The sequence below is a fragment of the Mesorhizobium sp. Primo-A genome (assembly GCF_003997175.1).
GTDB classification, from domain to species: Bacteria; Pseudomonadota; Alphaproteobacteria; order Rhizobiales; family Rhizobiaceae; genus Mesorhizobium; species Mesorhizobium ciceri.
Window position 1 is genome coordinate 279,632 of the sequence record NZ_RZTG01000003.1, and the last position, 57,671, is coordinate 337,302.

Genomic DNA, 57,671 nt, shown 5'->3' on the forward strand with positions numbered 1-57,671 from the left:
TTTCGAAGACGGTCGGCTTCTGAAATTTACGGCCAATGCCCATCATTGCGATCTCGGCCTCGTCGTGCTTGGTCAGATCGACTTGGCCGTCGAAGAACACTTCGCCCTCGTCGGGCCGCGTCTTGCCGGTGACGATGTCCATCATCGTCGTCTTGCCGGCGCCGTTGGGGCCGATGATGGCGCGCATCTCGCCCTTGTCGAGCACCAGCGACAGATTGTTGATGGCGCGAAAGCCGTCGAAGGAGACCGAGACGCCGTCGAGATAAAGGATCGTGTTCGACTTTGACATGGTCGCTCACTCCGCCGGCTGTGGTTCGGGGTTGCTGGCGGACCAGTCACCTGGCTTTCTTGCTTCACTGCGAACGATTTTCGCCGGCGGCGAGACATCGGCATCGGTGCCGGCTTCCTCGGCAATCGAAGCAGCTCGCAACGCCTTGGCGTTGCCGCGCCAGCTGTCCCACATGCCGATGATGCCCTTGGGCAGCAAAAGCGTGACGGCGACGAATAGTCCACCCAGTGCAAACAGCCAGAACTCCGGCAGTACGCCGGTGAACCAGGATTTTCCGGCATTGACCAGCAACGCACCGATGATCGGCCCGACAATGGTGCCGCGCCCGCCGACAGCCGCCCAGACGACGACTTCAATCGAATTGGCCGGCTCGAATTCACCCGGATTGATGATGCCGACCTGCGGCACGTAGAGCGCGCCGGCTATGCCGGCCATGACGGCCGAGACGGTGAAGGCGAACAGTTTCACGTTCTCCGCCCGCCAGCCGAGGAAGCGCGTGCGGCTCTCGGCATCGCGTACCGCCATCAAGAGCTTGCCGTATTTTGAGCCGACGATCGCCCAGGTGACGAAGACGGCAAGTGCCAGCATCACCGCGCTGGCGGCAAACAGCGCCGAGCGCGTCGCGTCGGCCTGCACGTTGAAGCCCAGAATATCCTTGAAATCGGTCAGGCCGTTGTTGCCGCCGAACCCCATGTCGTTGCGGAAAAAGGCAAGCAGCAGCGCATACGTCATCGCCTGGGTAATGATGGAGAGATAAACGCCGGTGACGCGGCTGCGGAAGGCGAACCAGCCGAAGACGAAAGCCAGCAGGCCAGGCACCGCGAGCACCATGAGGCCGGCGAACCAGAAATGGTCGAAGCCATACCAGAACCATGGCAGTTCCTTGTAGTTCAGGAACACCATGAAGTCGGGCAAGACGGGATTGCCATAGACGCCGCGCGAGCCGATCTGGCGCATCAGATACATGCCCATTGCATAGCCGCCGAGCGCGAAGAAGGCGCCGTGGCCGAGCGAAAGGATGCCGCAATAGCCCCAGACCAGGTCGAGCGCCAAGGCAAGCAGCGCATAGCAGAGATATTTGCCGGTCAGCGCGACGATGTAGGATGGGATGTAGAAGGCGCTGGTAGGAGACACCGCAAGGTTGAGCAACGGCACGATGACGGCCACCGCCAGCAGGATGGAGATCGTAATGGCGATGCGGCGGTCCGCGCCGGCGGCAAAGAAGCGTCCCGTGATCATGCTTCCACCGCCCTCCCCTTGAGCGCGAACAGGCCGCGCGGGCGTTTCTGGATGAACAGGATGATCAGCACCAGCACGACGATCTTGCCGAGCACCGCGCCCGCATAAGGCTCGAGGAACTTGTTGACGATGCCGAGCGAGAAGGCGCCGACCAGCGTGCCCCACAGATTGCCGACGCCGCCGAAGACAACGACCATGAAGCTGTCGATGATGTACCCGCGGCCGAGATTGGGCGAGACGTTGTCGATCTGGCTCAGCGCGACGCCGGCAATGCCGGCAATGCCGGAGCCGAGCGCGAAGGTCAGCGCGTCGACCCACGGCGTCCTGATGCCCATCGAGGCAGCCATGCGCCGGTTGGCGGTGACGGCGCGCATCTGCAGGCCCCAGGGCGTGCGCTTCATCACGTAGAGCAGGATGCCGAAGACAGCGAGCGCGAAAACCAGGATCCACAGGCGGTTCCAGGTGATCGCCAACTGTCCGACATTGAACGAGCCCGACATCCAGGATGGGTTGCCGACCTCCTGGTTGGTCGGCCCGAAGATTGAGCGCACGGCCTGTTGCAGGATCAGCGAGACGCCCCATGTCGCCAGCAGTGTTTCAAGCGGCCGGCCATAGAGGAAGCGGATGACGCCGCGCTCGATGATCAGGCCAACCAGAGCGGCGACGAGAAAGGCCAGCGGCAGTGCGATGACCAGCGACCAGTCGAACAGGTCAGGGAAGGATGTACGGATCACCTGCTGGACGACGAAGGTCGTGTAGGCGCCGAGCATGACCATCTCGCCATGCGCCATGTTGATGACGCCCATGACGCCGAAGGTGATGGCGAGGCCGATTGCCGCCAGCAGCAGCACCGAGCCCAGCGAGATGCCGTACCAGATGTTCTGCCCGGCATCCCAAAAGGCCAGCGTCGAATTGATGTTGGCGATCGCGGCTGTCGCCGCTTGCCTGACCGCGTCGGTGGAATTCGCCTCGACCGAGGTGAGCAGGGAAACCGCATCGCGGTCGCCGCGCGCGCCGATCAGCGCGATGGCAGTGAGCTTCTCGGCATCCGGCCGGTCGGAGACCAGAACGGAGGCCGCACGGGCCTGTTCGAGCAGAGCCTTGACGCTGGCCACGGCCTCACCGGCGATCGCCGTATCGAGGGGGGCGATATTTGCGGCGTCAGGTGTCTTGAACATGGTGTCGGCGGCGGCGATGCGGACAGCCGGATCCTTGGCGCCGAGCGTCAGAGTGCCCAACGCATCGCGGATGACGCGACGCAGCGTGTTGTTGACCTTGATCTTGGTGATGCCGTCCTTGGCCGCCTCACCCGATGCCTCCCCGCTCAACGGGTCGGAAAGCTGGACGCTCTCGCCCGCTTCCTTGCCGACAAACACCAGGGAATCGGCCTTGCGGACATAGAGGTTGCCGTCGGCAAGTGCCGCAAGCGGCCGCTCCACCGCCGGGTCGCCAGCGGCTGCCAGTTCGTGGACGACGGCTCCGATCTCGGAAAAGCCCTTGGCCGTGGCGAATTTGGCGATGATGCCGCGCAGATCGGTTTCGCCAGCGCCCGATGACGACAGTGTCGCCAGCAGGAACAACAGCATCAAACCCGTGCGGATTAAGGTCATTGGTTTCTGGTAACCCCTGAAGGTTGAAGTGGGCGTCCGGACGGCGGAGGAAGCCGTCCGGACGCGCGCGGTCTGACTGGGTCAGCCCTGGGAGGGATCAGTTCGTGCCCTTGCCGCCGCACTTGCCGGTGGCAACATTAAAGTTGCCGCAGGACAGAGGCGCGCGCCAATCCGAGATCAGGTCCTTGGAATCAGGCAGATAGTCGGACCATTCGTCGCCCATCACCAGGCCCGGCGTGCGCGACACGGTCTCGAACTGGCCGTCGGCCTGGATTTCGCCGATCAGCACCGGCTTGGTGATGTGGTGGTTCGGCATCATCGTCGAATAGCCGCCGGTCAGGTTCGGCACCGACACGCCGATCATGGCGTCGATGACCTTGTCCGGATCGGTGGTGCCGGCCTTCTCGACCGCCTTCACCCACATGTTGAAGCCGATATAATGGGCCTCCATCGGGTCGTTGGTGGTGCGCTTGTCGTTCTTGATGAACTTGTGCCAGTCGGCGATGAACTTCTTGTTCTCGGGCGTATCGATGCTCTCGAAATAGTTCCAGGCGGCGAGATGGCCGACCAGCGGCGCGGTGTCGAGACCTGCAAGCTCTTCCTCGCCGACCGAGAAGGCCATGACCGGAATGTCCTCGGCCTTGATGCCCTGGTTGCCGAGTTCCTTGTAGAACGGCACGTTGGCGTCGCCGTTGACGGTGGAGACGACGGCGGTCTTCTTGCCGGCCGAACCGAACTTCTTGATCGCCGAAACCTCGGTCTGCCAGTCGGAGAAGCCGAACGGCGTGTAATTGACCATGATGTCTTCAGCCGCCACGCCCTTGGCCTTCAGATAGGCCTCGAGGATCTTGTTGGTGGTGCGCGGATAGACGTAGTCGGTGCCTTCCAGCACCCAGCGCTTAACCGAACCGCCGTCCTCGCTCATCAGATAGTCGACCGCCGGGATCGCCTGCTGGTTCGGCGCCGCACCCGTGTAGAACACGTTGCGCTCGCTCTCCTCGCCCTCATACTGGACCGGATAGAACAGGATGTTGTCGAGTTCGGAGAACACCGGCAGCACCGATTTGCGCGACACCGAGGTCCAGCAGCCGAACACCGCCGCAACCTTGTCCTTGGAGATCAGTTCGCGCGCCTTTTCGGCAAACAGCGGCCAGTTGGAAGCCGGATCGACGACCACCGCCTCGAGCTTCTTGCCGAGCAGGCCGCCCTTGGCGTTCTGCTCGTCGATGAGCATCAGCATGGCGTCCTTCAGTGTCGTCTCCGAAATCGCCATGGTCCCCGAGAGCGAATGGAGAATGCCGACCTTGATCGTGTCGTCGGCGGCCTTGGCCGGAGCCGACATCAACAGGCCGGCGGCGACCGCACCAGCCGAAAACATTTTTGTTATTGTCGAGAAATTACCCCTCATATTACGGACTCCCAAGCTAGTTGATTGCACCGCAACACTACAATGCAACCCCCATGCCAACCGCTCCAGCGATCCCGAAAGGGTACAAATAGTTCATAGATATCAGCGCTTTGGAACATAGGGCTTCCAAAACAAAGAGAGCCGGCCAGAAATCGATTGAGGGAAATTTGCGCAGCTTACACAGTTTTTGCCTAATTTTCGCTCATTCTCCCAGACTGCCTAGATTTTGATCTGAATAGCGGCGCCTTGGGCGACCGATGTTGCGGCGCGGTGCAAAAATAGGGCAAGCTCGCTCTTCAAACGAGCGACGTCATGATTTCAGGGATTTCACGCTTTTTCATCGGCATACTGCTTCTGGCCGCAGCAACCGGAGCCGCGCGAGCCGATTTCAGCGATGGCAAGATGCCTGACGGCACCTATCATTGCGAAGTGTACCTGCTTGGCATGTTCCTCAGCCTCGGCGACATCACCATCAAGGGGAACGTCTACAGCGGCCCTGTCTACACCAGCCTCGGCGGCTTCGGCCCCGCTCAGCAAGGGTACAACTACCAAATGGATGCGAACGGCGTGATTTCCTGGCTGGGACCACTGGGCGGCTACACCGCCGGCGGCAACTCGCTGTCGCTGACCCAGGCGACGCTTGACGGCGAAACCGTGCCCTCCTTCGACATCATCATGAAGCAACCCGACGGCGCCTTCACCGCATCGACCTGCACCAAGCAATAAGGGTGGCAAGAAAAAGGCGCGGAACCTTGCGGGTTCCGCGCCAGCAGTCCGTCGGGAGGATGTGACTAGATCGTCTTTGCCGACATCTGCGCGGCGATGTAGTCGGCCTGGCGGATCGCCAGCGACACGATCGTCAGGGTCGGGTTTTCGGCGGCCCCGGTGGTGAACTGGCTGCCGTCCGACACGAACAGGTTCTTGATGTCGTGCGCCTGGCCGTGCTTGTTGACGACGCCGTCTTCCGCTTTCTCGCTCATCCGATTGGTGCCGAGATTGTGGGTCGAGGGATAGGGCGGCGTCGGGAAGGTGCGGGTGGCGCCGACCGCATCGTAAAGTGCCGTAGCCTGTTTGTAGGCGTGGTTACGCATCGCCGTGTCGTTCGGATGGTCGTCGAAATGCACGTCGGCGATCGGCATGCCGTGTGCGTCCTTCTCGTCTGCATGCAGCGTGATGCGGTTCTCCGCGCGCGGCATGTCCTCACCGACGATCCACAGGCCGGCCATGTGGTCGTAGTGATCGAGTGCGGTGGTGAACGAGCGCCCCCAGGCGCCCGGATCGAGGAATGCGGCCATGAACGGCAGGCCGAGCGACAGCGTCTCGAACTCGTAGCCGCCCACGAACCCACGCGACGGATCATGCCGCGCCTCGTCGCGGATGATGCCGGCCATGGTGGTGCCGCGATACATATGCACCGGCCTGTCGAAGATGGCATAGACCGAGCCGGTGGTGTGGCGCATGTAGTTCTTGCCGACCTGGCCCGACGAGTTGGCAAGCCCATCGGGGAATTTTCCCGACGCCGAATTGAGCAGCAGCCTTGGGCTCTCGATCGAGTTGCCGGCAACCGCGACGATGCGCGCCTTCTGCTCCTGCAGCTTGCCGTCCTTGTCGGCGTAGACGACGCCGGTCACCTTTCCGCTGGCGTCGTGGTTGATCTTGATCGCCATGGCATTCGGCCTGACTTCGAGATGGCCTGTCGCCTCGCCCTTGGGGATCTCGGTGTAGAGCGTCGACCATTTGGCGCCCCATTTACAGCCCTGGAAGCAGAAGCCGGTTTGCTGGCAGGAATTACGATCGTCGCGATCGACCGAGTTGATGGCCATGTTGCCGGTGTGGCATTCCTTGTAGCCGAGCTCGTCGGCGCCGGCCTTCAACACCTTGAAATTGTTGTTGCCCGGCAGCCGCGGCCAGTCATTGGTGCCGGTGACGCCCATCTTGGCCTCGGCCTTGGCGTAGTAGGGCTCCATCTCGGCCAGCGTGATCGGCCAATCGAGCAGGTTGGCGCCTTCCAGTTTGCCATAGGTCGAGAGCGTCTTGAACTCGTGCTCCTGGAAGCGCAGCGAGGCTCCCGCCCAATGCGTGGTCGAACCGCCGACCGACTTGACGATCCAGGCCGGCAGGTTCGGAAAATCCTTTGCCACGCGCCAGTCGCCGGACGTGGTGCGCTTGTCGGTCCAGGCGAGCTGGGCGAACGAACCCCACTCGTCATTGACGAAATCCTCGTATTCGTGGCGCGCGCCGGCTTCCAGGATGACGACGTCGACACCCTTCTGGGCAAGTTCGTTGCCGAGCGTGCCGCCGCCGGCGCCCGAACCGATGATGACGACCACGCCGTCGTTGTTCAGATCAAATGAAGCTGCCATGGTTTCCTCCCATGATTTCTGTTTGCGGGTTCAGGAACGACGGAGCTCAGAGCCACTCGATGTCGTCGAAACCGCGCGCGATGTAGCCGCCCTTGGAATAGGACTCGCCCTCGTAGCCGAAGATCGGCCACACCTCTTTCTGGTTGTAGAGGCCGACCACAAGGCCGCCTCTGATGGCCTGGAAAAACGGCGTCGCCTCGATCTGCTTCAGCACGCCGACGCGCTGGTCCTCCCAGCCGAGGCCGCGATAGCCGCCGCCACCGGATTTCTTGTCGAGGTCGGCGATGCCATCCTCGAGCATCGCCTTGTAGGCGGCGTCCTTGCCGGCCTGCTCGTCATGACCTTTCACGGCAATGGCGTAGTATTTGTCCGGCACCTGATCGTGCGGATAGATGTCACGCGCCATCTGGATCAGCGTCGCCATGGTTTCGGGCTTGAGTGCCGATGTCTCGAGCCCCCAGGCATGTTCAGGGCTGATGACGGCGCTACCGGAGATGACGAGCAGCGCCCCGATGCCGCCGCGTTTGAGAAGCTCACGACGGGAAAGCCCGGGCTTCGCGTCATAGATCGTGACCATTTTATTCCTCCCTGCTTGCTATGTGCACTGTTGAGAGTGCGTTTGCTGGCGCCGCACCTGCCGGCGCGACTGCTATGTCTCCTATTGGAAGCGACCTCCGCGCTGCAGAACCTCGATCTTGTAGCCGTCGGGGTCCTCGATGAAGAAAAAGCGGGCGATCAGCGATCCGTCGCGGTTGAACTCGACGATCTTCTTCGGATTCAGGCCAAGCGCACCGAGACGGTCATGTTCGCTGTCGAGGTCGGCGACGGAGACAGCGAAGTGACCGTAGCCGTCGCCGAGCCCGTAAGCTTCCTGCCGATCCTTGTTCACGGTCAGTTCGAGCTCGAACCCTGCCTCGGCATTGCTGAGGTAAAGGAGCGTGAACGTCTCGAAATCCAGCCTGTCGGCGACATTGAGCCCGAAGGCGTTTCTGTAGAAATCGACCGATCGGGTCTCGTCGAGAACCCGGATCATACTGTGGATCGCCTTGGCCAAATTAGTCTCCGCGCTGGTGTGGAGGCGATTATGCGCGGCGCGGACAAAAGGTGGTGGCAGCCGGTTACCACGCCCGCAGCCGCGAACGGGACGAAAGTCCGATTGCCGGACCGGCAATTTTGCCCGAGAATACGTGTGGGGACAGGTCAAGCAGTATCAAACTGCACGCCGTCCACCCAAGACCAACAATCATGGGAGGTTTGTCGGATGTGCAGGGTGTTTGCGGGCCAGGACCCCGAAGGCTATCGCCAGATCAACCGCTCGATTCGCATCGACGGTCACTCGACCAGCATCCAGCTCGAAGCGACGTTCTGGGCGTTGCTTGACGAGATCGCCGAAAACCAGAACCTGACGACGCCGAAATTCATCTCCAAGCTCTATGACGAAGCCATAGAGATCAACGGCGCCATCCCGAACTTTGCGTCGATGCTGCGCACCACCTGCGCGCTCTATCTGCGCGGCCATCGGCCGGGGATGGATGAGCAGATGGTGCCGAAGCGGCAGGCCGCTTAGCGCATTGCGCTCAGCTTAGTTCTTGCGCGAGCCCTATGAGAAGCCCTCCGGGCCCTCGAATGTAGCAGAGCCGATACACGTCTCTATACTGGACAACTTCGCCTTCGAGCCGCGCACCGCGATTGCGGAGCCTTTCAAGCGTCCCCTCAATGTCGTCCACGGCGAACATGACGCGGAGGTAGCCGAGGGCGTTAACCGGGGCGTTGCGGTGATCCGAGACGGCAGGCGGCGTGAGGAAGCGGGACAGTTCGAGCCGGCTGTGGCCGTCCGGCGTCCGCATCATGGCAATCTCGACGCGTTGATCGCCCAGTCCAGTGACACGTCCGGCCCATTCTCCTTCGATCGTGGCCCGCCCTTCGAGCTCAAGGCCGAGCTCGCCAAAGAAACCAATCGTCTCTTCGAGGTCATCGACGACGATTCCTATGTTGTCCATCCGTTTGAGCGCCATGTGTTCAGTCTACAAGGCGTCGTCCAGGTCGTAAACTCATTAGGCTGCTTGCCAGCTGAGCAGGTATGATCAAGGGGTCCGGAACGCCTCGTGATACGTCGCGGTGGCGCCCTGGTGTCGACCACTACCTCGAACGCCAGCCGGTCTGTGGCTGTCCCTGATTCATGCCTGATGGCACGATGCTGTTTCTATCGGTCCAGTATCCGGCCGCGTATGCCAGGACGCTCTGCAAGAGGCGACGCTGCAGCCCAAGTTCCGGGCGAAAACCGGCTTCCAACAGCACAAGCAGACCTGATCGACAGTAGACCAAACCCTCGCTAACGATTTTGTGATGTGGTTGACGAGGTCATTTTCATCTCGCAGTCTATCGGCATTCGATCTGCGGCTTAACCTAACTATCGTTGTCATGAATACTTGGGAATCACTTCCCAAGCGTGCTCTCTTATTTTTGAGATTCCTAATATGAACCGTCGCAACCCTGTCCGAATGAATCGGCGTCTTTTCCTGTCCTCGGTCGCAATGTTTACGGCAACCGCGACATCGGCCGGTTTTGCGCGATCGTTCTCGGGCACTTTGCCCTGGACGCCAATGACATCCGATCCACCGACGCAGGTCGTGGCAGGCGGCTGGCACTTTTTCTCGGCCCAGGAAGCAGCTCTAGTCGAGGCGATCGTCGACCGCATCATTCCGGCCGACGAGCTCAGCATGGGCGGCAAGGAAGCCGGTTGCGCCGTCTATATCGACAGGCAGTTGATGGGGGCGTTCGGTGCGTCGAGCCGGCTTTACACGCAAGGCCCGTTTCTGCCTGGACTGCCCACCCAGGGCTATCAGGGCGAGGCCAATCCGGCGCAGCGTTACCGCACCGGGCTTGCCGCCATCGACGCTTTCCTGAAACAGCGGGACGGCAAGACATTCGTCGAGCTCGCACCGGCCGAACAGGATGCCTTCCTGACGGCTATGGAGGCCGGGAAGGTCGACCTGCCCAATGGCGTCAAGGGGCCGGGTTTCTTCGGGCTTCTGCTGCAGAACACCATGGAGGGGTTCTTTGCCGACCCCGTCTATGGCGGCAACAAGGACATGGTCTCGTGGCGCATGCTTGGTTTTCCAGGCGCCCGCTACGACTACCGCGACCATGTCAGCAAACACAATCAGCCATATCCGCAGCCGCCTGTCTCGATCATCGGGCGCCCCGAATGGCTCGGCAAAGGCGCCTGATCATGACCAAGATACTGCCTCGCAAAGACGTCGTGATCGTCGGCCTCGGCTGGACGGGATCCATTCTGGCCCACGAATTGACCGATCAGGGCCTGGACGTGGTGGCTATAGAACGCGGCCCCTGGCGCGATACGGCAACCGATTTCAACATCGGCTACGCGCAGGATGAGTTGCGCTACAGCATCCGGCGCGACCTCTTCCTGCAGCCCGCCGTGGAAACCATGACGGTGCGCAACGACCCATCGCAGAAGGCGCTGCCGATGCGCGATTTCGGCTCCTTCCTCCCCGGCAACGGCGTCGGCGGCGCCGGCGTCCACTGGAACGGCCACACCTGGCGGTTCTGGGATTCAGACTTTCAGATAAAGACCAATCTGACCAAGAAATATGGTGCATCGAGAATCGCCGATCTCCAGGTCGAGGACTGGGGCGTGACCGGCGCGGAGATGGAGCCCTATTACGACCAGTTCGAGTATCTGGCAGGCATCTCGGGCAAGGCCGGCAATATCAAGGGGCAGTTGCAGGAAGGCGGCAATCCGTTCGAGGATCCAAGGTCGCGGGATTATCCGAACCCGCCGATGCAGATGACCTACGCGCCAACCCTGTTCGCCGAGGTCGGCCGGTCGATCGGCCTGCATCCCTTCCCGACCCCATCCGCCAACATGTCGCGGGCCTATGTCAACCCGCTCGGCATCGCCATGGGTCAATGCACCTATTGCGGATTCTGCGAACGCTTCGGCTGTGCCAACTATTCGAAGTCGAGCGCCCAGACCACCGTCCTTCCGGTGCTGATGAAGAAGTCCAATTTCGAAGTCCGCACCGACAGCGAGGTACTGCATGTCGATCTGGCTCCCGGAGGCAAGTCGGCGCGCGGCGTGACCTACGTCGATACCTCAGGCGAGGAGTACTTCCAGCCGGCCGATCTGGTGCTGCTGTGCGCCTACGGCCTGCACAATGCCCGGCTGATGATGCTGTCCGGCATCGGCAAGATCTACGACCCCGGCAGCGGCGAAGGAACGGTTGGGCGCAATTACTGCTACCAGACAAACGCCGGCGTGCAGGTGTTCTTCGACGACAAGAACTTCAACCCGTTCATCGCCGCAGGCGCGCTCGGCCAGACGATCGACGATTACAATGGTGACGCGTTCGACCACGGCGCGCTGGACTTCGTCGGCGGTGCGGGCATCAACTGCATTCCCACCAACGGGCGCCCGATCGGAACCAGGCCGACCCTGCCCGGCACGCCGAAATGGGGCAGCGCCTGGAAGAAGGCAACGGTCGAGGGCTACAAGAGCACGCTTGGCTACTCGTCCCAGGGAAGCAGCTACGCGACGCGCAACAACTACCTCGACCTCGACCCGACCTACAAGGACCGTTTCGGGCGGCCGCTGATGCGCATGACGTTCGATTTTCCCGACAACGACATCCGCATGTCGAACTATGTCTGCGACCGGATGGAGGAAATTGCCAAGGCGCTCGGCGGAAAGCAGTACGCCGTCAGCCGCCGCAAGAAAGGCTGGGACAGCGTCCCCTACCAGAGCACCCACAATACGGGCGGCGCCATCATGGGAACGGACCCGAAGAAGAGCGCGGTCAACACCTTCCTCCAGAGTTGGGACGTCCCCAACGTCTTTGTCATCGGTGCGTCGGCCTTCCCGCAGAATGCCGGCAAAAATCCGACAGGAACGGTCGGCGCGCTCGCTTTCCGCGCCGCCGATGCCATCCGCAATCAATATCTGCGCAATCCCGGTGCACCCCTGGTGCAGGCATGAACAAGCTCGTTCTCACGCTCGCCATCGGTGCTGCGGCCCTCACTGGCGGCCCGGCATGGAGTGCCGACCAGGCGGACCAGATCATACGTGGACAGTATCAGGCGGTGCTCGGCGACTGTGCAGGCTGTCATACGCGAGCCGAGGGCAAACCGCTGGCCGGCGGCCTGCCGCTCGAAACGCCGTTCGGCGCGCTTGTGCCGCCCAACATAACGCCTGACCGCGAGACGGGCATCGGCAGTTGGTCGGAAGCCGACTTCCGCAGCATGATGAAGTCAGGCATCGGCCACAATGGTGTGCGGCTCTACCCCGCAATGCCCTACCCCGCCTATACCAGGATGAACGATCGGGACATTTCCGACTTGTGGGCCTATCTGACGACGGTTCAACCGGTATCGAACAAGGTCGAAGCCAATCAGCTGCCGTTCCCGTTGAACATCCGGCTGGCGATGCTGGGCTGGAATGCCCTCAACTTCACCGAAGCAAGCTTTCAGCCGGATCCCTCCAAGTCGGCGGAGTGGAATCGCGGCGCTTATATCGTCCAGGGAGCGGGCCATTGCGGCACCTGCCACTCGCCCAAATCTTTCCTTGGCGCCGATAAGGACAGCGAGTTCCTGCAAGGTGCCTCCCTGCAGGGCTGGTTTGCCCCCGACATCACCAACAATGCGCAATCGGGCCTGGGCAAATGGTCGGAAGAGGATCTGGTGAAATACCTCAAGACCGGCGTCAATGCGCATTCGATTGCCTCCGGTCCGATGGCGGAGGCCATCGAGAACTCCACGTCGAAAATGACCGATCCCGATCTCAAGGCGGTTGCAGTCTACCTCAAGAGCCTGGGCTCGGATGTCGACAGCGCCCAACCGGCAAAGCCTGACGCAACACGGATGACCGCGGGCGAGGCAATCTATCGCGACAATTGCTCGGCCTGCCATGGTGGAGATGGTGCCGGGTCAGGCGCGCTTTTCCCTTCCCTTGCCGGCAATTCGATCGTCGCGCAGGGCAGTGCCGAAACACTGGCCCGGCTCGTCCTTGCCGGCAGCCAGGCCGTGCACACGGCCGATGCACCGACGACGCCCGCCATGCCTTCCCTGGCCTGGCGCCTGAAAGACCAGGAGGTCGCCGACGTCTTGACCTATGTGCGCGCCAGTTGGGGCAACGCGGCTCCTGCAGTCTCGTCCGGCGATGTCGCTGCCGTACGCAAGGGATTGACCCAGTAGACCCGTACTCTAGCTCTCGGCTGCGACAGCGAGCGCCAGACGGCTCATGTCGGTGAAAAGCGCCTGGCGCTCGGAATAGTCGGTCTGTTCGCCGGTCTCGATGTTGTCCACCACGACACACATCGACAACGCACGTGCTCCGAAATGCTCCGATATGCCATAGAGCGCGCTGGTTTCCATATCCACGGCCAGGGCTCCTTGCGCCCGTGCATCGGCAAAACGGGCACGCCCATCCGGGTGATAGAAGATGTCGCTGCAGACCGTCAGGCCGACATGATGGTCGATGCCAAATTCTACCGCCTTGGCCCGTGACGATGCGAGGAGCGCCGGGTCCGGGCCAGCCGGTCCATAAAGGCCGAAAACCTGGCCGCTCTGGGCGCTTTCCGCCTGTGCCGATTGCGAGATGACAAGGCTGCGCAGCTTTGCCTTTGCGGTCAGGCTGCCGCAGGTGCCGGTACGGATCAGCGTCCGGGCGCCATAATGGTCCAGCAGTTCATGCGCATAGATCAGAAACGATGAAACGCCGATGCCCGTCGCTTGAATGCTGATGGACTTGCCACGAAACAAGCCGGTGAAGCCAAGCGTGCCGCGTCGGCGATTGATGCAGCGCGGCGCTTCCAGGAACGTTTGCGCCATCCATTCGGCGCGTTGCGGGTCGCCCGGCAACAACACCGTGTCGGCATAGTCGTCCTTGTCCGCTTCGTTGTGCGGCGTCACCGGTTGCTCCCCTAAGCCTTCCTGCCGTTCACCCCTCAATCATGGCGTTGTCACGGCGTTGCGCAAGGAGGAACATGGGGAAGGCTTTAGGACTCCAGCACGTCCTTGACGATCGTGGCCAGTTGCTTGAGCGAAAACGGCTTCGGCAGGAAGCCGAAATGCGCATCTGCCGGCAGGTTTCTGGCGAATGCGTCCTCGGCATAGCCGGACACGAAGACGAACTTGATGTCGGGCTGGCGCTTGCGCAATTCGCCGAGCAGCGTCGGCCCGTCCATTTCCGGCATCACCACGTCGGAAACGACGATATCGACCTTGCCGCCCAGCGCCTCGAACACTTCCAGCGCCTCGACGCCCGACGACGCCTCGTGCACGGTGTAGCCGCGCGAGGTCAGCGCCCGCATGCCGCCCATGCGCACGGCATCCTCGTCCTCGACGAGCAGCACCGTGGCCGAGCCCGACAGATCCTTGGCCGGATCGGCGACCTTTGCCGGCGCCGCCGGCGCATCGCCGGGCTCGCCTGCCTTTTTCGCTTCGGCGATGTGACGCGGCAGGAAAATGCGGAAAGTCGAGCCTTTGCCGACTTCGGAATCGCAGAAGATGAAGCCGCCGGTCTGCTTGATGATGCCGTAGACCATCGACAGGCCAAGGCCGGTGCCTTTGCCGACTTCCTTGGTGGTGAAGAAGGGTTCGAAAATCTTCTTCAGCACGTCGGGCGCGATGCCGCTGCCGGTGTCCTCGACTTCGACCACGACATAGTCCGCCGGGGCGAGTTCGCGGTAGGAAAAGGCCTTGCACTCCTCGGCGGTCACATTGCGGGTGCGCACGGTCAGATCGCCGCCCGCCGGCATAGCATCGCGCGCGTTGACCGCAAGGTTCACCACCACCTGTTCGAACTGCCCGATATCGACCTTGACCGGCCACAGGTCGCGGCCATGGTCGACCTTCAGCTTGATGTCGTTGCCGACAAGGCGGGCCAGCAGCATCCTGAGATCGGCGAGCACGTCGGTCAGGTTGAGCACTTCCGGCCGCAATGTCTGCTTGCGCGAGAAGGCCAGAAGCTGCCGCACCAGCGAAGCCGCCCGGTTGGCATTCTGCTTGATGTTCATGATGTCTGGGAAGGACGGGTCCGACGGGCGGTGATTGGTCAACAAAAGGTCGGACGCCATGATGATGGCGGTCAGCACATTGTTGAAATCATGCGCGATGCCGCCGGCAAGCTGGCCGACTGCCTGCATCTTCTGGCTTTGCGCCATCTGCCCTTCCAGCGCCTTCTGCTCCGTTGTCTCGACGGCGTAGACGATGGCCGACTCCTCGGCGCCCTCGCCGCCGGTGCCGTCAGCGACGGCGTTGACGTAGAAGCGGATGTGCCGTTCGTCGTTGCCGGGCAGAAGCGTGTCGATCGGCTCGATGTCGGCCTGCCGCTGCTGCGCTTTCTCGAAGGCAGCCGCGAAGGCCGGCCGGTCGCGTTCGTGGATTACCGTGTCGAGCCGCACGCGACGGTCGACGGCGTCGCGATCGACGACAGACGAAAACAACGACAAAAACGGCGCATTGGTGCGCAGGATGCGTCCGTTGTGGTCGACGCCGGCGATTGCCATCGGTGTCGAGTTGAAGAAGCGGGTGAAGCGCACTTCCGAAGCCCGCAAATCGGCAGAGGCATCCTCGCCTTGCGTGCGGTTGAGCACGATCGTGCGTGTCGGCCCATTCAATCCTTCGCGGCTGGCCGAAACGCGGTGCATGAAGCGCACCGGCAGCGCTTCGCCCGTCATGGTCGTCAAATCGAGATCGATCACCGCGTTGCGTGTGGTGCCGGGGTCGGCCTTGACCGAGCGGACCAGCGCCATGCCGTCGCCGGCCACGATCTCCGACAGAGACACGGCGCCGGGCGTGAAGCTGGTGAGGTCGATGCCCAGCCATTCGGCGAGCGTGGCGTTGATGTAGGTGACGCGGCCCTCCTGGTCGGCCGAAAAGAAGCCGGCCGGCGCGTGGTCGAGGTGATCGATCGCCTTCTGCAGATCGAGGAAGAAGCGCTCCTGCTCGGCCCGCTCCTGCGAGATGTCGGCAAGCTGCCAGGCCAGCATCGGCAGCCGCTGGCCCGGAACGCTGAAGGCGCGGGCGCGCGCGCGGTACCAGCGGGCGCCCGGCTCGGCACCGGGCCGAATGGACTGTGCGAGCCTAAACTCGCCGTCGCCCGGCTGGCCGTCGCGAAGGCCGGACGCCAGGCGATAGATCGTCACCGAGGCTTCGGGGACATCCGAGAGCAATCCCTCGACGGTCTTCAGGTCGGCAGCGGACGATGCTCCGGTCATATCCGCATAGGCGCGGTTGGCGTAGACGACGCGGCCCTTGGTGTCGGTGACGAGAAGCCCCTGCGACATCGAATCGACGAAGGATTTCGACAGTTCGTCGCCTGTCGAGCGTGGCGTGACCTGCACGAAGCCGATCGCCGTCGCGAACAGGAAGCCGACGCCGATCATCGCCAGCACGCCGAGCATGCCGAGCAGGAAAGGATCGCCGAGGCGCTCGCGGAAAAGACCGAAGACGATCGCGGCCCCCGTCAGAACGACGATGAAAATGATAAGCCGGGTAACCGCGCCCGGTCGCGTATTCTGGTCGACGATCGGTACCGGATAGAAATCGCCGCGCGCTTCCTTGGCCATGTGCCCCCTGCTCGTGAATTCCGGTGTTCCGACACCCGCCCCGTACCGGGTTGAATCACATTCTCCTAGTCCGGAAAAGGCCTGGGCGGCAAATGTCGGATAAAAATGATGTCTTCCGGCCTTCGGAGTTTTTCAAGCTGTTCAACAGCGTGAAACGCAACTTGCGGTGGCCCGCTGCAACGGTCTAGTGTCTTATCACTTCCAAGGGGCGATCAGGGGAAACCAATGCAATGGCTCGATAGCGTGGCAGGTCCCGGTTATGCCGCAGCATTGTTGTGGACGTTTGCAGCGCTCGTCCTGCTGGTCATCGTTCTCGTCATCGTCAAGCTGGTGCGCAACCTGACATTCGGAACCTTCGTCGCCGGCGGCCGGAACCGCAAGACGCGACTGGCCGTCATGGATGCCACCGCCGTCGACAGCCATCGCAGGTTGGTGCTGATACGCCGCGACGACATCGAACATCTGCTTCTGATCGGCGGTCCGACCGACGTCGTCGTCGAGCGCGATATCCGGCTTTCGGCGCCGCGCCGGCCGGCATTGACTGGAGATGGCGGCTTGCAGCCGGTTCCGGCCGCCGCTCCGACAAGGCCGCGTCCGCCGCAACCCGCTCCGCCGCCGCTGAGACAGGCACCCGCTCCACAGCCGGTGAATACGACGCCGCCCGCCCGCCCCCGTCCGACAGCGCCGCCGGCACCTGCACCGAAGCCGGCAACGCAAAGCTACCAGCCGACCAATGTCACGCCGTTGCCCGCCTACGGCTCCGCCAACGCCAACACCGCCCGGCACGCCCCGCCACCACCGCAGCCGGTGCAGGACAGCATCGACGACACGCTGATGAGAGAACTTGAAGTATCGCTGGACCAGCCCCGTTCGGGCGGCCAGGTGGGCAAGCCGGCGGCGCCGCAGTCGCTCGACGACGAGATGACCAAGCTTCTCGGTGAACTCTCCAGCCAGAAGAAATGAGCGACCGCCGGGTCGCTATCCCCGCGAAACACCGTCGCCGGTCCGGCTGCCGAACCACCTCGTCCGAAGCCCCGAGGGTTTTCGATCTTCGCGCGCCCTGAGCGGTGGATGCCGCACCAATGAAAATGGCCGGAAAACCGGCCATTTTCAGAATCGAGTTCGTTCGAGACAGCCGGCCGTGAGCTTCAGTCGTCGCGATAGACTTTTTCGCGGCGCTCATGCCGCTCCTGCGCTTCGATCGACAATGTCGCGATCGGACGTGCATCGAGCCGCTTCAGCGCGATCGGCTCGCCGGTTTCTTCGCAATAGCCGTAGGTGCCTTCGTCGATGCGTTGCAGGGCGGAATCGATCTTTGCAATGAGCTTGCGCTGACGGTCGCGGGCCCTGAGTTCGATGGCCCGGTCGGTTTCCGAAGAGGCGCGATCGGCCAGATCGGGGTGGTTGGCGTTTTCTTGCTGCAGGATTTCCAGTGTTTCGCGCGCTTCGCGCAATATGTCATTCTTCCAGGTGACGAGCTTTGAGCGGAAGTAGGATTTCTGCCGCTCGTTCATGAACGGCTCGTCTTCGGAGGGTACGTAATCGGCGGTAACGATGTCGTTCATTCGACTCACCCAAACTGCCCCAAATTTGGCGCCTATATATTCGTCGTCCGACGCCTGCACAAGCGCAATCGGCCGCTGTTTCACGCAATTGTTAAAGTACCCGGGCACGCGTCTTTGCAGCCGCGTACGGTCGCTTTGGTACAAACTCCGCCGCGACACTTTGGATCCGGTGACGCATATTTTCCCTGATCGCGGTGCCCCCGGGGCCGATATGCAAGCGCATTTTGCAGCAGCCAGCGTTGGCTGATTCGCCGTGTTTGAAGAGCACGGGCCATTGTGCGCGACGCCGTTCTCGTGGCTAATCCCGGAAGGCTTCGGCATTCGGAGGTTGGGTGAGCAGGCTTTATCTGTTGCGACATGCCAAGGCTGGCTGGGCATTGCCCGGCATGCGCGATTTCGACCGTCCGCTCGATGCGTCCGGCCGCGCCGATGCCGAAATGATAGGCGCCGCCATGCGCTCCCGCCTCTATGTTCCGGACCGGACGCTGTGCTCCAACGCCAAACGCGCCAAAGAGACGCTGGAAGGCCTGGCCGGCCAGACCGACACCGGCCGGGTCCTGTTCTTCGACGGGCTCTACAGCGCGGACGCGGCCGGTTATCTCAACCTTATCAGGAACAATGGCGGATCGGGCTCGTTGCTGGTCATCGGCCACAACCCGATGATGGAAGACCTTGCCATGGCAGTTTCGGGCGGCGGCGACGAGGCTGCGCGGGCCACGCTGAACCATGGGTTCCCGACCGCGGGCCTGGCGGTCGTCCGCTTCGACGGCGATCTTGCCAGCGCCGCCCAAGGCACCGGCTATCTCGAAGCGTTCCTGACGCCGGCCGATCTCTGAAGCCATTTCAAAGCCTTGTTGCAGCGCCTATATCGGACGGACCGAAGTTCGAGAGAGCATATTTTGGCATCATCGCTGACCACCTTCACCGACGAGGCGAGGATTGCCCTCGACACGCTATCGGGCCGCGCCACCGGGCTTTTTTCCCCATCGCTGCGCCTCGGCGTGACCGGATTGTCCCGCGCCGGCAAAACGGTGTTCATATCGGCCCTTGTCCACAATTTGATCCATGGCGGGCGCCTGCCGCTGTTCGAGGCGCAGAAATCGGGGCGCATCGCGCGCGCCTTCCTCGAGCAGCAGCCCGACGACGCGGTGCCGCGTTTCCAGTACGAGGACCACATCGCAGCCTTGGTCAACGACCGCGTCTGGCCCGATTCGACGCGCGCCATTTCGGAGCTGCGGCTGACCATCGAATATGAATCGGCTTCCGGCTGGAGCCGCATGTTTTCCTCGGGCAGATTGTCGGTCGATATCGTCGATTATCCCGGCGAATGGCTGCTCGATCTGCCGCTGCTCGGCAAATCCTTCGCCGATTTTTCCCACGAAGCCTTTGAGATGGCCGTTCTGCCGGTGCGCGAGGACCTGTCGCAAGCCTGGCGGGCACTATCGGCCGGGATCGACCCGAACGCCGATGCCGACGAGATGACGGCGCGCCGCCTGGCCGAGAGTTTCGCCGCCTATCTGAAGGCCTGCAAGCTCGACGAGCGGGCGCTTTCGACCTTGCCGCCCGGCCGCTTCCTGATGCCGGGCGATCTCGAAGGCTCGCCGGCCCTGACCTTCGCGCCACTGGCCGCGATCGGCGACAACCGTCCGCGCGCAGGCTCGCTGCACGCCATGATGGACAGGCGCTATGAGGCCTACAAGACGCATGTCGTCAAACCCTTTTTCCGGGAACACATCACCCGCCTCGACCGCCAGATCGTGCTGATCGACGCTATGCAGGCGCTGAACGCCGGCCCGGGCGCCATGGCCGACCTGGAACGCGCGGTGACCGAGATCCTCAGCTGTTTTCGCCCCGGCCGGGGCAGCTTCCTCACCGATCTGTTCTCGCGGCGCATCGACCGCATCCTGGTTGCCGCGACCAAGGCCGACCATCTGCATCACGAAAGCCATGACCGGCTGCAGGCGATCGTGCGGCGGCTTGCCGACCGCGCCGTGGCACGGGCGAATTTCACCGGCGCCGATGTCGATGTGGTCGCCATGGCGGCGGTGCGCGCGACGCGCGAAGGCACCGTCAGGCAAGGCCGGGAGACGCTTCCCGTCATCATCGGCACGCCGATAGCCGGTGAGAAGATCAACGGCGAAACCTTCGATGGAAAAACTGAAACAGCCATATTTCCCGGTGACTTACCGGAGAATATTGATGCGGTTTTCGATGTTTCGGGAGCCGATCACAGGCAGGACTCCGCGGACCCTGCAATCCGCTTCGTCCGTTTCCGTCCCCCAAAGCTCGAACGCACGGCCGAAGGCGTCACGCTGTCGCTGCCGCATATCAGGCTCGACCGTGCCTTGCAGTTCCTGATCGGAGATCATCTGGCATGACCGCGCCCCGCAAGCCGGCGGCATTCCGCATCGAACCGGAAGCCCCACCGAGACAAGCGGCCCCTGAGCCGCGCAACATCCAGGCCGACACCCAGCGCAAACCCCGCGCGATGAAAACCCATGTCGCGATGGTCATTCCGGCGAAAGTCGATGTCTTCGACGAGCCCGACATCATTGCCGCGGAGCCGCCACCAGCCGTCGCCCCCAGGAAACGCTCGCTGCTCGGCAGCATCTTCTTCGGCGCCTTCGGCGTGCTGGTTTCGCTGGCGGTCGGCCTGTGGACCGACCAGCTCATACGCGACCTCTTTGCGCGCGCTGAGTGGCTGGGCTGGCTGGCCGCCGGCATGGCCGCCATCGCCGTGCTGGCGCTTGTGGTGATCCTGATTCGCGAATTCCTGGCGATCGCCCGCCTCGCCGAGGTCGAAAAGCTGCAGAAGCGGGCGCTCGATGCGATCGCCCGCGACGATCCCAAGGCGGCACGATCGGTCGTCGACGAATTGTCGGCCTTTGTCTCGGCCAAACCCGAGACCGCGGCCGGCCGGCGCGAGCTGGCCGAATTGCGCGGCGAAATCATCGACGGCGGCAATCTCGTGCGCCTGGCGGAGGCTGAAATTCTCGGACCACTCGATGCCAGAGCGAAAGTGATGATTCTCGAAGCTGCCAAACGCGTCTCGCTGGTGACGGCGGTCAGTCCACGCGCACTGGTCGATGTTGCCTATGTCGTGTTCGAGGCCGGGCGGCTCATTCGGCGCCTGTCGGAACTCTATGGCGGACGGCCGGGAACGCTGGGTTTCTTCCGCCTGGCGCGCAGCGTTCTGGCGCATCTGGCGGTAACCGGTTCGATCGCGGTCGGCGACAGTGTCGTCCAGCAGATCGTTGGCCACGGCCTGGCCGCGCGCCTTTCGGCCAAGCTTGGCGAGGGCGTCGTCAACGGCATGATGACGGCGCGCATCGGCATCGCCGCGATGGAGACGGCTCGACCCCTGCCCTTCAGCGCCGCCAAACGTCCCGGATTGGGCGACTTCCTCTCGGCGCTGACATCGTTCGCAACCAGGAAAGACGGTGCAACGACCCCCTCCGGCAAGTGAGCCGGGCTGGAGTGTCCGGGCATTCGGAATCGTTACCGGACTGCTCTGCGGCGGCCCCGCGGTGACGAAGCATTAACCAATCTTGTTCATGGTCAGACCGGTTCCAAACAGCATCTTTGTTGCCGGGTGTCGTCGATGAAAAGCGTAATTCTATCCAGCGTCCTGTCCCTGGCAACGGTGATTACGACAGTCGTCGGCATTGCCGGAGTGGCCTCTGCGGCGGAGCCGGACAAGCAGTTCTTCCAGTCTGCCGAAGGCAAGTGGATCGGTCCCGGCGAAATCGTCGCCGGCAAGTACAAGGGCACCAAGTTCAACTGCAGCTTCACCGGCTCGACGCCCGACGGCAAGGTCGGCATGTCGCTCGACGGCGGCTGCCGGGTCGGTATGTTCACCCAGCCAATGTCGGCCAAGATCGAGCGCAAGGGCCGCGAGGGCTACAAGGGCAGCTTCATGGGTGGCGCGACCGGTTCCGGCCTCGACATCATCGGCGGCAACGTCGTCGATCCCCGCAAGGTGGTCTTCACCATCAACCGCAACCAGCTGCGCGGCGTCATGCAGGCTCGCATCCCTGACGACAATTCGATGACGGTGACTATCGCCGTGCGCGTCAACGACCAATTGGTGCCGGTGATCGGCATGAGCCTGAAGCGGGTCGACGCGGTCGAAGTCGGTTCCATCGCGCCGAACTGAAATCGCGCCGAACTGAAAAATCCGAAGAAAAAGGCGGCGACCCAACGGTCACCGCCCTCTCACTTGAGCCCATCGAATCAGGCGCTTAGGCCTTGATCTCAAATCAGGGTGTCAGCCCTTGATCGCGGCCGTCACTTCGTCATAGGCCTTGCAGGCGTCGGCCAACGTCGTGGTGCCCTGATACTTGGTTGTCACCGCCTGGACCTTGGCGGTCAGATCAGCCGCCTTGGCCGGGTCCTTGGTGATCGCCTCCTGAAGTGCTGCAGCCATGTCCTGCGCCTTCTTGGTTGCGATCTCCGCCGTGCACTCAGGCGCCTTCGAGCAAGCCGAACCGGCAAGCACCGCCAGGCCGACGGCAACAAACAAAAACTTCTTCATGTCAGTCATCTCCTCAAAAAGGGCGCGACTTGATCGTCGATCACCCTCCAATGGCCGAAGCCGAGCGTCCTTAGCCTTCGATTGCGGCAAGATGCAACGTGTTCCCGGCCTCAACTTGTGTATCGCGCCTGCAACATCGCTGGCGGCAGGATTTGAGGCTACTGTGTCGGCGGCTGCAAAGTTCAGCTGCGAGGCTGCAGCAGCGCCAAGACGGCGGTCGATGCGGCAAGGATAGCAGTCAGAGTCAAAGGTCCAGTCGCGCCATAGGTGTCCACGACATAGCCGCCGACAACCGCGCCGATGGTGATGGCAATTTGGAAAGAGGTGACCATCAGGCTGCCCGCTGCCTCCAGCGCATCAGGCGCCGCGCGCGACATATTGGTCGGCAGCACCACCGGCGCCATGCCAAAGGCGAAACCCCACAGCGTAACGAAGCCGAAGGCAACGCCGATACGCGAGCCCCAAAGCACCAAAGTAAGTGCCGCAACCGCCATCAACGCCGCGGTGACTGCGAGGGCCATGTGGATGTTGGTGTCGGCCATGCGGCCGCCGGCAACATTACCGATCACGGCAGCGACGCCAAACCCGAGCAGAGCCAAGGCAATCGGTCCGGTTGTAAGGAGTGTCACCTGTTCGAGGAAGGGACGCACATAGACCGAGCCGGCAAAATGCCCCGTCATCAGCAAAAGGATAGCCAGCATCCCGAGTTGGATGCCGCGCCGCCGGGTCAGCCGAAATACATCTGCAAGGCTGTTGCTTGCCGTTGCGGGCAAGGTCGGCAGGCTGAGAAACTGCAGCAGCATGGCAAGCGCGGCCAGCCCCGCCGTCATGGCCATGGCACTGCGCCACCCTATCCAGTCACTGATCAACGCGCCCATCGACGGTGCGGCAATGGTTGCGAGCGAGACGCCCAGGGTGACGATCGCCATGCCCCGACCTGTCGCGCTGGCGCCAACCAGCCTCGCCACAACGGCGACCGAAAGTGCCCAGAAAGCGCTGAGAGCGATGCCCAGCCCGGCGCGGCCCAACAGCAACAGCCAGAAATCGGTCGCCAGCGCCGCCAGGACATTGGAACCGACCGCAAGAGCACTGAGACCAACCAGCACCGCCTTGCGGTTCAAGCGGCCGATGAGAACATTGCTCAACATGGCCGTCACGGCGCCGACGGAAGCGGTGGCGGTGACTACCTGTCCGGCCGTCCCCTCGCTGATGCCGAGATCGCGTGCCATTGGCGTCAGCAGACCTGCGGGCAGGAATTCGGCCGACACCAAGGCAAAGCTGGTGGCCGCCAATGAAATGACCGCGAACCAGGTGGCTGCGCTCCACGCGGCTGGTGCATCGGCATCAAGGCCAGTCGCGGCGTCTTCAAGCTGTAATGTTGTGTCAGTCACGGAAAGATCTCCAAAGTTTGGAGGTCTTAAATAGGCGAGTCCGCTCGGATGATATGTATCTTAGAATCCGAAATTCATATCCATTCGTCCGGGAATTGTGCGACGCACAACGCCCGGCGAGACATTGGTGATGCGCTTGAACGCGCGCGCGAAGGATGCCTCCGAATCATAGCCCAAACGGGTAGCGACTTCGGCAACCGACAAGCCGTTTTGGCCCAGCAATTCGCGGGCAAGCTGCATGCGCAGGCGGGCGAGATAGTGTGCGGCACCCTCCCCCAATACCGCACTGAAACGCTCGGCGAAAATCGAGCGCGATTGGCCTGCCACGCCGGCCAGGCTTCCCAGCGTCCAGTTGTGGCCGGGGTCGCGGTGCATGGCCGCCAAAGCGCGGCCTATATGGGGGTCGCGGATGGCTGCGAGCCAACCGGTGGTCGAGGCTCCATTGCAATTGACCCAGCAGCGTATGAGCCGGGCCGTCAGCAAGTCGGCCATACGCGACAGAATCGTGGCGCTGCCCATCTGCGGCTGCGAGGCCTCCACCGTCATGGCCGCCAGCAAAGGACCGACGACCGGGTCATTGCCGGCCACGTCGCAACCCTTGATGACAGGCGGCATCAACGTGATCAATGGGTTGAGCGCATAGGAGTCCAAGGCCATGGAGCCGCAGAAAAGGGTGCTCGTCGCGCCCGTTCCTTGCCGTACCACTTCGCAGACGTTGCCCCCCAACTTGATCACCTGGCAACCTTCGAGCGAGCCCCCTGCAACGTCCGGCGCGCTCGCCAGCCGATGGGCGATGCCTTGCGGCAGCAGCACCAGATCGCCATCGCGCAGCTCCTGCCAACCTTGCGATTCAGTATGAATCCAGCATGGGCCCTGGCCGACAAAGTGAAACCGAAGCAGCTGTTGTTGCGGAAAGTCTATGCTCCATGGGTGCCGGAGTTCGCAGCGGCCATAGTTGACACCACTCAAGCGAAAGTCTTGCAGAACTTCGCTGAGCGCATCCATCGGGATATGTGGCGGCGAGGACGGCCGGGACGAATGGTCAAACATATACGCAATATAGATGCCGAACGTCCGGCAGGCAAGCGGGGACCGTTGTTCCACCAGGTCAATCACTGCAACGGCACCCTACCCTTTCCGGCAGATTTCTCGCCTTGCCTCCCGCTCCAACTGCATGCAAGGAGTGCTGCAAGACACAGGGACAAGAGGCATGGCGGCGGAAGCATCGGGCAGTGATCTGGTTCAGGTGGTGGCGCTGCTTGCTGCCGGTGTCGTCGCCGTTCCCATCTTCAAGCGCATGGGCCTCGGCTCGATCCTCGGCTATCTGGCTGCCGGCGTGGTGATCGGCCCGTTCGGCCTCGGCGTCTTTTCCGAATCGGAAGCCATTCTTCATGTCGCCGAACTCGGCGTGGTGATGTTCCTGTTCATCATCGGGCTGGAAATGCAGCCATCGCGGCTCTGGGGCCTGCGCCGCGAGATCTTTGGCCTCGGTGCGTTGCAGGTCGGCGTCTGCGCGCTCCTGCTGACCGGGGTCGGCATGGCTGGAGGGTTTCCAATCGCGCAATCCTTCGTCGCCGGCGCCGGGTTCGTGCTGACCTCGACAGCGATCGTCATGCAGCTTCTCGAGGAACGCGGCGAAATCGCCGCGCCGAAAGGCCAGCGCATCGTATCGGTCCTGCTGCTCGAGGATCTTGCCATCGTGCCGCTGCTGGCCCTGATCGCGTTTCTGGCGCCCGGCGGTGCCGACACCAGCCTATCGGAGCGGCTGACCGAGGTCGGCATCGGCCTCGCCGCGATCGTCGGCCTGGTTGTGGCCGGCCGTTATCTGCTCAATCCGTTCTTCCGCATCCTGGCGGATGCCCGTGCCCGCGAGGTGATGACGGCGGCGGCACTTCTGGTCGTTCTCGGATCCGCGCTCGCCATGCAGCTCAGCGGCCTGTCGATGGCGATGGGCGCCTTCCTGGCCGGTGTGCTTTTGTCCGAATCGACCTTCCGCCATCAGCTCGAAGCCGATATCGAACCGTTCCGCGGCATCCTGCTCGGTCTGTTCTTTCTCGCGGTGGGCATGTCGCTCGACCTGCATGTGGTCGCGGCGAACTGGCGGCTGATTGCCATCTATGTCGTCGCCTACATGGTGATGAAGGCATTCGGCATCTACATCGTCGCCCGTATCCTGAAAACCAGCCACCGCGAGGCGCTTGAGCGCGCGGTCTTCATGGCGCAAGGCGGTGAGTTCGCCTTTGTCCTTTATTCGGCGGCCGCGGCGGTCGGCATCATCGACGGCAACGCCAATGCGACGCTGACGGCGATCGTCATCATCTCCATGGTGCTGACGCCGCTGGCCATCATCGCCTTGCGCTATCTGACGCCGCGCGACGAGCAGTCGCTCGACGGCGTCGACGTCGCCGATGGCCTGACCGGCAGCGTGCTGATCATCGGCTTCGGCCGCTTCGGCCAGATCGCCAGCCAGCCGCTGCTGCTGCGCGGCATCGACGTCTCGATCATCGACAATGACGTCGAAATGATCCAGGCGGCGGCCGATTTCGGCTTCAAGGTCTACTATGGCGACGGCACGCGGCTGGACATCCTGCATGCCGCCGGTGCCGGCCGGGCGCGCGCCGTGCTGATCTGCGTCGACAAGGCCGATGTGGCTGTTCGCATCGCCCAGCTGATCAAGGCCGAATTCCCACTGCTCACCGTGCTGGCCCGCGCATTCGACCGTGGAACGGCGCTGCAGCTCATACGTGCCGGCGTCGACTACCAACTGCGCGAAACCTTCGAATCCGCACTTGTTTTCGGCGGCTCGGCCCTGGAATCTCTGGGCGTCGATCCCGAAGACGTGGCTGAAACGATCGAAGATGTCAGGCGCCGCGACACCGACCGCTTCGAAACCCAGCTCGCCGAAGGCATTCGCGCCGGACAGCGCTTCCTGAGAGGCAATATCGGCACGCCGATTCCGACACCGCTCTCGACGCCGCGCCGGCCTGGTCAGGCACTCAACGAAGAGACCGCGGGTGTGCTGCACAAATCCGAACCCGCCGATTGAGCAAGGAATCAGGTATGGAATTGGACAGCAGAGCCCTGTCGGTCACCAAATTCTGGCGCGATGCCGGCGAGGATGCCTGGTTCGAGAAGAACGAAGCATTCGATGCCGAGTTCCGCGACCGCTTTCTCGACCTGCACTACGCCGCCGCGCGGCGTGAATGCGACGACTGGCTGGAACATACCGAAGGCGCGCTGGCGCTGATGATCCTGCTCGACCAGTTTCCGCGGAACTGCTTTCGCGGCACCGGCCATATGTACGCGACCGATCCGCTCGCCAGATATTTCGCAGAGAAGGCGATCGCGGCTGGTCATGACCTGGCACTCGAGGAAGAACTCCGCGTTTTCCTCTACCTGCCCTATGAGCATTCGGAGCTACTGGCCGACCAGGATATTTCGGTCGAGCTGACGCAGGCCAGGGCCGAGCCCTATCTGAAGTATGCTGTCGAACATCGTGATATCATTGAGCAATTCGGCCGTTTTCCGCATCGAAACAGGATGCTTGGGCGCGAAACCACCTCGCAGGAGCAGACGTTCCTGGATGGTGGCGGCTTCTCGGGCTAAAGTTCGGCCGTCGCTTTGCCCAGAAATCAGGCCAGCCACCAATCCCGGCCGGACGACAATCGCTCGATGCCTGAGGTATCGACGGCGACCAGGCGGTCGGTGATGCTGCGACCGCTGACAACCAGGCCGGGCGCGATCTCGGCCAGCGGCGCCAGCACGAAGGCGCGCTCCAGCATGCGCGGATGCGGCACCTCCAGCCCGGTCTCGTGGATGACGCGGTCGCCGAACACCAGAATGTCGATGTCGATCAGCCGCGGCCCCCACCGCTCCTCGCGCACCCGCTTCAGCTTGCGCTCCGCATCGAGGCAGAGGTCGAGCAAGGCACGCGGTGCAAGCACGGTGGAAATTTCGGCGGCCGCATTGAGAAAATCCGGCTGATCGAGCTTGCCCCAGGGCGGTGTGCGATAAAGCGAGGAGACGCCGGTGACACGCGTATCCGCGTCGGCATCCAGCATGCGCAGCGCCGCGCTCATGGATTTCGCCGGATCGCCAAGATTGCCGCCAAGGCTGAGATAAACGGTACTATTCGGGCCAGACAACGGTCACCTCGACATAATCGAGCACGCCGGGCACTGGTGCGTTCGGCTTGCGCACCGTGATCTCGGCTTTCTTTATCTGCGGAAAACGCGCCGTCAGCGCACGGGCCACTTCGAGCGCCAGCGACTCGATCAGAAAACGGCGCTGCCCGGTGATGATCTTTTCAATGACGCTGAATGCAACGCCGTAGTGGACTGTATCCTCGATCGAATCTTCGGCAAGCGCCCGGCCTGGATCAACGGTCAGAACGGCATCGACATAGAAGCGCTGGCCGAGCCGTTCCTCCTCGTCCAGCACGCCGTGCCGGGCAAAGAAAGCGCAGTTCTTCATGCGGATGACATACATCGATCAGTTTCTCGCCCGGTCGGTTTGACGCGCCAGCATAGCATCGGCGAGCGCCAATGCGTCCACGTTGAATGCGACATCGTGGACGCGAAACAGATCGGCGCCCTGGAGCCTCAAAATGACGCTGGTCGCCGCTGTTCCGACCCCTCTGTCGGCGGCATCACGGCCGGTGACCGTGCCGATGAAGCGTTTTCGCGACGTGCCGGCCATCAGCGGCAGGCCGAGTGCATGCAATTCCGAAAAGCGTGCCATCAGGTCGAGATTTTCCTCCGCCGTCTCCTTGGCGAATCCGAAACCGGGATCGAGCACGATGTGATCATCGGCGATGCCGTTCTGGCGGGCGATTTCCAGCGACCTTCGCAGGAATGCCAACTGATCGGCAATCGCGTCCGGCAGCTTCTGGCGATCCCGCCCGGTATGCATGATGACAAGCCCGGCGCCGGTATCGGCGGCGACACGAGCAATATCGGGCTCGCGCTGCAAACCCCAGACATCGTTGACGATATGCGCGCCGGCGGCGACCGCCAGCCGCGCCGTGTCGGCGCGATAGGTATCGACCGAAATCAGCACCTCGTTCACGCCCGCCAGCGCTTCGATCACCGGCAGGATGCGGGCCTGTTCCTGGCTGGCCGATACCGCGGCAGCACCTGGGCGCGTCGATTCTCCCCCGACATCGACAACCAGTGCCCCTTCCCCGATCATGCGGCGCGCCTGGGCCAGCGCCTTTTCAGGAGCGTCGAACTGGCCGCCGTCGGAAAAGCTGTCGGGCGTGACATTGAGGATGCCGACGACCACGGCCTTGCCGCCAAGGTCGAGATGGCGTCCATGCGCCAATTGCCATCGCCTGGCCGTCATTGCTCATCGACCATGGAGTTCATCAATCATGTGTGATCCCTGGCGGATCAATTTCATTGCGCCGGCAACGGCCGTAAAGCAAGGTGGTCGAAGAGGCAACATGATGAAACGATCCATGCTTGGCATGAAAAAACAGTCCTTGGGCGTGAAACAATCCTTGGCTTGCGCGCTGCTGCTCGCCATAACGCCGCACCCGGCGGCGGCGGCCAATCTCGTCAAGACGTACAGCTATTTCGCCATTGGCGGCAGCACCCTCGACGACATCGAGGCACAACTCTCCAAACGCGGCCCGGAGGTGAAAAGCACCGGCACGCGGCACCCGGGCGCCACGCAAATGGCCTTCACCACCCGTATCAGCTATGCGCAGACACCGAGTTCCTGCCGGATTGCCGACGCGGTGGTGACCGTCAAGGTGAAGGTGATCCTTCCCGAGTGGCGCCGGCCGCGCAAGGCCGATGCCGATGTCAGGCTGTTCTGGGATACGCTGTCGGCCGACATCAAGCGCCATGAGGAGCGCCATGTCGAAATCGCCAAGAACCATGGCGGCGAACTCGAAGAGGCCTTGAAGGCCACCTACCCGCAAAAGAACTGCAACGCCGCCAAGGCCAAGGCGGCCGCGATCACCGCGGCTGTTCTGGCCAGGCACGACCGCGCCCAGCTTCAGTTCGACCGCGTCGAAAGCGTCAATTTCGAAAGCCGCATCTTGCGGCTGCTGCGCTACCGCATGGAGCGCATCGGCAACGGACGACTGCCGCCGGCCTGAACGCACCCGAACTGAAAGCCAATTCACCGAAACGTAGTGCCAGATTCGAAAAACTTTCGAGCCGCCGTCGAAACCGGCCTATATGGGACGACATATATCAGGCTCGCCAGACGAGCTTAAAACACCAATGCGATCCAAACGGTCATGAAGCCGGAGCGGCTGAACAGCGCCGGTCAAATCGCAAGCTTATGGATGAACGATCATGGACCAGGCTGTCGATGAGAAAACGATGGCGGAAACCGGCACGCCGATAACAGAGCGCGAAAAGAACGCCATCATCGGCGGCGTGCTGTTGTCGATGCTGTTGGCGGCACTCGATCAGACCATTGTCGCGCCGGCCATGCCGACCATCGGGCATGCGCTCGGAAACGCACACTATCTGCCATGGATCGTCACCGGTTATCTCCTGACCGCTACAGCCGTGGCTCCGCTCTACGGCAAGATTTCCGACGTCTACGGCCGCCGGCCGACCGTCTATGCCGCGATCCTGATCTTTTTGGCGGGATCGCTGGTCAGCGCGATGGCCCCCAACATGTTTGTGCTGGTTGTCGGGCGGGCGATCCAGGGCGCCGGTGGCGGCGGCTTGTTCGCTTTGACGCAGACCGTCGTCGGCGATCTCGTGCCGCCGCGCGAGCGGGCACGCTATGCCGCCTGGTTCTCCGGCACATGGGCTGTCGCCAGCATTGCCGGTCCGTTGCTCGGCGGCACTTTCGCAGAGCACCTGCACTGGTCACTGATCTTCTGGATCAACATTCCGCTTGGTTTTCTTGCGATGGCGATCATCAACAAGCCGCTCAAGAAACTGCCCATTGCCGCAAAGCGCCATCGCATCGACGGCCTGGGCGCGCTGCTTCTGATAATTGCCACGGCGCTGCTGCTGCTCGCCTTGAACTGGGGCGGCAGCGCCTATCCCTGGACTTCGCTTGAAGTCATCGGCGTTCTCTGCGGTTCGGCGATTTTCTGGAGCGCTTTTGCCTTGCGGCTCATGCGCGCCGCCGAGCCGCTCATCTCACTCGAAGTGCTTGGCAATCCAATCGTTCTGGCGGGCACGCTTTCGATGTTCCTGCTTCAGGCCGCAAGCGTCGGCATGGCTGTGTACCTGCCCGTCTATCTTCAGGCGGTGCTCGGCTTGTCGGCAGCGGAGTCGGGCATCGCGATGCTTGGGCTTCTGCTGGGGACCGTCGGCGGCGCGGCATTCAGCGGGCGTATGATCCCGCATTTCACCCACTACAAGCGCATTGCGATGGTGGGCGTCGTCTTCAGCATGCTGTGCCTCTGCCTGCTGGCCGTCGTCGCAGGATATGCAACGCTGCTGGAGGTCGAGGTCTTGACGATTTGCATCGGGTTTGGAACCGGAACGACGTTTCCGGTCACCACCGTGTCGGTCCAGAACGCCGTCGATCGCGTGCATCTCGGCGTCGCGACGGGCGTGCTGACATTCCTGCGTTCGCTTGGCAGTGCGCTTGGGGTCGCCATGCTCGGCGCGGTCGCTCTGGGCTACGGCTTGCCGCTTGCCGGTGAAGGCGTGCGGATCGCTGGCCATAGCGCGACGATCGAGCCGTTCGTGATGATCTTTGCCGTCGCCGCCGCTACATTGCTGCTGGGGCTGATCACGCTGACGCTGATGCCCGAAAAGGAGCTTCGCGGCTACGCCGACAATGCGGCGCCGATGCTGGCCGAGTAAAGTTCAGCCGGAGACGCCGAGCTTCTTCTGCAGGCTGGTCGATGAGGTCGTGTACTGGAAAACGATGCGCTCGCCGGGGCTGATGATGCGCTTGGCGGCCTGCGCCATCAGCGCCACTTCGTGGAAACCCGACAGGATCAGCTTCAGCTTGCCCGGATACCAGTTGATATCGCCGACCGCGAAGATGCCGGGCACCGATGTCTGGAATTTTTCGGTATCGACCGGAATGAGGTTCTCGTGAAGGTTGAGACCCCACTCCGCGATCGGTCCGAGCTTCATGGTCAGGCCGAAGAACGGCAGCATGCGCGTGCAAGGCACCTCGACGTCGCCATCCGGTCCCTTGATGGTGGCCGATGACAACTGGCCGTCGGCACCGGTCAATCCGGTCACCTGGCCGACCTGGAATTCGAGCTGCTTCATCTCCTGCATGGCATACATCTTGTTGACGCTGTCGGGAGCGGCGCGGAACTCAGGCCGCCGGTGCACCAGCGTCACGCTCTTTGCCACCGGCTGCAGGTTCAGCGTCCAGTCGAGCGCCGAGTCGCCGCCGCCGACAATGACGAGGTCGTGGCCGCGAAAATCCTCCATCCGGCGCACCGAATAGAAGACGCTCTTGCCTTCATAGGGCTCGATGCCGGGGATCGGCGGACGCTTGGGCTGGAAGTAGCCGCCGCCGGCGGCAATCACCACCACCTTGGCCTCGAACACCTCGTTTTCGTCGGTGGTGACGCGAAAACTGCCGTCCTCCAGTTTTTCCAGGCTGGAAACCATTCGGTTGTAGCTGAAATCGGGCTTGAACGGCGCGATCTGCTCGAGCAATTTGTCGACCAGCCCCTGCGCCGAGATCGAAGGCCAGCCTGGAATGTCGTAGATCGGCTTTTCCGGATAAAGTTCCGCGCATTGGCCGCCCGGCCGATCGAGAATGTCGATCAGGTGGCACTTCATGTCGAACAGGCCGAGCTCGAACACGGCAAACAGGCCGACCGGCCCTGCCCCGACAATAAGCACGTCTGTCCTGGTGATGTCGGTCATGCCTGTGCCTCGCTGCGCATGACCCCGAAAATCGGAACGATTTTCGGAAAGGATCATGCGCAAATAAAAGTGCTACAGCGTCCGTTGCGCGTCCAAGAGGACGCGCGGCGCTGTGGTGAAACAGCAGGACACTGCATGACCATCGCCCCGCTGCCAAGCCACAGCGGGAAAAATCAGTTGGCAAAAAGGTTGCGCTTATCCCTGGCGGGCAGGCACCCGCACGACCAAGCCGTCAAGCGCATCGCGGACCTTGATCTGGCATGACAGGCGCGAGTTGGGCTGGACGTCGTAGGCGAAGTCCAGCATGTCCTCTTCCATCGCTTCCGGCTCGCCGACTTCAGCCGTCCAGGCTTCGTCGACATAGACGTGACAGGTGGCACAGGCGCAGGCACCGCCGCATTCGGCTTCGATCCCGGGCACGGCGTTGCGGATCGCGTTCTCCATGACCGTAGAGCCGTTCTCGGCGTCCATGTCGAAATGCGTGCCGTCATGGGCAATGAAAGTCAGCTTGGTCATTTGTCACCTGAAGGGAGTTGCAGCCGAGATAATCACTCCGGCTGACAAGTCAACTGCCGCATGAAAGCGCCGCCCGATGACGTTTTTCCGCAAATCGGATTCGGCGCGGATTCAGCGGTTGATGGCGGCGATGAAATCGCGCACTTCGTCGATCAGCGTACCAAGCCGCTTGAGCGTCTGGCCGTCTTCCGGCCGGTGCTCGATCTCGGTGGCGCAATCGGCGATGGCAAAGGCGCCCACGCCCCGTGCCGAACCCTTTAATCCATGGGCGAGCAGAAGCCGGTCCTTGATATCGGCGTCGACTATTCTGTCACGCACGGACAGCGCCTGCTGTACAAATAGCGCCAGAACCTCTTGCTCAAGGCTGCGGTCACCCATTGTCTGGCGGGCAAGGTGTGCCAAATCGACCGGCCGTGACCGTCTTGGTCCGGATACATCTCCCCCGGGCATTGAGAAGGCGATGCCGCTTTCGCCACGCATGAACTCGAACTCCGTTTCTTCGACTCGCCCAAAAACCTAGGCGAATCCAATGGACAACGGGTTAATGAATGGCCCGGAAAAATGTTGCCAAAGCGGCGTCCAAATCACAGTTCCGTTAACCTTATATTTAAAGTTTTACGTATCCCGCGGAATGCATGTTTTCTTTACCCCCCTGTGTCATTACGATACGAGGGGTCCATTTTCAGCCTCCTGCGCGGGGCAAGACAAACAGAATTATAAGCCCGCGGCAGCTAGTACAGGGTAGCGAAGGCATGGCAAAGAAACCGACGACGAGAACTCTCGACAGCGAAGTGGCCAGGGAACTGGAAAAGGCGCTCGATCTCGACCTCAGCAATGAGATCGGCAGCGGCGACCTCGATATCGCGGCTTCGATGGAGGATCTTGAAGCGCAGATATCCCAGGCGGCCGACGAGCTGGCGCGCGAGGGACGCAATCATAAGCCGGAACAGAACCCGGAGCCGGTGGTCAACCAAAACCAGGCCGCGAAACCCGCGCCCAAGGCCAAACCTGCCGAATTGCGCCCCGTGGAACCGCGCAATGGCGCCCAGCCCGCAGGTTTCGCGCCGGCCAATGACGATCGCCAGAAGGATTACAAGACGCTCCTGCACAGCCTCAACAGGCGTGCCTCGAACACCATTTACTGGGTCGTCGCCTTCGTTTCGCTCGCCTGGTTCGCCGGTGCCGGTGGTTTGGCCAATCTGCTTTTCGGACCGAGCATCTGGAGAATCCGCACGCTCGACCAGTTCCTTGCCCGTCCGGAACTGATCGGCCTCGCCGTCGCGGCCATCGTGCCCGTCATCCTGTTCTGGGCCTTCGCCGCCATGATTCGCCGCGCCCAGGAAATGCGCATCGCCGCACAGTCGATGACCGAAGTGGCCTTCCGCCTGACCGAGCCGGAAAACCTTGCCCAGGATCGCGTCATGATGATCGGCCAGGCCGTTCGTCGCGAGGTCGCGGCGATGGGCGAAGGCATCGAACGCACGCTTGCCCGCGCCGTCGAACTGGAAACGCTTGTCCACAGCGAAGTCAACCAGATCGAACGCTCCTATTCCGAGAATGAATCCCGCATCCGTTCGCTGGTCGACGGCCTCGGCAGCGAGCGCGAAGCCGTCGTCACCCATGCCGAGCGCGTCCGCGCCTCGATTACCGGCGCGCATGAGACGCTGAAGGACGAGATCGGCGCGGCTTCCGACATCATTCGCGACTCGATCCTCAATGCATCGACCAAATTGTCGATGACGATCACCAATTCCGGCGACACGCTGATCGACCGCATCAACGAAAGCTCGATGTCGATCTTCGATTCCGTCGAAGGCCGGCTCGATTCGATCACCGACCGTCTGTCGACCTCGGGCGAGGCCTTCGCCAGCCTTCTCGACACCCGCATTGCCAAGCTGACGGACACCACGGACGGACTGACGCGGTCGTTGACCGATCTGCTCGACGATCGCACCACCGGCATGGTGTCGCTGCTAGGCGGCGCCGCGCGCACCCTCAATTCCGAATTCGAGGCCAGCCTCAACGGCATCGAGCGCACGCTCGCCGAACGCGGCCAGGCGCTGATCAGCGAGTTCCAGACCCGCGCCGAGGCGCTCGACACCGGAACGCAGAAGCTCAATGCGGCACTCGAGGCCCGCGCCCGCCAGATCAATGAAACGCTGGTCGAGCGCGCCCGCGAAATCGCGCACACCTTCGCCGAGAGCAAGGACACGCTGTCGGCGATGATCGATCAGGGCAAGACCCAGATCGGCGCCGACATGGCCGACATCGTCACTTCGACCTCCTCTATGCTCGAAGCCCGCGCCAGCGACTTCGCCGGACGCATGGAAGCCGCCCGTCACGTCGTGTCGCGTTCGTTCGACAGTGACATCCAGCGGCTCGCCGACGCCCGCGTCGGCATCGAGGAAGCTGTCGAGAACCACAGCAGGAAACTGTCCGAAAGCCGCGAGCGCATGGCCGCGGCCATGGAGGCCGACCTGGCGAAGTTCGCCGAGGGCCGCGCCGGCATCGATGCGGCAGTAACCAACCAGGTGCAGAAGCTGGCCGAAGGCCGCAGCCTGATCTCGCGCGCTCTCGAAGAGGATCTGCGCAAGGTCAATGAATCGCGGGCGGCCATCGATGCATCGCTCGGCAGCCATCTCGAAAGGCTGGAAGAAGGTCGCAACAGGCTCTCTATTGCCTTGAATGAAGACTCCGGGAAGCTGGTGCAAGCTCGTACGATCATTGATGAAATGGTCGCCGGACATGTCGGAAAACTCGCCGAGGGCCGCAACATTCTGTCGCGCGCTTTGGAAGCCGATCTCGGAAAACTGTCCGACAGCCGCGCCGACATCGACGGTCTGGTCGCCGGTCAGGTGGAAAAAATCGCCGAAGGCCGCGCCGTGCTCGCCAAGGCGTTGGAAAACGACATCGTCGGCATCAAGAGCCTCATCGAAACCCATTCCGCCAAACTGGCGGAAGACCGCACGCAGCTTTCCCATTCGCTCGACAATGATCTGTCCGGCATACGCGGCCTGATCGAAAGCCATTCGGGACGGTTGGCCGAGGACCGCAGCCTGCTGTCGCAGACCCTTGAAGCCGACCTTGCCAAGCTGGCCGAAAGCCGTTCGAGCATCGACGGTCTGGTCGCCGGTCAGGTCGAGAAGCTGGCGGAAGGCCGCGACATTCTCAAGCGCGCGCTGGAATCCGACCTGAACACGATCAAGGGCGTTATCTCAAGCCAGTCGGAAAAGCTGGCCGAGGATCGCGGTCAGCTTTCCCGGGTCCTGGAAGCCGACCTGCAGAATGTGAACAGCGTCATCGCCGATCACATGAACAAGCTTGTCCAAGACCGCTCCGCCCTGTCCAGGGCCCTTGAGGACGACCTCGCCAAGCTGGCCGACAGCCGTTCCAGCATCGACGGGTTGGTTGCGGGTCAGGTCGAGAAGTTGTCCGAGGGCCGAGATATCCTGCGGCGCGCTCTGGAATCCGACCTCAACGCGATCAAGGGGACCATTGCCGACCAGTCGCAGAAACTGGTCGATGACCGGGCACAGTTCGCCCGGGCACTCGAGGCTGACCTCGAAAGCGTCAATGGCTTGGTCAACAGCCATTCCGAAAGGCTCGTCCAGGATCGTTCGACGCTGTCGAAAGCGCTTGAAGCCGACCTCGAAAACGTCGGTGGCCTCGTTAACAGCCACGCGGAAAGGCTTGTCCAGGAGCGCTCGACCCTGTCCAAGGCGCTCGAGGACGATCTTGCCAAACTGGCCGAGAGCCGCTCAAGCATCGACGGTCTGGTCGCCGGCCAGGTCGAGAAACTCGCCGAAGGTCGCGATGTTCTCAAGCGCGCGCTGGAAGCCGATCTCGCCAAGCTGGCCGAAAGCCGCTCCAGCATCGACGGTCTGGTTGCCGGCCAGGTCGAGAAGCTGGCCGAGGGCCGCGACATTCTCAAACGCGCCCTCGAAGCCGACCTGCAGAAGCTGACCGAAAGCCGCAGCGACATCGACGACGTCATCGCCGGACATGTCGGCAAGCTGTCCGAAGGCCGCAATATGTTGACCCGCGCGCTGGAAGACGATCTCGGCAAGCTCGCCGAGACCCGCAAGGACGTTGACCGCTCGCTGTCGGGCCATATCGACCAGATCGCTGCCAGAAGCACCGGCATTTCCGACGCGATCGCTGCCGATGTCGAGAAGATCGAGCAGGCGTTCAGTCGCCAGACCGGCATCATCGAGGAGCGCGCCGGCACCATGGAACGTGCGCTCTCGACAGGCGTCGACAACGTCCGCGCCGTGCTCGAGAAGAGCGCCGTGTTTGTCGCCGGCGCCCTGCGCGAAAAGGTGCTGGAAGTCACCAGCACCCTGCACGAGCAGGCCGGTGCCGCGTTCAGCGACGCCGACCGCAAGATCGCCGAGCGCGCCGAGCAGACCTCCGCGGCCCTGCTGGCGCGGGCCGAAGACATCGCCCGCACCTTCGAGGAGGCCGACCGTCGCCTGCACGCCCGTGCAGAAGATACGTCGAACGCCTTGCTTGCCCGCGCGGACGACACGTCCAGCTCGCTGCTGGCCCGTGCCCATGAAACCGCCGATCAGCTGGCCGCTCGCGCAAATCAGATCGCCGGCACCTTCGAAGCGGCAGACCAGAAGCTCGCCGCCCGCGCCCAGGAAACCGCAGATCAGCTGACCGCCCGGGCTCAGGACACCGCCGACCATCTGGCAGCTCGTGCAAGCGAAATTGCAGGCACGTTCGATGCCGCCGACCAGAAGCTGGTCGCCCGCGCCATCGAAACGGCCCAGTCGCTGGCCGCGCGCGCCGGCGACATCCTGCGCAACTTCGAAGGCGCCGACCAGCGGCTCGGCATGCGGATCGGCGAATCGGCCGAAGCGCTTGCCGCACGCGCATCGGACCTTGGCCGCATCTTCGATGCCGCCGACCAGCAGCTCGTCTCGCGCATCGCCGAGGGTTCGGAAGCGCTGTCGAGCCGCGCCTCGGAAATCGGCCGTATCTTCGACGACGCGGATCAGCGTCTGGTGTCGCGCATCGCCAGCAGCACCACCACGATCGGCGAGCATGCCGAGACGATCGTCGGCGCCTTTGCCGATACCGAGCAACGGGTTGCCGAACGCGCAAGGCGGACCGGCCAGGAAATGGCCGTGCATGCCCGCGAAATCGAGCAGGCGCTTGCCGGCGCCGACGAGCGTCTCGCCTCGAGCGCGGCGGCCGCGGCAGCCCGTGTCGAAGAGCAGGTCTCGGGCGTCGAGAACCGCCTCGCCTTTACGGCCGAGACGATGGGCCAGAAGCTCAACGAGCAGGTGTCGAACGCCGAGGCGCAACTCGTCTCGCGCGCCAATGTGATCGCCGAGACCTTCACCGCGGTTGGCCAGCATATCGGCCAGAGCACCAACGATGCCGCCAAGACGATCGGCGCCAACACCCGCGAACTCAACACCATGCTCGCGGCGCGTTCGGCCGAAATGTCGAAGATCCTCGACGAAACCGCACGGCCTTTGGTCGAGCGCTTCGCCCAGGGCGGCTCGGAACTGCAAAAGAGCATGGAAGAGGTCACAGAACGCGCCACCGAGAAGCTGCGCAGCGAGAATGCCGCACTTGTCGACGCGCTCGCCAACCGCACCGCCGAAACCTTGTCGGCGGTCGAGGGTGCCCGCTCGTCGCTGTCCGACAGCGTCGCCGACCTCATCGGCCGGATGACCAAGTCCAGTTCGCAGCTCGGTCAGCTGATCGAGCAGGCCGCGGTCAATCTCGGCCAGGTCGATGAACGCCTGAGCGGCAGCACGCAAAGCTTCGCCGCCACCACCGAGAAGGCCGCGCAGACCTTTGCCAGCTCGGCACGTCTGGTCGATTCGAACACGACAAGGCTGACGGAACTGTCGTCGTCCACCTTGCGCGAGGTCGCGTCGATTGCCACCAAGTTCGACGAGCACAGCCGCCTGCTGTCCAGTGCTTCGGACCTGTTGAGCTCGGCCCAGAGCAACCTCGAACACACGCTCGAACGGCAGTCGTCGCTCGAAGACCTCGCCGTCGGCCTGGTCAAGAAGTCGGAAGATCTCGAAAGGGTCATGCGCTCGTTCGAAAATCTCGTCGGCCAGACGCTGCAGAACGCCGAAGGCAAGACGATGGAGTCGGCCGACAAGATCCGCAACGCCATCACCGACGTCGTCGACTCGGCAACCAAGCGCTTTGCCGATGCGACCGAGGAGATGCGGCGCACAGCGGGTTCGATCAAGAGCGAGCTCGACCTGACCCGCGCCGAGCTCAAGAAGGGCGTCATCGAAATGCCGGAAGAGGCCAAGGAATCGACTTCGGCCATCCGCCGCGCCGTTTCCGAGCAGATCAACGCCCTGAAGGAGCTTTCGGACATCGTGGCCAAGTCCGGCCGCGGCGGTGAAGGGTCCGAACCACGCAACCTGCGTCCGGCGCCGCAAGCGCCGGCCGCACGCGCTGCCGAGCCGCCGCGCCGAGCACCGGCACCGCAGCCGGACCTGCGCACGCCTCAGGCGCCCTTGGGCGGCCCTGCATTGCGCGGCACGCTCGACCTTGACCGTCCGACCGAGGCGGCACCGCGTCCGCGCGGCGATGCCAACGCCCGCACGCCGCAGGGTGGCTGGGTGCGCGATCTGCTGACCGCGGCATCGAACGATGAGGACCTCAGGTCGGCAGCTCCCCCAGCGACTGCGGAAGCGCCCCGCGCTACGCCTGCCCAGCGATCGCCCCTTCATGTCGTCGAATCGCTGAACTCGCTCTCCGTCGATATCGCGCGGGCCATCGACCACGATGCTTCGATCGAGCTGTGGAACCGCTACCGGCGCGGCGAGCGTGACGTGTTCACAAGGCGGCTCTACACGCTGAAGGGTCAGCAGACGTTCGACGAGATCCGTCGCAAGTATCAGGCCGAGGCCGAGTTCCGCGCCGCCGTCGACCGCTACTGCGACGATTTCGAGAAGCTGCTCAAGGATGTCTCACGCAACGACCGCGACAACATCATGGCGCAGACCTACCTGACGTCGGACACCGGCAAGGTCTACACCATGCTGGCGCATGCGAGCGGCCGCCTGCACTAAGACGGGAATTGAACAGGCGGGCCATGGTCCCGCCTGTGCCTGCTCTAACGTCCGGCACGCGTTGAACCTGCCCGCAACAGGTCTTGCGAGACTATCGATGCCTTCGGAATCCGCCCTAAGTCGATCTCCCGACGGCGCTATAATTCATCCACAGTACCGCTGCCCTAACGCTCGCAGGGTGTGATCGTGAAGACGGCAATCATTTTCGACTGCGAGTTTCTTTGCCTGGAGGGCTCGCAACGCAGATTCTGGTGCGCGGCCCACGATCCCGACCCGGTGATCGCACAGATCGGCGCCGTCAGGCTTGGACTTGAAGGCGACTTCCCCCTGCTCGGAACACACAAGGCCTATATCAAACCGGTCGACCGGTTTGGTCAGAGATACGCCTTGGACCCATTCTTCACCAAACTGACCGGCATCACCGAGGAAGATTTGGAGACAAAAGGGGTGGCACTAGGGGATGCCCTCGCCGACATCGATCGTTTTTCCGAAGGGGCGCGATTCTGGTCCTGGGGCAAGGACGAATTGAACATGATCGCCATCAGCTGCTATGTCGGGGGCATTCAGCCTTCGATCCCGGCCACCCGGTTTGACAACGCCGTCAAGCTGCTGATCGCAGCCGGAATGCCGATCGAGGATCTGGCGAGAACGCCGAGCAACAAGCTTGCGGATTACTACGGCGTCAAGCACCCGCCATTGCAGGGGCACGATGCGCTCGATGACGCGCTGTCCGTGACCTACACCCTGCAGCACCTGATGAAGACCGGAAAGCTCCGGCCGGAGATCTTCGACCACTTGTAGGTAGAGAAGCCTGATGGGATTCCGGCGCGCGTCGCGCTCAGATCACCGAATCCGTCCAGCGCACGATCTGCCCGGCGGCGTCGCCGAACGCCTTGTCGAGTGCGCTGACATAAGCAGGATTGCCGCTGCCCGAGACGGGTGCGGCTGCGGTGAAGCTCTTGGAAGCACGGACCTCGCCGTTGCGATCGTTCAGGATCCGCACGAACAGATCGACCTCGGCATGTTCGCCGCCGTCGACCCGAACCTCGAATGAGCGGATCTCGACGATCACCTGATAGTCGATCGCCAGGCCCTCGCCCGGCTTGCCGACGCCGGCAAAGCTGCCCGATCGCTGGAAGGTCTCGGCCAGCCGCGCCTGCACGATCAGCGGCAGCCGGTCAGCCCATTGCGCGCCCTTGAGATACTGGATCGAACGATCCGACGGCTTGATGACGATGTTCTGGCTGTCCAGCGCCTTGAGCGCCGACGGCTGCGCGATCAGGATCTGGCGGCGGCTGTGGCCATGCGCGTCGACCGACGGCGCCGACAGCTCGAACGTATCGAGCGGCGCGGGCTTGCCGCCCAACGCCGCACAGCCGGCCAGCGTCAAGGCAAGCAGTGCCGCAGCCGATGTCAACCCGCCCGTTTTCACCCACACAGACTTCACGCGCGATCCCCGTTGTCCCCGGATCGTAAGATCGACCCGCTTTCGCGGCTCATGTTTCTGGGGCGCGCCGGCGCCGAAGTCAACGCCGCGCCCTGCCATCGAATTGCCGAACCTCGCCGTCGCCACCCGACAGGATGCGCTGCGGATTGCGGCTGAGGTCGGTTACCGCCTCCTCGATGCGGCTGATCGAACGGCGGCTGTCCTGCACCAGCGCTTCGACGTTCGAAAGCCCCTGGCCCGAGAATCGCGCCAGATTGTCGGTGATGACGCCAAGGCGGGCATTCAGCGTGTCGGCAACCTGCTTGAACGACTTCAGCGTCGCCCTCGCATCCGCCATCACGCCGTCGGCCTGCCCCGACCCGAGCAAGGTATCGACCTTGGCTAGAATGCCATCGACTCGCACCGAGGCATCGTTGAGCCGTTGCGCGAGCTGCTTTGCGTCCTTGATCGTCTGGTCGATGTCGTCGGCCCGGTTGGCGAACTTGTGGGTCACCTCCGCGATGTCGGCGGCGGCCTTGTCGGCGCTCTCGCTGGCCTTTTGGATGTTGGCGAGCGCCGAGCGCACTTGTGCGGGATCGATACCGTCGAGCACGTTGTCGACCTTGGCCAGCGTGCCTTGCGTCCGTTTGGCGAAGTCGTTGACCGACCCCACGGCTGTATCGACGTTCTTGATCACGCCGTCGAGCTGCTTCGACGTCTGCTTGAGGTTACCGGTTACTGCGTCGACATTGGCGACGATGCTCTTGATCTTGTCCTTGTCGACCGCGTTGAGAAGGCCTTCGGCCGCCTTCAGCGTGCCGTCGAGTTTGCCGGAAACGCCTTTCAGCTCATCGGCCAGCGTGCTGGCCGCGGACAGGAACTTGTCGATGCCGTCCGAATTCTTGGCCAGCGCATCGGAGAAGGTCTGGACGTTCTGGACGGTCTGCGTCAGCGGCCCGCGAACGTCCTTGGTGAAGCCTTCGAGCTCGGTCAGCACCTTGTCGGCGCGGGTGAAGATATTCTGCGCCGTCTGCAAGAGGTTGGTCACCGCCGACGGGTTGGCGACGATCTCGGCGACCTTGCCTTCCTTTTCCGCTTGGTCGAGGAGCTTTACCTCCTTGGGATCGGCGCCCTTGAGTTCGATGTTGGCCTGCCCGGTCAGGCCGGCAAGCCCGATATCGGCTTGCGTCGATTTGGTGATCGGCGTCATGCGGTCGATCTCGGTATCGGCGATGGCAACCGTCGGATTGTCGACATCAATATAGACGCGCTTGACGTCGCCGACCTTGACGCCGTTGAACAGCACGAAACTTCCGCGGCCGAGCCCGGAGGCCGAGCCCGGAATGCGCACGCGCAGCAACGTCGTCTCGCCCTTGTCGCCGATCGCCGCCGTCCAGTAGACGAAGGCAAACGCCGCCAGGATCGCGGCCAGCGTGAAGATGCCGACAATGACGTAGTTGGCTCTGGTTTCCATTGTCCCACTTATGGCTATGCGCGCGCCGCAAGATCAAGTTGCCGGGCGCGTTTTCCGCGGAAATAGGATTTTACCCACGGTTCCTCGCTCTTCAGCATGTCGTCGATGGTGCCTTCGACCAGCACTTTCTTCTTGCCGAGCACGGCCACCCGGTCGCAAGCGGTGAACAGCGTGTCGAGGTCATGCGTCACCATGTAGACGGTCAGATCCATCGTATCGCGCAGCTTGACCACCAGCTCGTCGAACTCCGCCGCGCTGATCGGATCGAGACCCGATGTCGGCTCGTCGAGGAAGACGATGTCGGGATCGAGCGCCAGCGCCCGCGCCAGCGCGGCGCGCTTGATCATGCCGCCGGACAGTTCGGATGGGAATTTTTGCGCCGCGTCGGGCGGCAGCCCGACCAGCTCGATCTTGAGCATCGCCAGTTCGTCCATCAGCTTTCGCGGCAGGTCGAGATATTCGCGCATCGGCACCTGGACGTTTTCCAGCACCGTCAGCGCCGAGAACAGGGCGCCGTGCTGGAACAGCACGCCAAGCCGCATGTCGATGCGCAGACGCTCGGCATCATCAGCCTTCTCGATATCGACGCCGAACAGCCTGATCGTGCCCGACTGCTTGCGTGTCAGGCCGAGAATGGTGCGCAGCAGAACGGATTTGCCAGCACCCGAGGCGCCGACAAATCCAAGGATTTCGCCGCGCCTTATGTCGAGCGACAGTCTGTCGAGGATAAGCTTGTCGGCAAAGGAAACGCTGATGTCGTGCGCGGAAAGCACGATATCGCCCTCGCCCGCGTCATCCGCCAATGCACCCGCCCTTTTCCTGTTTCGCAGCTTCATCTCAGAACTCGATCGCTGCGTAGAACATGGCAAAAAGCCCGTCGAGGATGATGACGACGAAGATCGACTTCACCACCGAAGCGGTAACATGCTGGCCGAGCGATTCGGCGCTGCCGCCGACCTTCATGCCTTCGACCGAGGCAATCGTGCCGATGATCATGGCCATGAACGGCGCCTTGATCAGGCCCGCAAAGATGGTGCTGAGATCGATGGCGACGCGCAGCCGGTCGATGAAGGCGGCGGGCGGGATGTCGGAATAGAGCCAGGCAGCCAGGATGCCGCCGCCGAGTGCGGCGAAATTGGCGATGATGGTCAGGCACGGCAAGGCGATGACCAGCGCCACGAGCCGCGGAAAGACCAGGACGCCGATCGGGTTGAGCCCGATGACCTTCAGCGCGTCGACCTCCTCGCGCATCTTCATCGAGCCGATCTCGGCGGTGATCGCGCTGCCGGAGCGGCCGGCGATCATGATCGCCGTCATCAGCACGCCGAGTTCGCGCAGGATCAGCACGCCGACGAGGTCGACGACGAAGATATCGGCGCCGAAATAGCTGAGCTGATAGGCGCCCTGCTGGGCGACGATGGCGCCGACGATCGCCGACATCAGCACCACCACCGGAATGGCGCCGACGCCCATACGGTCGATCTGGTTGAAAATCGCCGCCGGGTTGACGGCATGGCCACGGCCGAGCTTCATCTGCGCGCCACGGATGGTGGCGCCGAGGATGTTCATCGAGGCCAGAAAATCGTCGCGCATCTCGTAGACCCGGCGGCCAACCGCCTCCAGCGCGCGAATGACGATGTTGGGCGGTCGCACCGGGCCGGATTCGGGTTCGCGCCGCACGGCCTCGCCGACAGCTTCGAGCAGGATCGAAGCGATCTCGCTCTGGCCTTGCATCTGGATTTCGACACCCTTCTTCTCGAAGGCGCTGACCAGCCGGTCGATCAGCCAGGCGCCGGCAGTGTCCATCTTCTCGATCTTGGAAACATCGAGCGCCAAGATTTTGAAGCCGCTTCGCTTTTCGATCTTGCGCATGTCGGCGTCGACGAGTGCAACGGTCCGTGTCGTCCAGATTCCGGAGAAAGCGCAGCCAAGAACGCCGTCCTCCTCGCCGATCGCCACGCGCGGTTCGTGGTCAGCCTCCCCTGCGGTCGTGCCGCTTGCGTCGCGCTTGCCGATGGTCAACATGGCGTCCTGTTTAGCCTGACGGGTCTGACCTGTCGATTTGCCGACAACGCTTGTCGCACAGCAGGAGCAGAAAAATATGGCGCGTGTCATTTCGGTCGAGGCCGAGCGTTTTCCCATCGCCGGAACCTTCACCATTTCGCGCGGTTCCAAGACCGAAGCCGAAGTGATCTCCTGCACGATCAGCGACGGCGGCCATTTCGGCCGCGGCGAATGCGTCCCCTACAAGCGCTATGGCGAGACGATTGAGGGCGTGCGCGAGGCGATCGACGCCATGCGCGGCCGGATCGCCGATGGCATCAGCCGCAGCGCCTTGCTCGATGCCATGCCGGCCGGAGCCGCCCGCAACGCCTTAGACTGCGCCCTATGGGATCTGGAGGCGAAGCTCAGCGGAACATCGGTGGCGGTTGCGATAGGTGCTGTTCCCTTGCAGGCGCTCGAAACCGCCTACACGCTGTCGCTGGGCGAGCCGGAGGCGATGGCGGCGCAGGCCCGCGCCAATGCGGCGCGGCCGCTGCTCAAGGTCAAGATCGGCGGCGACAACGACATTGCCCGCATCCGGGCGGTCAGGCAGGCAGCGCCAGACAGCCGCATCATCCTCGACGCCAATGAGGGCTGGAGCGACGACAACATCGTTGCGAACCTCGCCTTTGCCGCCGAACAAAGCATCGCGCTGATCGAACAGCCGCTGCCGGCCGGTCATGACGAGATCCTGCGCCATATCGCCCATCCGGTGCCGATCTGCGCCGATGAAAGCGTGCACGAGGCTAAGAATCTCGAAGCGCTTGTCGGTCTTTACGATGCCGTCAACATCAAGCTCGACAAGTCGGGGGGCCTGACGGCGGCACTGGTGCTGCGCGATCGCGCCCGCGAACTCGGTTTCGGCGTGATGGTCGGCTGCATGGTCGGCACCTCATTGGCGATGGCGCCAGCGGTGCTGCTTGCCCAGCATGCCGATTTCGTCGACCTCGACGGTCCGCTGCTGCTTGCCCGCGACCGGGTACCGGGCCTTGTCTACCAGGGATCGCTGGTGTCACCGCCCGATACGGCGCTCTGGGGCTGAGCGCGCAGCAAGGCCGATCAGCGCCAGTCCGATCAACGCAATCGGGATCATGGCAAAGAAGCCGTCGACACCGAGACGGTCGTAGAGCGGGCCGGACGCCAGCGTCACCACCGCCATGAAGAAGCCGTTGGAGAAATAGGCAATGCCTTGCGCGGCACCTGTCCGCTCCTCGGAGATCGTTTCGCCGATCATCTTCTGCAGCCCGATCAGCCCCAGCGCCACCGAGACCGAGTGCAGCGACTGGACAGCGAAGAAGCCGGGAATGCCGAGGCCGAGCGGCCAGACCAGCGGAAAGGCGATCCAGCGCACGATGGAGCCGATTCCGGCCATCACCATGACCGACACGACGGAGAACCGGCCGAAAAAGCGGGTGAACATCATGAACATGCAGACTTCCGACACCACGCCCCAAGCCCATAAGAGACCGACTACCGAATCGCCGAGGCCGATCGACTTCCAGTAGATGGAGACGAAACCGTAGAGGAATGCGTGGCTGGCGGTGATGACGCCGACGCCCGTGGAAAAATACAGGAAATACGGGTTGAGAAGCTTCGGCGCTGAATGCTGGATGTCGGTGGCCGACAGCGGCGAGGCGCGCCGCGGACGGCCAAGGCGCGGCGCCAGCAGGCCGGCGGCAAGGGCGGCGGCAAACGCCACCAGAATGATAACCGGAACGGCTTGTGAACCGGTTACCGACAGAATGAAGCCGCCGGCGATATTGGCGAACAAATAGGAAATCGAGCCCCATTTGCGCATGCTTGTGTAGTTCGAACCGAAGCGGCGGACACCCGAAAGAGCCAGCGAATCGGCGATCGGCGAATGCGGCGTCCAGACGATGGTCAGCGTCAGCGAGACCGCCAGCACCATCGCATAGGTGGGTGTCAGGAAATAACCTGCCGACAAAAGCAGCGACGCAGCCATCAGCGCGACATAGACATCGGCGCGGTCCCTGGCACGGTCGGCCAGCGCGGTCAGCAGCGGCGTCGTCACCACGCGCAGGAACATCGGCGCCGCCAGAATGACCGCGATCTGCTCGGCATGAAAACCCTTGGCCTGCAGCCACAACGGAAAATACGGCAAATGCGTTCCGAGCGGCACGAAAAGCGTCGCGAACATCAGGCTCATGCGCAGTTCGAAATGGCGCGGCTTGACGAGTTGTTCGGGCGAGAGCTGCGGCAGGGACATGAATCGATCCAATCGCGCTGTATTCGGCCGGAGGGCAACGCGTATCGATCCCTTAACATGGACGAAAACCGGACGAAACCGGTTGGACTAATTGATTGATTCCGAAGCCGAAAGGACTTCGGACTAGGCCGCCTGCCCTACCCGGTCCTCGATGAGCAGCGGGATAAAGGGCTCGTCCGGCACCTCGGGCAGCACCTGCGCCCAAGTCAGGATTTCCATGCGGCCGTCAAAATGCTCGACCACAGCCGTACAACTTTCCACCCAGTCGCCGGTGTTGATGTACTGGACATCGCCAAAATTTTCGATGACGGCATGATGGATGTGGCCGCAGATGACGCCATCGACATGCGAACGGCGCGCCTCGTCGGCAAGCATGGTCTGGAACGAGCCGATGAAGTTCACCGCCTTCTTGACGTTGTGCTTGGCCCAAGACGAAAAGGACCAATAAGGCAGGCCGAGCAGCTGGCGCAGCCGCGTCACCACGCGGTTGACCAGCATGGCCGCGTCATAGGCGTGGTCACCGAGATAGGCGAGCCAGCGCGCATTGTGGACCACGGTGTCGAACTGGTCGCCATGGATGACGAGCAGCCGCTTGCCGTCGGCGGTCTCGTGGATGGCGCGATCGGCAACGACGATGCCGCCGAAATGCACGCCCTGGAACTGGCGGGCGAACTCGTCATGGTTGCCGGCGATGTAGGTGATGTTGGCGCCCTTGCGCGCTTTGCGCAGCAGTTTCTGCACGACGTCGTTGTGGCTTTGCGGCCAATGCCAGCTCCGTCGCAGCCGCCAGCCATCAACGATGTCACCCACCAGATAGATGATATCGGCATCGTGATATCGAAGGAAATCGATCAGGAACTCGGCCTTGGCCGCCTTCGAGCCCAGATGGACGTCGGAAATGAACATGCTGCGGAAAGTGCGGGGCTCTTGGCCGGACATCGCGATTTCACCGTTGCTTTCGCGAGCCTATGCCCCGATTCATGCAACAATCGTATGACGGTTGCGATTGGTCCAGCCGAAGGACTAGCTTGCCGGCCAAATCACAGGAGAAATCGTCATGGATCTTGGTATCCGCGGAAAGAAGGCCATCGTCTGCGCTTCGAGCAAGGGACTTGGGCGCGGTTGCGCCGTGGCGCTGGCGGAAGCCGGCTGCGACGTCGTCGTCAACGGACGCAATGCCGAGCTGGTGGCGAAAACCGCCGCTGAGTTGCGCGAGCGCTATGGCGTCACGGTGACGGAAGTCGTCGGCGACGTCTCGAAGCCGGAGGTGCAGAAGGCGCTGCTCGTGGCTTGCCCCGAGCCGGACATCCTGGTCAACAACAATGGCGGACCGCCGCTTCGCGACTTCCGCACGCTCGATCGCGAAAAGATCCTCGAAGGCGTTACCCAGAACATGGTGACTCCGATCGAGCTCGTGCAGGCCGTGCTGGACGGCATGGCGGCGCGCGGCTTCGGTCGCATCGTCAACATCACCTCGCTGTCGGTCTATGTGCCCATTCCCGGCCTCGACCTGTCGTCCGGCGCGCGTGCCGGCCTGACCTCGTTCCTTGCCGGCGTGGCCAGAACGGTTGTCGACCGCAACGTCACCATCAACAGCCTTCTGCCGGGCAAGCTCGACACCGACCGGCTGCGCGGCCCGCATGAGGCCGGCACAGTCGAAAGCCCTCAGGCCGCAGCCGCGCGCAAGACCCGCATCAGCGCCGATGTTCCGGCCAAGCGGCTCGGCACGCCGGAGGAATTCGGCCAGATCTGCGCCTTCCTGTGCTCGGTCCACGCCGGCTATCTGACCGGGCAGAACATACCGGTCGATGGTGGTCTTTACGTCAGCGCCTTTTGATCAACTTATCCGTGAAACGGTCGGATCCGTCCGTCAGACAATCGTTATAAGTATTTGATTGTTCAATACTTTCTACGCGCCGCCGGGTATTGCCGCCGGCGCGTCAATTAGCGTCGCGAAAAACCACGGCTGCATGCTAAAAGGGAATCTCCAGGCAGATTTCGAGGGAGCGGCCGCATGGAAGGCGAGAGCAAAAAGACGGCACGTTCGGACCTCGACGAAGCCGCCCTCTACTTCCACAAGCACCCAAGGCCGGGAAAGCTCGAGATACAGGCGACCAAGCCGCTCGGCAATCAGCGCGACCTCGCGCTCGCCTATTCCCCCGGCGTCGCCGCCCCCTGCCTGGAAATCCGCGACGATCCGGCGACCGCCGCCGACTACACCGCACGCGCCAATCTGGTCGGTGTCGTCACAAACGGATCGGCCGTGCTCGGCCTCGGCAATATCGGCCCGCTGGCCTCCAAACCGGTCATGGAAGGCAAGGCCGTCCTGTTCAAGAAGTTCGCCGGCATCGATGTCTTCGACATAGAGATCGACGCGCCCGCTATCGAGCGCATGGTCGAGACGATCTCGGCCCTCGAGCCGACCTTCGGCGGCATCAATCTCGAGGACATCAAGGCGCCGGAATGCTTCGAGGTCGAGGAACAGCTGAAGGCCCGCATGGGCATACCGGTGTTCCACGACGACCAGCACGGCACCGCCATCATCGTCGCTGCCGCCGTGCTCAACGGGCTGGAGTTCGCCGGCAAGACCATATCGGACATCAAGATCGTCACCTCCGGCGCCGGGGCTGCCGCCCTTGCCTGCCTCAACCTGCTGGTCTCGCTCGGCGCCAAGGTCGAAAACATCTGGGTCACCGACCGTTTCGGCGTCGCCTACAAGGGCCGCACCGATGAGATGGATCGTTGGAAAGACCCCTATGTGAAGGACACCGAGGCGCGCACGCTGGCCGACGTCATTTCGGGCGCCGACGTCTTCCTCGGCCTGTCGGCGGCAGGCGTACTGAAGCCGGAACTGCTCCAGCACATGGCGCCGAAGCCGCTGATCCTGGCGCTGGCCAACCCCAATCCGGAGATCATGCCGGAAATAGCGCGTGCAGCGCGTCCGGATGCGATGATCTGCACCGGCCGGTCCGATTTTCCCAATCAGGTCAACAACGTACTGTGTTTTCCTTACATTTTTCGCGGTGCGCTCGACTGCGGCGCCAGCGCCATCAATGAGGAGATGAAGATGGCGGCGGTGCGGGCAATCGCAGCGCTCGCACGCGAGGAACCTTCGGACGTCGCGGCCCGCGCCTATTCCGGCGAGACGCCGATCTTCGGCCCTGAATTCCTGATCCCTTCGCCCTTCGATCCGCGGCTGATCCTGCGCATAGCGCCCGCGGTCGCCAAGGCAGCCTGCGACACCGGCGTCGCGACGCGGCCGATCACCGACTTTGCCGCCTATATCGACAAGCTGAACCGCTTCGTCTTCCGCTCCGGCCTGGTGATGAAGCCGGTGTTCTCGTCCGCCAAGGCATCGAGCGCCAAGCGCGTCATCTATGCCGACGGCGAGGATGAGCGCGTGCTGCGGGCTGCCCAGGTGGTGCTCGAGGAAGGCATCGCCGAGCCGATCCTGATCGGCCGCCCGCACGTCATCGAAGTGCGCCTGAAGCGCTACGGCCTGCGCATCAAGCCCGGGGTCGATTTCGGCCTCATCAACCCGGAAGACGATCCGCGCTACCGCCACTATGTCGACCTTTTGATCGAACTCGCCGGCCGGCGTGGCGTGACGACGGAAGCCGCGCGCACTATGGTGCGCACCGACAACACGGTGATCGCAGCACTTGCGCTGAAACGCGGCGATGCCGACGCCATGGTCTGCGGCCTCGAAGGTCGATTCGAGCGGCATCTGCGCAACGTCACCTTGATCATCGGCCCCCGCGCCGGCATCAAGGACCACGACCTGTCGACGCTTTCCATGCTGATCTCGCAGCGCGGCATCATCTTTCTGACCGACACCCACGTCTCCGTCGACCCGACGGCGGAAGAAATCGCCGAGATGACGGTGCTGGCGGCGGAAGAAATCCAGCGCTTCGGCATCGAGCCGAAGGCAGCACTCTTGTCGCATTCCGATTTCGGCTCGCGCGATTCGCCCAGCGCCCTGAAGATGCGGCAAGCAGCGGCGATCCTGGCGCGCATCGCGCCTGACCTTGAATGCGATGGCGAGATGCATGCGGACACTGCTCTGTCGGAGCACCTGCGCCAGCGCGTCTATCCCCATTCGAGACTGAAGGGCGAAGCCAATTTGCTGGTGTTCCCCAACCTCGATTCGGCAAACATCACGCTGACGGCGCTCAGAACCATGACGGATGCGCTACATGTCGGGCCGATCCTGCTCGGCACCGACATGCCGGCGCATATATTGACGCCGTCTGTCACCTCGCGCGGCGTCGTCAACATGACGGCGCTTGCCGTGGTCGAAGCCGCCCACAAGGCACAAGCGGTCGTCAATCTGGGCTGAACACGGATTTCGCGGTAAACTGCAGTTAACCGCGAACACGGTAGCCTTGCGGGGCTAACAGCCGATTTGGAAGGCGGAGTTTGGGCGGATGGCAAGCGGAGGGTGGAAGCAGGCGCATGCTGTCGTGCTGCTTGGCCTGCTGTTGTCCGCAACCTGGGGAGTAGCCGAGCCACAGGCTGCTTCGCGGGTCTGCCGCCAGTTGGAAGCCGATCTTGCCGCGTCCTCGCGCGGCGGCGGTGGCGGTCCGGCGCTAGTCCGGAAATACGATTCCGCGATTGCCAGGCAGCATGAGCAGATTTCGAAGGCTCGCAGCCAGGCGAGCCAGGCCGGGTGCGGTTTTTCGCTGTTTGGCCGCAACCTCAATCAATGCGCCGGGCTCAACGCCACCATCGACCGCATGAATGCCAATCTCGACGCCTTGCAAAACAAGCGCGAGCGGCTGGCTGGCGGTGGCTCTCGCCGCGATCGCGGACGCATCCTGGCGGCGCTCGACGCCAATGGCTGCCGCGACGACACCGTTGCGCCTCGGCGTGCGCCTTTGCAGGAAGCGAACCGCGACGGCGGCAGCGCAAACCTGTTCGATCAGCTCTTCGGCGGCAACAGCAAGCAGCTCGATATGCTTGATGAACCCAACCAGCCCGACGATCCCAGCGAGGAGCGCAATGTCCGCCGTGTGCTCAACCAGCCCGGCGTACCGGATTTTCCGAGCGTCGGTGGCGAATTCCACACGTCCTGTGTGCGCACCTGCGACGGCTACTTTTTCCCTATGTCGAACTCGGCCTCGGCAGGCGATTTCGAACGCGACCAGAAGAATTGCGAATCGAGCTGCCCCGGCACCGAGATGCAGGTTTTCTATTCGCGCGGCATGGACGACGATTCGGCGTCGATGACGTCATCTGTCACCGGCCGGCCTTACAGCGAATTGCCGACCGCCTATCTCTACAAGCGGCCCGGCGTGTCGCGGCCGCCGGCTTGCGGCTGCAACGCCGCTGCGCAGGGTTTCCAGATCATCGCCGGCAATCCGCCGAATCCGGTGCAATCGCAGCCAGAGACAGACGCGTCATCATTCATTCCAGTCCCGGTTGCAAAACCTGATCCGGGCGCCGATCCCGAAACGCTGGCCAATCTGGAAGGTGGGCTCGACCGCGAGGCGATCAAGCGGCTTTCCGCGAGGCCGGTGACGTCGCCCGTGTCCGCGCTGCCGCCGGAACAGCGCAAGGTCAGGGTCGTCGGGCCAACGTTCCTTCCCGACCCATCAGCGGCAATAGATCTGCAAGCTCCGGCCCCGAAGGCAGTCCGGTAAGGGCTGTCCTGAGTGGCATGAACAACGCCTTGCCCTTGCGGCCGGTCGCTTCCCTGATCTTGCCCGTCCAGTCCTTCCAGATCGTCGCGGTCCAGGGTTCCTCCGGCAGCAGGTCGAACGCCTGTCGGAGAAAGTCGCGGTCGTCATCGGAAAATTGCGGCTTCTCCTGCGGTCCTTCGCGCAGGATGCGCCACCAGTTGACCGCATCGGCCAGCCTGTCGAGATTGCCGCGCACCGCCAGCCAGAACGGTTCGGCCTGCTCGCCGGAGACGCCGAGCACGATGAGACGGTCTTGTGCCTCGGCGAACGGCATGTGGTGCAGCAGCGACCGGTTGAGCACGAACAGCTCGTCCGGATCGAACTTGGCCGCGGATTTCGATGTCGCCGCCGGATCGAAGCGTTCGGCGAGTTCGCCCATCGTCGGCATCGCCGCGACATTCTCCGAAGTGCCTACCAGGACCGCCAATGATGCGACGGCCATCGGCTCGATCCCGTCCTCGCGCAGGCTTTCGATGGAGAGCGCGCCGGTGCGCTTCGACAAGCCCTCGCCCGATGCGGTGGTCAGGAGATTGTGGTGGCCGAACACTGGCGGCGTGGCAGCCAGTGCCTGGAACAGGGCGATCTGCACGCCGGTGTTGGTGACATGGTCGTCGCCGCGGATGACATGGCTGACGCCCATCTCGATGTCGTCGACCACGGAAGGCAGCGTATAGAGATAGGTGCCGTCCTCGCGCACCAGGACCGGATCGGAAAGCGAGGCCAGATCGACGGTTTCCTCACCGCGCACCAAGTCGTTCCAGTGGATTTCAGTGCGTTCCGGCTGTTGTGGATCGCCTGAGAAATTGGGCAGGAGAAAACGCCAGTGCGGCCGGCGGCCATCGGTCTGGTATTCGGCGATCTGTTCGTGCGTCAGGGTCAACGCCTCGCGGCCATAGACCGGCGGCAGACCGCGCGTGCGGCGCACCTTGCGCCTGAGATCCAGCTCCTCCGGCGTTTCGTAGCAGGCATAGAGAACGCCTGCCGCCTTCAGCCTCTCGACCGCCGCGTCATAGACTTCGAAGCGCCGCGACTGGTACTCGGTGGCGTCGGGAAAAATGCCCAACCAATGCAGGTCGTAGAGGATGGCGTCGGAAAACTCCTGCTTCGAGCGCGCAATGTCGGTGTCGTCGAAGCGCTGGATGAAGCGACCCTTGTTGTTCACGGCGAACAGCCAGTTGAACAGAGCCGTGCGCGCATTGCCGATATGGATGCGGCCGGTCGGCGAAGGGGCGAAACGAACGGTAACTGTCATGAGCGGGGCGTACCGGATGCTTTTACGATTGACAAGACGCGCCCCCGCGCTGCCCGGCAGACATAGAACATGGCGGCTGGAATGAAAAGACCGGGCGTTGGACGCCTCAGGAGGCACCCAGTCCGCAGGCGGCCTTTGTAACCGAGCGCTGCCAGCCGCTGGGGCCGACCACCGGTTGAAGGCGATCAGCGGCCGAAATCATCGGAACTGAGGCGGGTCCAGCGGTCGCCCACCAATCCACCGATAAAGATGTCGCCGGAGCGGACCGCTTCCGTGACCTCGGCGATCCGCGAGCGGACCATCGTTCCCCCGGCATAGCGGAAGAAGACATTCTTGTAGCCAAAGAGTTGGGATATGAATCTGGTCTGCGTCTGCCCGGTGATGCCCACGCAGCCCATCTCCCATGCGGCGGCGACAAGCGCATCCAGCGTCGCGCCCCAATGCGATCCGAATGCCTGGATTTGCAACAGGTTCGCCATGTCGCCGGCTTGACCATAGAAGGCATAACAACCGAGCATTTTGCCCGTTTCGTCGTAGATCCCACCGAAATGAAGGGGGCCGTCGGCCCGCTTCTCGGCCGCCAGCGCAAGCAGCCGTGGCAACTCCCCATCCTTCCAACTCGGCCGAAGAGCGTAACCAGACAGGAGGGTCGGCAGTTCCTCGGCAAATTGCACGGCATTGATCGGCTCACGGTGGGTGCGATGCGACGATGAATGCTGGACGGGGGGCTCGAACCTTCTTTTCGCAAGAGCATCGAATGCTCGCGCAAAGGGGTCGAGTACAAGGTGAGGCAGGCCGGGCCATTTACGGTGCAGTGCGGCGGCGGCCATTCCCGCCGGCCGGAAGACATATGTCCATCCCAGACAATGCACCGGCAGGAGTTGATACTTCATCGGGCGCGCGAAGGCTAAGGATGTCCGGTTGGCCGAATCGGTCAGCTGCAGATCGAATTCGCCTTGATGCAATGCCCGCAGCAATTGCGGTCCGGCCGAGCCGTCATCGGTGCCGGGGTCGGCCATGAGCGGCCCGATGATCGCCGCATTCAATGGCGCACCATTGAGCTCGTAGCGGGCTTTCAAAACGCCGAGGAACCCACCCAGGCGGCCCTGCCGGTTGATCTGGACAAGAGCGTTGCTTTCACCGGAGTGGCCGGCAGGGTCGAGATAAATCTCTCTCATATACGCGGCCGTTTCGGCGATCGCGCGATCGAGGAGGTGACGGCGCCGCCGGCGAAACTTCGTCAGGAAGAGTGCGGCGACGCGCTCGAGATCTTCGGCAGCAAGCGGCCGAACCGAGCCATGCTGAGATTCCAGCACTGACGGCGCAGCCAACTTTTCCTCGGCATTCGCAGAAAGATGCATCGTGAAAAACGTCCGTGGGTTGCCTCCATCGGATATATATCAACCATTGGTAGAAACAACGTATCTCGGTCAATATGATGAACAGAGGTCCCAAGACTTACTATCCGGACAGGACTTCACAGGCAAATCAAGTCGGCCAGCATCACGGCGCTGATCGACGGGTCGACTGCCTCCCTGCGATCGCATCTCCTGCTCCAGCCCGCTGGGCTGACCGTGCCTGACAGAGGCGGCCTCCGGCCGAAGCTGGAGGCCGCCTCAGGTCAGCTGACAAGTCCCTTGGTCAGTTCGAGCGCCTGGCGTTCGAACAGGCGACGGTAGATGCCGCCTTTCAGCCGGATCAGTTCGTCATGCGAGCCTTCCTCGACGATGTTGCCGCGATCGAAGACCAGCAGCCTGTCGAGCGCCCGCACTGTCGAAAGCCGGTGCGCGATGACCAGCGTGGTGCGGCCGACCATCAGCCGCTCCATCGCCTGCTGGATCAGCACCTCCGATTCCGAATCGAGGCTCGATGTCGCCTCGTCGAGGATCAGGATGCGCGCATCGGCAAGGAAGGCGCGCGCGATCGCCACGCGCTGACGCTCGCCACCCGACAGTTTCACGCCGCGTTCGCCGACCAGTGTACCGTAGCCCTTTGGCAGGTTGGTGATGAAGTCATGCGCACTCGCCAGCTTGGCGGCATGCTCGATCTCCTCCTGCGACGCACTCGGCCTGGCATAGGCGATGTTTTCGGCCAGCGACCGGTGGAACAGGATCGGCTCCTGCTGAACGATGGCGATCTGCCCGCGCAGCGAGGCTTGCGCCACCTGCGAGATGTCCTGACTGTCGACCAGGATTTTCCCCGCGTTCACGTCATAGAGCCGCTGGATAAGCTTGACGAAGGTCGTCTTGCCCGACCCCGAATGGCCGACCAGCCCGACGCGCTCACCCGGCGCGATATCGACCGAAAAGTCGCGGTAAAGCGCGGATCGGTGATGGCCATAGTGAAAGGTGACGTTGTCGAAGCTGATCCGTCCTTCGGTGATCCGGATCGGCTTGGCACCTGGCCGGTCCTCGATGCCGAGCGGTTCGGACTGGAAATCGACCAGCTCTTCCATATCGTTGATGGAGCGCTGCAGGTTGCGGATATGCGTGCCGATGTCCCTGAGATAGCCCTGCAGCACAAAGAGCGAGGTCAGCACGAACGCAACGTCGCCGGCGCTCGCCTGCCCCCACGACCACAGCATCAGCGCCAGGCCGATCACCGCAGCGCGCATGACCAGCAGCAGCACCCCTTGCGTGGTGCCGTTGATGGTGCCGCGCACCCAGGTGCGCCGTGTACGCGCACGCCATTTGGCGACGACCTTGGCCAGGCGGCGTTCTTCGCGCTCCTCGGCGCCAAAGCCCTTGACCACGGCGTTGCAGCTGACCGCGTCGGCCAGCGAGCCGCCGAGGCGGGTATCCCAGGTGTTGGCGAGCCTTGCCGCCGGCGCGACATAGCCAAGTGACAGCAGCGCCGTCACCGTGATGAACAGCACCGAACCGGCAGCAACGACCGCACCCATCAACGGCCAGAACCAGCCGAGCAGCAACGTCGACCCGACCAGCATGACGACCGACGGCAGCAGTGCGATGAGGATGGTGTCGTTGAGCAGGTCGAGCGCCCACATGCCGCGCGTCACCTTGCGGACGGTCGAGCCGGCAAAGCTGTTGGCATGCCAATCGGTGGAAAAGCGCTGAACGCGATGGAAAGCATCGGCGGCGATGTCGGCCATCATCTTCAAGGTCAGCTCGACGATGCCCATGAACGCCAGGTTGCGCAACACGACGCCGGCCAGCGCCAGCG

At 62.9% G+C, this 57,671-nt stretch carries 49 protein-coding genes (2 of these 49 running past the window's edge); 20 read left to right on the plus strand and 29 right to left on the minus strand.

The window, feature by feature from the left end:
- The 4 genes from urtD to urtA form a co-directional block, all read right to left on the minus strand.
- Positions 1-289 carry the 5' end (the start) of an urea ABC transporter ATP-binding protein UrtD gene (gene urtD, locus EOC83_RS06830; protein ID WP_013531846.1) on the minus strand. Its footprint begins 458 nt before the window's first position, so the window shows 289 of its 747 coding nt (coding positions 1-289); its start codon is at positions 287-289; its stop codon lies off the left edge, out of view.
- Between the two features lie 6 nt (positions 290-295).
- On the minus strand, positions 296-1,528 hold the full coding sequence (gene urtC, locus EOC83_RS06835; RefSeq protein ID WP_027161511.1) for an urea ABC transporter permease subunit UrtC: 1,233 nt from the start codon (positions 1,526-1,528) through the stop codon (positions 296-298).
- Complete coding sequence (urtB, locus tag EOC83_RS06840; protein ID WP_063167929.1) at positions 1,525-3,138, minus strand: urea ABC transporter permease subunit UrtB; 1,614 nt, start codon at positions 3,136-3,138, stop codon at positions 1,525-1,527. Before urtB ends, urtC begins: the two co-directional genes overlap by 4 nt.
- A 97-nt stretch (positions 3,139-3,235) precedes the next feature.
- Complete coding sequence (gene urtA / locus EOC83_RS06845) at positions 3,236-4,546, minus strand: urea ABC transporter substrate-binding protein (protein WP_013531849.1); 1,311 nt, start codon at positions 4,544-4,546, stop codon at positions 3,236-3,238.
- A gap of 312 nt (positions 4,547-4,858) precedes the next feature.
- Here urtA and EOC83_RS06850 point away from each other — a divergent pair, with 312 nt between their 5' ends.
- A complete protein-coding gene (locus EOC83_RS06850) occupies positions 4,859-5,272 on the plus strand; it encodes a hypothetical protein (RefSeq protein ID WP_024503521.1) in 414 nt (137 codons plus the stop codon).
- Between the two features lie 65 nt (positions 5,273-5,337).
- Here EOC83_RS06850 and EOC83_RS06855 read toward each other — a convergent pair whose 3' ends face one another.
- From EOC83_RS06855 to EOC83_RS06865, 3 genes are all read right to left on the minus strand, one after another.
- Positions 5,338-6,909, minus strand: a complete 1,572-nt coding sequence (locus EOC83_RS06855; protein WP_063167928.1) for a GMC family oxidoreductase — start codon at positions 6,907-6,909, stop codon at positions 5,338-5,340.
- Between the two features lie 46 nt (positions 6,910-6,955).
- Complete coding sequence (locus EOC83_RS06860) at positions 6,956-7,486, minus strand: Twin-arginine translocation pathway signal (RefSeq protein ID WP_063167927.1); 531 nt, start codon at positions 7,484-7,486, stop codon at positions 6,956-6,958.
- Between the two features lie 81 nt (positions 7,487-7,567).
- Positions 7,568-7,963, minus strand: a complete 396-nt coding sequence (locus tag EOC83_RS06865; RefSeq protein WP_027161507.1) for a VOC family protein — start codon at positions 7,961-7,963, stop codon at positions 7,568-7,570.
- A gap of 207 nt (positions 7,964-8,170) precedes the next feature.
- Between EOC83_RS06865 and EOC83_RS06870 the strand changes: the two genes are divergently transcribed.
- Positions 8,171-8,476: a ribbon-helix-helix domain-containing protein gene (locus EOC83_RS06870; protein ID WP_063167926.1), complete on the plus strand. Its 306-nt coding sequence runs from the start codon at positions 8,171-8,173 to the stop codon at positions 8,474-8,476.
- A 10-nt stretch (positions 8,477-8,486) separates the two neighbouring features.
- Here EOC83_RS06870 and EOC83_RS06875 read toward each other — a convergent pair whose 3' ends face one another.
- Positions 8,487-8,924, minus strand: a complete 438-nt coding sequence (locus EOC83_RS06875) for a VOC family protein (RefSeq protein ID WP_063167925.1) — start codon at positions 8,922-8,924, stop codon at positions 8,487-8,489.
- Between the two features lie 588 nt (positions 8,925-9,512).
- Between EOC83_RS06875 and EOC83_RS06880 the strand changes: the two genes are divergently transcribed.
- The 3 genes from EOC83_RS06880 to EOC83_RS06890 are packed head-to-tail and all read left to right on the plus strand — an operon-like array spanning position 9,513 to position 13,122.
- Complete coding sequence (locus tag EOC83_RS06880) at positions 9,513-10,139, plus strand: gluconate 2-dehydrogenase subunit 3 family protein (RefSeq protein WP_244514297.1); 627 nt, start codon at positions 9,513-9,515, stop codon at positions 10,137-10,139.
- Positions 10,140-10,141: 2 nt separating this feature from the next.
- Positions 10,142-11,908, plus strand: coding sequence for a GMC family oxidoreductase (locus EOC83_RS06885; protein ID WP_024503527.1), 1,767 nt, complete (start codon positions 10,142-10,144; stop codon positions 11,906-11,908).
- On the plus strand, positions 11,905-13,122 hold the full coding sequence (locus EOC83_RS06890) for a cytochrome c (RefSeq protein WP_063167924.1): 1,218 nt from the start codon (positions 11,905-11,907) through the stop codon (positions 13,120-13,122). The genes EOC83_RS06885 and EOC83_RS06890 overlap by 4 nt, the downstream gene beginning before the upstream one ends.
- Before the next feature lie 9 nt (positions 13,123-13,131).
- On the opposite strand, the gene EOC83_RS06895 is transcribed toward EOC83_RS06890, so the two are convergent.
- Entirely contained in the window at positions 13,132-13,839 is a 708-nt protein-coding gene (locus EOC83_RS06895; protein ID WP_013531859.1) for a DeoD-type purine-nucleoside phosphorylase, read from the minus strand.
- Between the two features lie 86 nt (positions 13,840-13,925).
- The gene (locus tag EOC83_RS06900; protein WP_024503530.1) at positions 13,926-16,499 is read right to left on the minus strand and encodes an ATP-binding protein; all 2,574 of its coding nucleotides are present in this window, start codon (positions 16,497-16,499) and stop codon (positions 13,926-13,928) included.
- A gap of 225 nt (positions 16,500-16,724) precedes the next feature.
- On the opposite strand from EOC83_RS06900, the gene EOC83_RS06905 reads away from it, so the two are divergent.
- Positions 16,725-17,462, plus strand: a complete 738-nt coding sequence (locus EOC83_RS06905) for a flagellar biosynthetic protein FliO (RefSeq protein WP_024503531.1) — start codon at positions 16,725-16,727, stop codon at positions 17,460-17,462.
- A 185-nt stretch (positions 17,463-17,647) separates the two neighbouring features.
- Here EOC83_RS06905 and dksA read toward each other — a convergent pair whose 3' ends face one another.
- Positions 17,648-18,064 carry an RNA polymerase-binding protein DksA gene (gene dksA / locus EOC83_RS06910; RefSeq protein ID WP_013531862.1) on the minus strand — a complete coding sequence of 139 codons (417 nt, stop codon included), beginning with the start codon at positions 18,062-18,064 and terminating at the stop codon, positions 17,648-17,650.
- Positions 18,065-18,396: 332 nt separating this feature from the next.
- On the opposite strand from dksA, the gene EOC83_RS06915 reads away from it, so the two are divergent.
- The 4 genes from EOC83_RS06915 (at position 18,397) to EOC83_RS06930 (ending at position 22,220) form a co-directional block, all read left to right on the plus strand.
- Positions 18,397-18,900 (plus strand): histidine phosphatase family protein, encoded by a 504-nt coding sequence (locus EOC83_RS06915; RefSeq protein ID WP_063167923.1) that lies wholly within the window; start codon positions 18,397-18,399, stop codon positions 18,898-18,900.
- 63 nt (positions 18,901-18,963) lie between these two features.
- Positions 18,964-20,442: a YcjX family protein gene (locus EOC83_RS06920; protein ID WP_063167922.1), complete on the plus strand. Its 1,479-nt coding sequence runs from the start codon at positions 18,964-18,966 to the stop codon at positions 20,440-20,442.
- Positions 20,439-21,530: a YcjF family protein gene (locus EOC83_RS06925; RefSeq protein WP_063167921.1), complete on the plus strand. Its 1,092-nt coding sequence runs from the start codon at positions 20,439-20,441 to the stop codon at positions 21,528-21,530. The genes EOC83_RS06920 and EOC83_RS06925 overlap by 4 nt, the downstream gene beginning before the upstream one ends.
- Before the next feature lie 135 nt (positions 21,531-21,665).
- Positions 21,666-22,220 (plus strand): hypothetical protein, encoded by a 555-nt coding sequence (locus tag EOC83_RS06930; protein ID WP_024503535.1) that lies wholly within the window; start codon positions 21,666-21,668, stop codon positions 22,218-22,220.
- A gap of 111 nt (positions 22,221-22,331) precedes the next feature.
- On the opposite strand, the gene EOC83_RS06935 is transcribed toward EOC83_RS06930, so the two are convergent.
- From EOC83_RS06935 to EOC83_RS06945, 3 genes are all read right to left on the minus strand, one after another.
- Positions 22,332-22,598 carry a hypothetical protein gene (locus EOC83_RS06935; RefSeq protein ID WP_024503536.1) on the minus strand — a complete coding sequence of 89 codons (267 nt, stop codon included), beginning with the start codon at positions 22,596-22,598 and terminating at the stop codon, positions 22,332-22,334.
- Between the two features lie 182 nt (positions 22,599-22,780).
- Entirely contained in the window at positions 22,781-23,989 is a 1,209-nt protein-coding gene (locus EOC83_RS06940) for an MFS transporter (RefSeq protein WP_063167920.1), read from the minus strand.
- Between the two features lie 60 nt (positions 23,990-24,049).
- Positions 24,050-25,039 carry an AraC family transcriptional regulator gene (locus EOC83_RS06945; protein ID WP_063170228.1) on the minus strand — a complete coding sequence of 330 codons (990 nt, stop codon included), beginning with the start codon at positions 25,037-25,039 and terminating at the stop codon, positions 24,050-24,052.
- Positions 25,040-25,199: 160 nt separating this feature from the next.
- Here EOC83_RS06945 and EOC83_RS06950 point away from each other — a divergent pair, with 160 nt between their 5' ends.
- Positions 25,200-27,035, plus strand: a complete 1,836-nt coding sequence (locus tag EOC83_RS06950; RefSeq protein ID WP_013531870.1) for a monovalent cation:proton antiporter-2 (CPA2) family protein — start codon at positions 25,200-25,202, stop codon at positions 27,033-27,035.
- Positions 27,036-27,049: 14 nt separating this feature from the next.
- Positions 27,050-27,595, plus strand: coding sequence for a DUF924 family protein (locus EOC83_RS06955; protein ID WP_063167919.1), 546 nt, complete (start codon positions 27,050-27,052; stop codon positions 27,593-27,595).
- 26 nt (positions 27,596-27,621) lie between these two features.
- Here EOC83_RS06955 and folK read toward each other — a convergent pair whose 3' ends face one another.
- Genes folK through folP form a run of 3 tightly spaced genes read right to left on the minus strand, consistent with a single transcriptional unit; the run spans position 27,622 to position 29,332 of the window.
- The gene (folK, locus tag EOC83_RS06960; RefSeq protein WP_013531872.1) at positions 27,622-28,134 is read right to left on the minus strand and encodes a 2-amino-4-hydroxy-6-hydroxymethyldihydropteridine diphosphokinase; all 513 of its coding nucleotides are present in this window, start codon (positions 28,132-28,134) and stop codon (positions 27,622-27,624) included.
- Positions 28,118-28,477, minus strand: a complete 360-nt coding sequence (gene folB, locus EOC83_RS06965) for a dihydroneopterin aldolase (protein ID WP_013531873.1) — start codon at positions 28,475-28,477, stop codon at positions 28,118-28,120. Before folB ends, folK begins: the two co-directional genes overlap by 17 nt.
- Positions 28,478-28,480: 3 nt before the next feature.
- Entirely contained in the window at positions 28,481-29,332 is an 852-nt protein-coding gene (folP, locus tag EOC83_RS06970; protein ID WP_063167918.1) for a dihydropteroate synthase, read from the minus strand.
- Between the two features lie 103 nt (positions 29,333-29,435).
- Between folP and EOC83_RS06975 the strand changes: the two genes are divergently transcribed.
- Together EOC83_RS06975 and EOC83_RS06980 are read left to right on the plus strand one after the other, a co-directional pair.
- A complete protein-coding gene (locus EOC83_RS06975) occupies positions 29,436-30,095 on the plus strand; it encodes a DUF922 domain-containing protein (protein ID WP_063170227.1) in 660 nt (219 codons plus the stop codon).
- Between the two features lie 202 nt (positions 30,096-30,297).
- Positions 30,298-31,779 (plus strand): MDR family MFS transporter, encoded by a 1,482-nt coding sequence (locus EOC83_RS06980; protein WP_063167917.1) that lies wholly within the window; start codon positions 30,298-30,300, stop codon positions 31,777-31,779.
- 3 nt (positions 31,780-31,782) lie between these two features.
- On the opposite strand, the gene EOC83_RS06985 is transcribed toward EOC83_RS06980, so the two are convergent.
- The 3 genes from EOC83_RS06985 to EOC83_RS06995 all read right to left on the minus strand — a co-directional run bounded on the left by EOC83_RS06985 (position 31,783) and on the right by EOC83_RS06995 (position 33,807).
- Entirely contained in the window at positions 31,783-32,811 is a 1,029-nt protein-coding gene (locus tag EOC83_RS06985; RefSeq protein WP_063167916.1) for an NAD(P)/FAD-dependent oxidoreductase, read from the minus strand.
- A 195-nt stretch (positions 32,812-33,006) separates the two neighbouring features.
- Positions 33,007-33,327: a 2Fe-2S iron-sulfur cluster-binding protein gene (locus EOC83_RS06990; protein WP_013531878.1), complete on the minus strand. Its 321-nt coding sequence runs from the start codon at positions 33,325-33,327 to the stop codon at positions 33,007-33,009.
- Between the two features lie 111 nt (positions 33,328-33,438).
- Positions 33,439-33,807, minus strand: coding sequence for an Hpt domain-containing protein (locus EOC83_RS06995; RefSeq protein ID WP_023813039.1), 369 nt, complete (start codon positions 33,805-33,807; stop codon positions 33,439-33,441).
- Between the two features lie 272 nt (positions 33,808-34,079).
- Here EOC83_RS06995 and EOC83_RS07000 point away from each other — a divergent pair, with 272 nt between their 5' ends.
- A complete protein-coding gene (locus EOC83_RS07000) occupies positions 34,080-40,385 on the plus strand; it encodes a kinesin (RefSeq protein ID WP_063167915.1) in 6,306 nt (2,101 codons plus the stop codon).
- Positions 40,386-40,571: 186 nt separating this feature from the next.
- Positions 40,572-41,186, plus strand: a complete 615-nt coding sequence (locus EOC83_RS07005) for a 3'-5' exonuclease (protein WP_063170226.1) — start codon at positions 40,572-40,574, stop codon at positions 41,184-41,186.
- 37 nt (positions 41,187-41,223) lie between these two features.
- Here the strand turns inward: EOC83_RS07005 and EOC83_RS07010 are convergent, their stop codons facing one another.
- From EOC83_RS07010 to EOC83_RS07025, 4 genes are read right to left on the minus strand one after another with little or no spacing between them, the layout of a single operon-like run.
- A complete protein-coding gene (locus tag EOC83_RS07010) occupies positions 41,224-41,931 on the minus strand; it encodes an ABC-type transport auxiliary lipoprotein family protein (RefSeq protein WP_063167914.1) in 708 nt (235 codons plus the stop codon).
- Complete coding sequence (locus EOC83_RS07015) at positions 41,912-43,285, minus strand: MlaD family protein (RefSeq protein WP_024503545.1); 1,374 nt, start codon at positions 43,283-43,285, stop codon at positions 41,912-41,914. The genes EOC83_RS07010 and EOC83_RS07015 overlap by 20 nt, the downstream gene beginning before the upstream one ends.
- A gap of 14 nt (positions 43,286-43,299) precedes the next feature.
- On the minus strand, positions 43,300-44,121 hold the full coding sequence (locus EOC83_RS07020) for an ABC transporter ATP-binding protein (RefSeq protein ID WP_024503546.1): 822 nt from the start codon (positions 44,119-44,121) through the stop codon (positions 43,300-43,302).
- Position 44,122: 1 nt separating this feature from the next.
- Positions 44,123-45,310, minus strand: coding sequence for an ABC transporter permease (locus tag EOC83_RS07025; RefSeq protein ID WP_063167913.1), 1,188 nt, complete (start codon positions 45,308-45,310; stop codon positions 44,123-44,125).
- 76 nt (positions 45,311-45,386) lie between these two features.
- Here EOC83_RS07025 and dgcA point away from each other — a divergent pair, with 76 nt between their 5' ends.
- Entirely contained in the window at positions 45,387-46,370 is a 984-nt protein-coding gene (gene dgcA, locus EOC83_RS07030; RefSeq protein ID WP_063167912.1) for an N-acetyl-D-Glu racemase DgcA, read from the plus strand.
- On the opposite strand, the gene EOC83_RS07035 is transcribed toward dgcA, so the two are convergent.
- Positions 46,341-47,555, minus strand: a complete 1,215-nt coding sequence (locus tag EOC83_RS07035) for an MFS transporter (RefSeq protein WP_063167911.1) — start codon at positions 47,553-47,555, stop codon at positions 46,341-46,343. The two genes, dgcA and EOC83_RS07035, sit on opposite strands and share 30 nt — an antisense overlap.
- 123 nt (positions 47,556-47,678) lie before the next feature.
- Entirely contained in the window at positions 47,679-48,494 is an 816-nt protein-coding gene (locus EOC83_RS07040; RefSeq protein ID WP_082826451.1) for a UDP-2,3-diacylglucosamine diphosphatase, read from the minus strand.
- Positions 48,495-48,612: 118 nt separating this feature from the next.
- On the opposite strand from EOC83_RS07040, the gene EOC83_RS07045 reads away from it, so the two are divergent.
- The 3 genes from EOC83_RS07045 to EOC83_RS07055 all read left to right on the plus strand — a co-directional run bounded on the left by EOC83_RS07045 (position 48,613) and on the right by EOC83_RS07055 (position 53,197).
- On the plus strand, positions 48,613-49,392 hold the full coding sequence (locus EOC83_RS07045; RefSeq protein ID WP_063167910.1) for an SDR family oxidoreductase: 780 nt from the start codon (positions 48,613-48,615) through the stop codon (positions 49,390-49,392).
- Positions 49,393-49,569: 177 nt separating this feature from the next.
- On the plus strand, positions 49,570-51,894 hold the full coding sequence (locus EOC83_RS07050) for an NADP-dependent malic enzyme (protein ID WP_024503551.1): 2,325 nt from the start codon (positions 49,570-49,572) through the stop codon (positions 51,892-51,894).
- 88 nt (positions 51,895-51,982) lie between these two features.
- On the plus strand, positions 51,983-53,197 hold the full coding sequence (locus tag EOC83_RS07055; RefSeq protein ID WP_063167909.1) for a DUF2865 domain-containing protein: 1,215 nt from the start codon (positions 51,983-51,985) through the stop codon (positions 53,195-53,197).
- Here the strand turns inward: EOC83_RS07055 and gltX are convergent.
- The 3 genes from gltX to EOC83_RS07070 form a co-directional block, all read right to left on the minus strand.
- A complete protein-coding gene (gltX, locus tag EOC83_RS07060) occupies positions 53,115-54,488 on the minus strand; it encodes a glutamate--tRNA ligase (protein WP_063167908.1) in 1,374 nt (457 codons plus the stop codon). The two genes, EOC83_RS07055 and gltX, sit on opposite strands and share 83 nt — an antisense overlap.
- 185 nt (positions 54,489-54,673) lie before the next feature.
- A complete protein-coding gene (locus EOC83_RS07065; protein ID WP_013531893.1) occupies positions 54,674-55,849 on the minus strand; it encodes a hypothetical protein in 1,176 nt (391 codons plus the stop codon).
- Positions 55,850-56,109: 260 nt separating this feature from the next.
- Positions 56,110-57,671, minus strand: the 3' portion of a protein-coding gene (locus EOC83_RS07070) for an ABC transporter ATP-binding protein (RefSeq protein WP_063170224.1). It continues 244 nt past the right edge of the window; 1,562 of the gene's 1,806 nt are visible here — the last part of the coding sequence; the start codon falls outside the window, past its right edge; it ends in the stop codon at positions 56,110-56,112.

Bases quoted from the DNA above. Each gene is read 5' to 3' on its own strand.
- urtC (WP_027161511.1), bottom strand. From the start codon at position 1,528: ATGATCACGGGACGCTTCTTTGCCGCCGGCGCGGACCGCCGCATCGCC.
- urtB (WP_063167929.1), bottom strand. From the start codon at position 3,138: ATGACCTTAATCCGCACGGGTTTGATGCTGTTGTTCCTGCTGGCGACA.
- urtA (WP_013531849.1), bottom strand. From the start codon at position 4,546: ATGAGGGGTAATTTCTCGACAATAACAAAAATGTTTTCGGCTGGTGCG.
- EOC83_RS06850 (WP_024503521.1), top strand. From the start codon at position 4,859: ATGATTTCAGGGATTTCACGCTTTTTCATCGGCATACTGCTTCTGGCC.
- EOC83_RS06855 (WP_063167928.1), bottom strand. From the start codon at position 6,909: ATGGCAGCTTCATTTGATCTGAACAACGACGGCGTGGTCGTCATCATC.
- EOC83_RS06860 (WP_063167927.1), bottom strand. From the start codon at position 7,486: ATGGTCACGATCTATGACGCGAAGCCCGGGCTTTCCCGTCGTGAGCTT.
- EOC83_RS06870 (WP_063167926.1), top strand. From the start codon at position 8,171: ATGTGCAGGGTGTTTGCGGGCCAGGACCCCGAAGGCTATCGCCAGATC.
- EOC83_RS06875 (WP_063167925.1), bottom strand. From the start codon at position 8,924: ATGGCGCTCAAACGGATGGACAACATAGGAATCGTCGTCGATGACCTC.
- EOC83_RS06880 (WP_244514297.1), top strand. From the start codon at position 9,513: ATGACATCCGATCCACCGACGCAGGTCGTGGCAGGCGGCTGGCACTTT.
- EOC83_RS06885 (WP_024503527.1), top strand. From the start codon at position 10,142: ATGACCAAGATACTGCCTCGCAAAGACGTCGTGATCGTCGGCCTCGGC.
- EOC83_RS06890 (WP_063167924.1), top strand. From the start codon at position 11,905: ATGAACAAGCTCGTTCTCACGCTCGCCATCGGTGCTGCGGCCCTCACT.
- EOC83_RS06900 (WP_024503530.1), bottom strand. From the start codon at position 16,499: ATGGCCAAGGAAGCGCGCGGCGATTTCTATCCGGTACCGATCGTCGAC.
- EOC83_RS06905 (WP_024503531.1), top strand. From the start codon at position 16,725: ATGCAATGGCTCGATAGCGTGGCAGGTCCCGGTTATGCCGCAGCATTG.
- dksA (WP_013531862.1), bottom strand. From the start codon at position 18,064: ATGAACGACATCGTTACCGCCGATTACGTACCCTCCGAAGACGAGCCG.
- EOC83_RS06925 (WP_063167921.1), top strand. From the start codon at position 20,439: ATGACCGCGCCCCGCAAGCCGGCGGCATTCCGCATCGAACCGGAAGCC.
- EOC83_RS06930 (WP_024503535.1), top strand. From the start codon at position 21,666: ATGAAAAGCGTAATTCTATCCAGCGTCCTGTCCCTGGCAACGGTGATT.
- EOC83_RS06935 (WP_024503536.1), bottom strand. From the start codon at position 22,598: ATGAAGAAGTTTTTGTTTGTTGCCGTCGGCCTGGCGGTGCTTGCCGGT.
- EOC83_RS06945 (WP_063170228.1), bottom strand. From the start codon at position 25,039: ATGTTTGACCATTCGTCCCGGCCGTCCTCGCCGCCACATATCCCGATG.
- EOC83_RS06950 (WP_013531870.1), top strand. From the start codon at position 25,200: ATGGCGGCGGAAGCATCGGGCAGTGATCTGGTTCAGGTGGTGGCGCTG.
- EOC83_RS06955 (WP_063167919.1), top strand. From the start codon at position 27,050: ATGGAATTGGACAGCAGAGCCCTGTCGGTCACCAAATTCTGGCGCGAT.
- folB (WP_013531873.1), bottom strand. From the start codon at position 28,477: ATGTATGTCATCCGCATGAAGAACTGCGCTTTCTTTGCCCGGCACGGC.
- folP (WP_063167918.1), bottom strand. From the start codon at position 29,332: ATGACGGCCAGGCGATGGCAATTGGCGCATGGACGCCATCTCGACCTT.
- EOC83_RS06975 (WP_063170227.1), top strand. From the start codon at position 29,436: ATGAAACGATCCATGCTTGGCATGAAAAAACAGTCCTTGGGCGTGAAA.
- EOC83_RS06980 (WP_063167917.1), top strand. From the start codon at position 30,298: ATGGACCAGGCTGTCGATGAGAAAACGATGGCGGAAACCGGCACGCCG.
- EOC83_RS06985 (WP_063167916.1), bottom strand. From the start codon at position 32,811: ATGACCGACATCACCAGGACAGACGTGCTTATTGTCGGGGCAGGGCCG.
- EOC83_RS06990 (WP_013531878.1), bottom strand. From the start codon at position 33,327: ATGACCAAGCTGACTTTCATTGCCCATGACGGCACGCATTTCGACATG.
- EOC83_RS06995 (WP_023813039.1), bottom strand. From the start codon at position 33,807: ATGCGTGGCGAAAGCGGCATCGCCTTCTCAATGCCCGGGGGAGATGTA.
- EOC83_RS07000 (WP_063167915.1), top strand. From the start codon at position 34,080: ATGGCAAAGAAACCGACGACGAGAACTCTCGACAGCGAAGTGGCCAGG.
- EOC83_RS07010 (WP_063167914.1), bottom strand. From the start codon at position 41,931: ATGGCAGGGCGCGGCGTTGACTTCGGCGCCGGCGCGCCCCAGAAACAT.
- EOC83_RS07015 (WP_024503545.1), bottom strand. From the start codon at position 43,285: ATGGAAACCAGAGCCAACTACGTCATTGTCGGCATCTTCACGCTGGCC.
- EOC83_RS07020 (WP_024503546.1), bottom strand. From the start codon at position 44,121: ATGAAGCTGCGAAACAGGAAAAGGGCGGGTGCATTGGCGGATGACGCG.
- EOC83_RS07025 (WP_063167913.1), bottom strand. From the start codon at position 45,310: ATGTTGACCATCGGCAAGCGCGACGCAAGCGGCACGACCGCAGGGGAG.
- dgcA (WP_063167912.1), top strand. From the start codon at position 45,387: ATGGCGCGTGTCATTTCGGTCGAGGCCGAGCGTTTTCCCATCGCCGGA.
- EOC83_RS07035 (WP_063167911.1), bottom strand. From the start codon at position 47,555: ATGTCCCTGCCGCAGCTCTCGCCCGAACAACTCGTCAAGCCGCGCCAT.
- EOC83_RS07040 (WP_082826451.1), bottom strand. From the start codon at position 48,494: ATGTCCGGCCAAGAGCCCCGCACTTTCCGCAGCATGTTCATTTCCGAC.
- EOC83_RS07045 (WP_063167910.1), top strand. From the start codon at position 48,613: ATGGATCTTGGTATCCGCGGAAAGAAGGCCATCGTCTGCGCTTCGAGC.
- EOC83_RS07050 (WP_024503551.1), top strand. From the start codon at position 49,570: ATGGAAGGCGAGAGCAAAAAGACGGCACGTTCGGACCTCGACGAAGCC.
- EOC83_RS07055 (WP_063167909.1), top strand. From the start codon at position 51,983: ATGGCAAGCGGAGGGTGGAAGCAGGCGCATGCTGTCGTGCTGCTTGGC.
- gltX (WP_063167908.1), bottom strand. From the start codon at position 54,488: ATGACAGTTACCGTTCGTTTCGCCCCTTCGCCGACCGGCCGCATCCAT.
- EOC83_RS07065 (WP_013531893.1), bottom strand. From the start codon at position 55,849: ATGCATCTTTCTGCGAATGCCGAGGAAAAGTTGGCTGCGCCGTCAGTG.